The sequence below is a fragment of the Streptococcus cristatus AS 1.3089 genome (assembly GCF_000385925.1).
Taxonomy (GTDB): Bacteria; Bacillota; Bacilli; order Lactobacillales; family Streptococcaceae; genus Streptococcus; species Streptococcus cristatus_B.
In genome coordinates, this window is record NC_021175.1 from 432843 (window position 1) to 490513 (window position 57671).

A 57671-nucleotide genomic window follows, 5' to 3' on the forward strand; every position below is an offset into this window, starting at 1 on the left:
TTTTTGCCTACCTCATTGGGATGCTGATTTTCCGCAGATTTCCTCATCCTTTGACAACGCCTCTCCTTTTAGCAGCGATTTTGGTTATTGCTTTCTTGAAATTAACAGGTATTTCTTATAAGGACTACTATGTCGGTGGGGCTTATTTGAATAATTTAATCGTTCCGTCAACGGTTGCTTTGGGGATTCCGCTGTACAAAACCTTTCACCTGATGAAGCACCACGCTCGCAGTATTCTGCTAGGAACCTTTGTGGCTGTAGTGGTCAATACGACTTTCACGGCTCTGCTCGCGAAATTCTTCGGGATGGACTTCTTTTTAGCGATTTCCCTATTTCCAAAATCTGTCACAACAGCGATGGCAGTGGGTATTACTGATAAAATGCAGGGCTTGACAACCGTCACTCTGGTTGTTGTTGTGGCGACAGGTATTTTGACAAGTGTCATGGGACCAACTATTCTGAAACTGCTAAAAATTAAGGATCCAGTAGCAGTTGGTCTAGCTTTAGGTGGCACGGGGCATGCAGTTGGTACCGGAACGGCTTTCAAATATGGACATGTTGCTGGAGCTATGGCAGGTCTTGCAATCGGCGTGACAGGAATCATGTATGTGATCGTCAGTCCAATCGTCGCAGCTATTATCTTAAAATAAAAAAACATGAAGCAGTATTTCTGGGAAATCTTGCTTCATGTTTTTATTTTATCTTAGTTGATAGCTGCTAGGAGGGCATCTGCTTGGGCAGACAGCTCAACGAGTTTGTCTTCTGCAATAGTCAGTTGACCAGTTCCCCAAGCTTCTGGATTGATACCGACACCAGTAAATTGGTCTACTACATTCATACGAATGAATGGAAAGAGGCTACGGTAGTGCTTGAAGACCTCGTCAGGTGAAGTGCCGTTAGCAACAGACGAGACAGTCACCACTTTGGCGTTGAGGGCAGAAGGACCGCTTGGATCTGACAAATCAAGCGCGCGTGAAGTCCAGTCGAGCAAGTTTTTCACAACGCCTGGGATAGCCCAGTTGTAGACAGGTGAGAAGATCCAGATAGCATCGGCTGCAAGGATTTCTTCACGAACCTTAGCAACAGCAGCTGGAGCTGGACTTTCGAGGTCTTGGTTAAAAAATGGAACATCCTTGTAATCAAGATAAGATACCTCAGCTTTACCAGCTAGAGCTTTTTCTGCTTGAGCTGCCAACTGATGATTGAATGAACCTTGACGAAGTGAGCCAACAATAAATAGTACTTTAGACATAAATGTGTCCTCCATTTTATCTTTATTTTAAGAGGTCTCCCTCTTGTTACTGTCTATGTTACAACAATTATCACTAATTAGCAATAATTTAGCTCAGCTTTTTGAAAGTTTTTAAAATCCGCACCAAATCTTCTTTGTCGTTTTGGGAGAGGAGGTCAGTCATGTGGCGGATATTGGCCATGTGCTCTGGTAGGACAGCCTCGATTTTTTTCTGGCCTTGATCAGTTAGTTGAATGCGAAAGGAACGGCGGTCATTGGGATCACAGCTACGACTAATCCAGCCATCTCTTTCCATATTTTTGATAACGACCGTCATATTTCCCGAAGTAGCCAGCATGCTGTCAATCAAATCTTGAATCCGCAACTCTCCTTTGCTATATAAGGTTTCTAAAACGGAAAATTGGGTTGGCGTCAAATTGTGCTTTTTAAAAATTTGAGCTTCGAGATTACGAATGGTGCGCTCCGCCTTATGGAGCACGATAATTGTCTTGAGGTCCAGTAGAGTATCCTTGTCTAGGTTTTCAGTTATTTTCATAGCAACATTTTATCAATAAGTAGTAATAAATGCAAATGTGATAAAAGTCCTAGAAAAATCAGGCTATTTGTAGTATAATGATTCAGTGAAACATAAAATTAAAGAAAAGGCTGAATTTCCTATAAGGCACTATGCAATCGGGCTTTTCCTCGTCCTCACGGCGCTTGTTTTTTCATTTTTTACGATCTTGCACCTTGCTATCGAGCCTTGGCAGTCAGCCAAGGAGGGCTCTCAAAAAATCGCTAAGGAATATGCAGGTTTGGAAAGTCTGACGAGCTTTTCGATTTACAATGGCAAAGAGTCCTACTATAGCTTGATTGGGACAAATAGTAAAAAGAGGAAGAAGCTGTTCTGATTTCCAAAAATTCCAATAAAATCCATGTCTATCACTTGCAAGATGGGATGAGTCAGGCAGAGGCCGAGCAAGTAGCCAAGGAAAAAGGAGCGACCTCTATTGATAAGACCACTTTGGTTACTTAGACGGTCAGCCTGTTTGGGAAATTAAGTCTGGAAGCACTTATTACAATATCGGATTTGAAAGCAAGACATTGCTCAGCAAGGAGGGGCTATGAAATTATCCAATCGTGTTTTAAATATGGAAGAAAGTGTGACTCTGGCGGCGGCAGCCAGAGCGAAAGCTTTGAAGGCTGAAGGCAGGGATATCCTTTCTTTGACCTTGGGAGAGCCAGATTTTCCGACGCCTAAGAATATTCAGCAAGCAGCGATGGCAGCGATTGAGGATGGCAGAGCCAGTTTTTATACGGTAACAAGTGGCCTGCCTGAGCTGAAAACAGCGGTTGTAGACTATTTTGCCAAGTATTACGGCTATGAGATTCAGCCAAATCAAGTAACAGTAGCAACGGGTGCTAAGTTCACTCTATACACCTTCTTTATGAGCGTGATTGATCCAGGAGATGAAGTCATCATTCCGACGCCTTATTGGGTCAGCTATGCCGATCAGATCTTGATGGCTGAAGGAAAGCCTGTTTTTGCTCAAGCGACAGAAGAAAACAACTTTAAGGTGACAGTTGCCCAGCTGGAAGACGTCCGCACTGAGAAGACCAAGGTCTTGGTTCTGAACTCGCCGTCTAATCCGACTGGTATGATTTATACAGCGGAAGAGCTTCTGGCTATTGGAAACTGGGCTGTTGAGCATGATATCCTGATCTTAGCTGACGATATTTATGGTCGTTTAGTTTACAATGGTAATAAGTTTACGCCGATTTCCAGTCTGTCAGAGGAAATTCGCAAGCAAACGGTCGTCATCAATGGGGTTTCTAAGAGCTACTCTATGACGGGCTGGCGGATTGGCTATGCTGTAGGTGAGCCTGAGATTATCTCAGCCATGAGCAAGGTTGCAGGGCAAACGACTTCTAATCCAACAGCGGTGGCGCAATATGCAGCCATTGAGGCCTTGACGGGTAGTCAGGATACGGTCGAAAATATGAGATTGGCCTTTGAAGAACGCCTGAATACTATTTATCCTTTGCTGGCTCAAGTGCCTGGCTTTGAAGTCGTTAAACCTCAGGGAGCCTTCTACCTCTTTCCAAATGTTAAAAAAGCGATGGAAATGAAAGGTTATACAGATGTTACAGCCTTTACCACAGCGATTTTAGAAGAAGTAGGAGTTGCTTTGGTGACAGGGGATGGATTTGGTGCGCCAGAAAATGTCCGCCTCAGCTATGCGACGGATATGGATACCCTAAAAGAAGCGGTTCAACGTCTCAAGGATTTCATGGAGAAGTAAGAATGATTGATCATTTTGAGATTAAAGTAAAGGATTTGCAAATTTCAAAAGACTTTTATACAAGCTTTCTTGCTCCTCTTGGCTACGAATTGGATTTTAGAACTGACTCTCTACTCAGTTTTGTTGCCCCCAACAGTCCTCATCCTGGTGGAGATTTTTGGTTAGGAAAGGGAGAGCAGGCTCCTATTCACTTTGCTTTTTTTGCAGAAAACCATGAGCAAGTTCAGGATTGCTATGAAGCCGGTTTAAAGGCAGGAGGAAGAAACAATGGCGCCCCTGATTATAGGAGTGACCATCTTCCTTATTATGCAGCTTTTATTCTAGATCCAGATGGAAATAATGTCGAAGTAGTCTGCCACAAAGAATAAAAATAGAAAAGAGAAAAAACGTGTCGAAGAAAAATGTAACAATTATTGATGTAAAAAATCATGTTGGTGAAGAAGTAACGATTGGTGCTTGGGTAGCCAACAAATCAGGAAAAGGGAAAATTGCTTTCTTGCAGTTGCGTGATGGTTCTGCCTTTTTCCAAGGCGTAGCTTTCAAGCCTAACTTTATTGAGAAATTTGGCGAAGAAGTAGGACTTGAAAAGTTTGATACTATCAAACGCTTGAGCCAAGAAACGTCTGTTTATGTGACAGGGATTGTCAAGGAAGACGAGCGCTCAAAATTTGGCTACGAGCTGGACATTACAGATATCGAAATCATCGGTGAATCGAATGACTATCCAATCACGCCGAAAGAACACGGAACTGACTTCCTCATGGACAACCGTCACTTGTGGCTGCGTTCTCGCAAGCAAGTGGCTATGATGCAAATCCGCAATGCCATTATCTACGCTACCTATGAATTTTTTGACAAGAATGGCTTTATGAAGTTTGACAGCCCAATCTTGTCAGGAAATGCGGCAGAGGATTCGACTGAGCTCTTTGAAACAGACTACTTTGGAACTCCAGCTTACTTGAGCCAATCTGGTCAGCTCTACCTTGAAGCGGGGGCTATGGCTCTGGGACGTGTCTTTGACTTTGGTCCAGTATTCCGTGCAGAAAAATCAAAAACTCGCCGTCATTTGACAGAGTTCTGGATGATGGATGCGGAGTATAATTTTGTTACTCACGATGAGTCACTCGACTTGCAGGAAGCTTATGTCAAAGCCTTGATTCAAGGTGTATTGGACCGTGCTCCTCAAGCTTTGGAAACATTGGAACGTGATGTAGAACTCTTGAAACGCTACGTTGCTGAGCCGTTCAAGCGCGTTACCTACGATGAAGCGATTGACCTCTTGCAAGCCCATGAAAATGATGAGGATGCAGACTACGAGCATCTTGAGCATGGCGATGACTTTGGTTCACCGCATGAAACATGGATTTCAAACCACTTTGGTGTACCAACATTTGTTGTGAACTACCCAGCAGCTATCAAGGCTTTCTATATGAAACCAGTTCCTGGAAATCCAGATCGCGTCCTCTGTGCAGACTTGCTTGCTCCAGAAGGCTACGGTGAAATCATCGGTGGTTCTATGCGTGAGGAAGACTACGATGCTCTTGTTGCTAAAATGAATGATCTTGGTATGGATACGACAGAATATGAATTCTACCTTGATCTTCGTAAGTATGGATCTGTTCCACACGGTGGCTTCGGTATCGGTATCGAGCGTATGGTAACCTTTGTAGCAGGAACTAAACATATCCGTGAAGCCATTCCATTCCCTCGTATGCTGCACCGTATTAAACCATAAAACGAATCAAACGCCCAGGGGGCGTTTTTTCAACAACGAACTATGAAATAATCCAAAATATAGAATTTTAGAGAAAGAAGAGGTGGAGGTCATGTAAACAGCGGATTAACAAGTGACAAAGAATATAAATTAGAGAACACTTGTTAAAGGAGAAAATATGTTTAAAAGAAGTTATCGGAAAAATATCGGCCTGATGGCCGGAGTAGAATTCTTTGCCTTTCTAGGCATTACTAGTTTTTGGATTTTATTTCTAAGTCAAAATGGCATGTCCCTCTGGCAGATTGGGCTTTTGGAAAGTATTTTTCATGCCACTAGTGTCATTTGTGAAATTCCGTCTGGGATGTTGGCGGATCGCTTTTCCTACAAGACCAATCTGTATCTGAGTAGGATAGCTGGGATTGTGTCTTCGATTCTTATGTTGGCGGGGCAGGGGAACTTTTGGGTCTATGCACTAGCTATGATGATCAGTGCTTGGTCCTATAATTTTGATTCGGGTACAAGCGCAGCTATGGTTTATGATTCTTCTGTAGAGGCTGGACTCAAGGAACGTTACTTATCCATTTCCAGCTTCATGTCTGGAGTGGCTGAAGCGACCAGGTCTTTGGGAACGGTCTGGGCTGGATTTTTTGTCCATGGACAATTGCATCTGACCTACTATATCATGATTGGGACCTCTATCATCGTTCTTTTCTTGACTTGGATGCTGAAGGAGCCAAGTGTCAAAGCGGAGAAATCCGAGCGCCTGACTATGAAAAAGATTATCTGGGCTGTCAAAGAGGAGTTGCAGAGAAATCCAAGCCTTTTTATCTGGATGATTCTTTCCCAAATCATCGGAACCCTCATGTGTATGTTTTATTTTTACTACCAAAATCAATTGCCTGACTTAAAATCTTGGCAAATTTCGGTGGTCATGCTAATTGGCAGTGCTTTGAATATCTTGGCAGTCTATCTGGCCAGCAAGGTTGGAAAGAAGTATTCAGCCTTGAGACTCTTTCCCTTATTGGTCCTTCTGACTGGAGTGACTTACCTGCTGTCCTATTTTGGCACGCCAATCATTTATATCTTGGTTTATCTAATCAGCAACGCCTTGTACGCTCTTTTCCAACCGATTTTTGACAATGATTTACAGAAGCAGCTGCCAAGTGAGGTACGGGCGACCATGCTTAGTGTCTATTCTATGATGTTCAGCCTGAGTATGATTGTCATCTTCCCTCTGACAGGCTGGCTGATTGATTACTTTGGATTTGATTGGACTTTTATAGTTTTGGGTGGTTTCTTACTAGCTGTAACACCATTTTTGCATATAGGACTAAGGAAAATAAGCCAGAACTTACAAGAAGTCTAATATCAATATTCTCTTTCTGCTGGTCAGAAGGAGAATATTTTTTATCCTTTGAAAATTATGGTAAAATAAAGTTTAATGGAGAAGTAAGCAGTATGAAAGATTTATTGAAATATTTCAAGGGCTATATCAGGGAGTCTTTGCTGGGACCCTTGTTCAAGCTTTTGGAAGCCAGTTTTGAACTCTTGGTCCCGATTTTGATTGCGGGGATTGTGGACGAGACCATTCCTAGACACGACAGCTCCCATCTTTACTGGATGGTTTTTCTTTTGATGGGCTTGGCTGCGCTGGGCGTGGTGGTAGCAGTGGTGGCCCAGTATTATTCGTCAAAGGCGGCAGTGGGTTTTACTCGTCAGATGACAAGCGACCTCTATCAAAAGATTCTGCGCTTGCCCAAGTCCAGTCGGGATGAGCTGACGACTTCTAGCTTGGTGACTCGGCTGACCAGCGATACCTATCAGATCCAGACGGGAATCAATCAATTTCTTCGTCTCTTTCTGCGGGCGCCCATCATCGTTTTTGGGTCTATCATCATGGCTTTTACTATCAGTCCAGCCATTACCTTGTGGTTCTTGCTCATGGTGGCCATTTTAACGGCTATTATCGTCTTCATGTCTCGTCTGATGAATCCCCTCTATGCCAAAATTCGTCAGCTGACAGACCAACTGGTTAATCTAACTCGTGAGCAGCTGCAGGGCATGCGGGTCATACGAGCTTTCGATCAGACCCAGCGCGAGGTTCAGACCTTTCGCAATCGCAACGAGCTCTATAAAACCTGGCAAATCAGGACGGGGGCTCTAGCTAGTCTGATTAGTCCATTGACCTTTCTTACGGTCAATGGTACTCTGATTGCTGTGATTTGGCAGGGGAATACCTTTATTGGCAAGGGCTTGCTTACCCAGGGAATGCTAGTGGCCTTGGTCAATTATTTATTGCAAATTTTGGTGGAATTGCTCAAGCTGGCTATGCTAGTCAATTCACTCAATCAAAGCTATATTAGTGCGGGGCGCATCAGTCAAGTCTTTGAACAAGCAGAAGAAGATGTCCTGCAGGAATTAGTGCAGGAAACAGCTCTGCCGAATCAAGCCATTAAAGCCCAGCAGGTCAGCTTTTCCTATCCAAATGCAGCTAGTCCTGCTTTGACTGGTCTGACTTTTGATTTGAAAAGAGGTCAGACTTTAGGTGTTATTGGCGGGACAGGCTCAGGTAAGTCTACCCTAGTCCAGCTGGTGGCTCACCTCTATCCAGTCGCTACCGGTCAGTTGAGCATCTTTTCCAAAGGACGCAGTCCTAAAAATTTGAGCGAATGGCGGTCTTGGATTAGTCTGGTGCCTCAGAAGGCGGAGCTTTTTCAAGGAACTGTTCGCTCCAATCTGACTTTAGGACTGTCAACCAAGCCAACAGACGCAGACTTGTGGCAGGCTTTAGAGATTGCTCAGGCGGCGGACTTTGTCTCTCAGAAGGAAGGTGGCTTGGATGCGACTGTAGAGGCCTTTGGTCGTAATTTTTCTGGCGGTCAGCGGCAGCGTTTAACCATTGCCAGAGCTGTCTTGCGGAGGGCACCTTTCTTGATTTTAGATGATGCGACCTCAGCTCTGGACTATCTGACAGAGGCTAGACTCTTGCAGGCTATTAAGAATGAATTAACAGAGACCAGTCTAGTCTTGATCTCTCAGCGGACCAATAGCTTGCGCTCAGCGGATCAAATTTTAGTCCTGGATAAGGGAGAACAGGTGGCTCTTGGTCGCCATGAGGAACTCTTAGTCAGCTCCGCCATTTACCGAGAAATCCATCACTCACAGCATAGTCAAGGAGAGGAGGAAAAGCATGAAGCATAAGACATCACCTAGCAGCTTGAGACGTTTGATTCGAGATTTGCTGCAGGCGCGCTGGCTCTTTCTTCTAGCTAGTCTGGGAACGGTGGCTCAAGTGGCTCTGACTGTTCTTCTTCCAGTTTTAATCGGGAATGCGGTTGATAGCGTTCTTCTTCCTCAAGCGGAGCAGCATTTGATGCCGATTTTGGGGCAGATGCTGTTGGTAATCTTGGCCAATACGCTGATTCAATGGCTTAATCCCTTACTCTATAATCAGCTGGTCTATCGCTATAGCCAGCAGCTCCGTCAAGGCGTCATCAAGAAAGTGCACTATCTGCCTTTGGCCTATTTGGATCGGCAGGGAACTGGCGACTTGGTTAGTCGGGTGACGACCGATTTGGAGCAACTCAGCAATGGCCTACTTATGGTTTTCAATCAATTTTTTGTGGGTTTGCTGACAATCTTAGTGACCATTATTAGCATGGCCAGATTGGACTTTTTCCTCCTGCTTTTGGTCTTGCTTTTGACGCCTCTTTCTCTCTTCTTGGCTCGCTTTATTGCTAGAAAGAGTTTTAGCTTTTTCCAACGTCAGACGCAGGCCAGAGGAGCTCAGACCCAGCTGATTGAGGAAAGTCTAACTCAGGAGAGTCTAATTCAGGCCTTTAATGCTCAAGAGCAGTTTGATACAGCTTTTACTCGTAGCAATCAAACTTATGCAGACTATTCTCAGGCGGCCATTTTCTATTCTTCGACGGTTAATCCTTCGACTCGTTTTATCAATGCCCTGATCTATGCTTTGATAGTGGGCTTTGGGGCTGTCCGAATCATTCAGGGAACAGGCTTTACGGTTGGGCAGCTGGTAACTTTTCTCAACTACGTCAACCAGTACACCAAGCCTTTCAATGATATATCGTCAGTCATGTCGGAATTGCAGAGCGCTTTAGCTTGTGCGGAGCGAATTTACAGCGTTTTAGACCAAGAAGAAATAGCAGAGTCAGGTCAGGAAATTCTTCGGTCTGAAGATGCCAAAGGACAGATTAGCTTTGAGCATGTGGCTTTTGGCTATGAGCCTGGCAAAGAGCTGATTCAGGATTTGAATATAAGGATTCCAGCAGCTAGCAAGGTCGCCATTGTCGGGCCAACTGGTGCTGGTAAGTCAACCCTGATCAATCTCCTCATGCGCTTTTACAATGTTGATAGTGGTCTTATTTCGCTAGACGATGTTCCCATCACACATTACACCAGAGCCTCTTATCGTCAGCAATTTGGTATGGTACTGCAAGAGACTTGGCTTAAGACAGCGACCATTCACGACAACATAGCTTTTGGCCGGCCAGACGCCAGCCGAGAAGAGGTCATTGCAGCTGCCAAGGCGGCCAATGCTCATTTCTTTATCCAGCAGCTGCCTCAGGGGTATGACACCTATCTAGCGGATGCAGGGGACTCCTTGTCTCAAGGTCAGCGGCAGCTCTTGACTATTGCGCGGGTCTTCCTAGCTGTTCCGAAAATCCTAATCTTGGATGAAGCGACTTCCTCAATCGATACCCGGACAGAAGTCTTGATTCAGGAGGCTTTCAGCAAGCTCATGGTGGGACGGACTAGCTTTATCATCGCTCACCGCCTGTCTACTATTCAAAATGCTGACATCATCCTCGTTATGGTAGATGGCAATATCGTCGAACATGGTAATCATCAGGAACTCATGGCAGCCAGAGGTGTTTATTACCAAATGCAGACGGCGCAAAGTACGATTGATAGTTGATTTTGAAAAATTCAATTAACCTTTTCAGATGAGGACTGTAAATATCTTTCCTATAGCTGATCTTTGTAAGATTTTTAAACCTTATAAGATAATTTCTTTGTATAGGAAAGTAAGACGAATCATTAATAAGAATTGGAGAGTCAAAAGAGAGTGGGACAGAAATCGGTAATTCGTTAGAATTCGATTTCGTCGTCCCACCTCCGCACAGTTGAGTAGGGCTGTAAAAGCTGATGAAATCAGCCTAGTAGAGCCCACTCAACCACTGCGTCTTGCTCGACAAGCCAAAGACAATTGAGAGGCTAGGACTTTTGTCCCAGCCTCTATATTTATAAAAGATAAATTTAGTGTACTACTTGTTTTGAATCGCTTCTTTTACTTGGGCAATGGTGACAGATTGAGCGTCTCTATAAAGGACTTTGTTGCCTTTAGTATCAAGAATTTCTCCGACTAGAGGTTCGCTACTATCTGCAGGTTTAACAGAAAAACCGCCACCCATGTTTTCAGGATAGGCAATGATAGTATCCTGGTCTGAAAATTGATTTAATATTTCCAAGAGAGTAGGATCTTTAGAAGCTTGTTTTACCATTATCTCTAAAGTTGGTGGTTTCGCTTGGATATCCTCGCCTTTATCATTTGCAAATATAATACTACTTCCGATAAGGACAGAAGAAATTAGAGTAATGATAAAAGCACATGTAGTGACTTTCTTAAGCATGCTGAGTCTCCTTATCAGTAAAATTTTGTTTTGCTTAGTATTAACCAAAAATGCGAAAAGATAAATCGGTTAGTTCTGACGCATTAAGCCAGAGAAATATAGTTTCCTAATTTTTTCCTTTCTATCTCTAGTTAAGCGATAGTCCTTCCATTAATATTGTACTTCTTCTTTTTTTGAAATGCAAGGAAAGAAACTTAAATAAATAAGTGATTTTAAAAATAATATAAGAGTCATTTAATCATAGATTTTAGTTCAAGGATAGGTTTAGCTCAACTTCCTCCAACCCTGTCTCTGTCAATTGATAAATCTTTTGACAGACTTCTTTGAGAAAGATTCGGTCATGGGAGACAGCGATAATGGCGCCAGGATAGGTGGCCAAAAGCTGGCGAACCTGAGGCTGAGAGGTGGGAGAGAAGTTGCGGGTTGGTTCGTCCAGAAGGAGGACATTGGGGCGGTCTAGGACTAGTTTGAGTAGGAGCAGTTTGGCCTTTTGACCGCCGGAAAGCTGACCAATCGGGTGGCGAGCCTCGTCGCGCGTGAACTGGAGACTGGCTAGATGCGTCAGAATTTTCTCTTCCTGAGCCTTGTCACCAGAGGGAGCTAGAAAGTCCAAAGGACTGCTCTCATCAGTCAGCAAGTCGACATAATGCTGGGGCATATAACCGACCCGCATGTCTGTCCGCTCACGCAGTATCTTCCATATTTCCTTAAGTAGAGTGGATTTGCCTGCACCATTGGCGCCAATCAGTCCGATTTTCTCCTGACCGCAGACTTCCAGAGTCAGGTTCTGCGCCAGTTGTCGTTCGTCTGTTTCCAATTTCATTCCTTCTAATTTTAGGATTCTTTTGGTCAATGGCAGAGCTTCTATGTCTGAGAAGTGAAGGCTGATGGCATCTTCCTGTGTCGGGATTTCGGTCATTTCAGCACCTGCCTTTTCAAATCGCTTGCCCTGCGAGAGGACGTTTTTCATCTTCTTGGCTAGTAGTCGGCCTTGGACATCATTTTTGGTATTTCTCAAGGCATTCTCAACATTTTGCTTAACCTGTCGGTGTTTTTCCATGGTCTTAGCGTGTTCTTCCCGTTCTTTCCGCGCCAGTTGCCCCTGTTTCTCAAAGGCCTCCTGACGCTGCTGGCGGTAATTTTCATAGTCCAGACTCTTGACGCTAGTTCTAGCCTCCTGTTTCTTTTTGATTCGTTCTAGATGAACAATCTTGGTCGCAGCTTGAGCGAGAAAGTGCTCGTCGTGAGAGACGAAAAGGACAGTTTGCTGGCTATGGCTGATAAAGTTTTCCAGCCAAGTCAGAGTTTCGAGATCGAGGTCATTAGAGGGTTCGTCAAGAAAGAGAATGTCCCAATCACTGGCTAGTTTCTTGATAAGCTGAACTTTAAGCTTTTCTCCTCCAGATAGGCTAGAGAGGTGCTGCTGACTGGCAAAACGCTGACTGTCAAAGTTGAGCTCGCCAGCATAGCGATAGAGCTTGGCATAGTCCAGCTCGGTCTCAAAATCAGCAAAGAAATAGTCATTTAGCGTCAGTTGGGCCTCCTCTGAAGGCAGTTGCTGAGACAGATAAACAGCAGCAGTATAGGACTTATCAATCTGTCCGCTGTAGCTGACATAGGAGCTGACAAGTCGCTCGTCTAGCAGGAGCTTGAGCAGGGTGGACTTGCCATTACCCTCCTCACCGATAATAGCGACCTTGTCTCCTTGATTGACAGTCAGTGATAAATTGTTGACCAGCTCCTTCAGGTCTTTTAAATGAGTGATGGTTAGATTTCTTATTTGCAGCATAGATGTCTCCTTCGTTTTATAATACAAAATACAGCCCTGCTTTATTTAGCAGAGCTGTTGAGATTGCACAAAGAAGACACAGGAGTGTCCAAGTAGGATTATTCGTTTGTAGGCTTTCATCTTGCACTGTCATAGGAGTGACAGGATCAATCTAAATATAAGCCATAGGAGCTTGAAAGCACAAAAAAACGAAAGTCCCGCGGATATGCAGAAACATGACAAAATCTACTAAATAAAGTTTCCCTTAAAAAATAGACTTAATTTTTCATGTCTCCGTGTACCTCCGAAATCATTCTATCTTTAGTCTAGCAAAAAGGGCAATATAAGTCAACAAAAATCCTGAAAGATTACTTTCAGGATTCGTCATATCTATACATTGAGCACCTTGTCCAAGAAATCCTTGAGACGTGGATGCTGAGGGTTATCGAAGATTTGATCTGGTTTGCCGTCTTCTAGGAATTCACCGTCAGCGGTAAAGATGACGCGATTAGCGACCTGACGGGCAAAGCCCATTTCGTGAGTCACAATCAGCATGGTCATGCCCTGCTGAGCCAGATCCTTCATAACGTTGAGAACGTCACCAACCATTTCAGGGTCAAGGGCAGAAGTCGGCTCGTCAAAGAGCATAATGTCCGGGTTCATAGCCAATCCTCGAGCGATGGCCACCCGCTGCTTTTGTCCCCCTGACAAGCTGTCTGGTTTGGCATCAGCCTTGTCCGCCAAGCCTACCTTTTCCAAGAGCTCCATACCAAGTTTATCTGCATCAGCTTGGCTCATTCGCTTGTGCTCAACTGGTGCAAAGGTGATATTTTGCAGGACAGTCATGTGTGGGAAGAGGTTGAAGTGCTGGAAGACCATCCCGATATCTTCACGAACATGGTCTACATTTGTAGCCTTGTCTGTCAAATCATAACCGTTGACAGTAATGGTTCCACTGGTTACTTCTTCGAGCAGGTTCAGGCTGCGTAGGAAAGTTGATTTACCTGATCCAGAAGGACCGATGATACAGACAACATCTCCCTCGTAGAACTTAGCACTAATCCCTTTCAGGACTTCATTTTTCCCATAGTATTTATGTAAATCATTAACATCAATTTTTAATTTAGCCATTAGTGAATCCTCTTTTCTAAGCGTTTAGCTAATCTTGTTAAGAGTGTGATGATGACCAAGTAAAGCACTGCTAGGATAGCATACATCTTGAAGCTCTGATAGTTACGGGCAATGATGATTTTACCTGTTTGGAAGAGCTCAACAAGTCCGATAGCTGATACGATTGTTGTATCTTTGAGGGCGATAACAAACTGGTTGACAAAGTTTGGTAGCATAATCTTGGTTGCTTGAGGTAGGATAATCTTGCGCATGGTCTTTCCATACGAAATCCCTAGACTTCGGCTAGCTTCCATCTGTCCGGCTGGAACGGCTTGAATCCCTCCGCGAACAATCTCGGCGATATAAGCACCAGCATTGAGGGACAGGGCAATGGTCCCTGCGACAAAGTCGTTAATCGGACTCTGTTGACCAGTCATAGATTCAAGGAAGTTTGGAATTCCCCAGAAAATGAAGGCTGCCAGAATCATAAGTGGAATACCACGGATAACATCGACAAAAATTTCTGAAATAATTCGAAGCGCTTTGATTGGGCTGACGCTAAACATCCCAAAGATAATCCCGATGACCATGGCAATCGCAAAGGAAATAAGTGCCAATGAGATAGTAATTCCAAGACCACTCAAAAGTTGTTTGTAGTTGTTTTGGAGAAGTCCCCAGATAGTTGTTTCGTCAACGGTTATAGAAGCATCTTGATTCGCTGAGAGATATTTATCAAGGATTTCTTGATATTTACCATTCGCTTTCAGATTAGCCAGGCCGTTATTGAACATCTCGATGAGTTCAGGGTTGGTTCCTTTTTTCACTGCAAAAGCAAGATCACCACTAGGAGTTCCCTCGATTGGCGTTTTCATTTTCTTGCCTTGGTTGATAGCATATTTGACAACGGGCTCATCATCCATAATAGCAGCGACAGAGCCAGAATTCAGACTATCATACATAGAAGAACCGTCTGAAAATGTTTTGATTTTGTAGCCGTATTTGCTTTGATTTTCGACGAGGAAGGTTTGAGAGGAGGTACCATTTTTGACTCCGACTGTCTTTCCTTTCAAGTCGTCATAAGAGCTAATAGTGCTTGATTCTGTCACCGCAATGATAGAGTTAGCAGTGTAGTATGGTTCAGAGAAATCAAAGGTTTCTTTGCGGGCCTCTGTCACAGACATCCCAGCAATCATCCCGTCAGCTTGACCAGATTGAACAGCATTGATGGCAGCATCAAAACCAGGGTTAGAAATTTCAAGTGTAAAACCTTGATCTTCGGCAATGGCCTTGATCAAGTCCATGTCAATACCAGTATATTTGTTGCTATCATTTTGGAAAACGAAAGGAGCGAAGGATGAGTCGCTGGCAATCGTATATTTAGCTTTGACTGGAGTGGCTTTTTGTCCAGACTTGGTTGTAGTTTCTGGCACTGCTGAATTTGTTGAAGTTTTGGAAGCAGCCGTCCACTTGTTGATGATGTCCTTCAAGGTGCCATCTTTTTTCATCTGAGCCAAGGCTTCGTTAAACTCAGTGACTAGGTATTCGTATTTGCTGCCTTTTTTGACACCAAATGCGAAGCTACCAACAGCCTCACCCTTCATTGAGATTTTCAAATCTTGCCCTTGGTTGATTGCATATTCGATAACGGGTTGGTCATCCATAGCTGCATCAACTGCTCCGGCTGCTAGGCTGTTATACATGAGGTCGCCTGTATCAAATGTTTTGATAGTAAAACCATACTTGTCCTTGATTTTCTCAAGGAAACGTTGCGCGGCAGTACCGTTTTTGACACCGACTGTTTTTCCTTTAAGTTGATCGTAAGACTTTATTGTATTAGCCTTGGTCGTTGCAATGACAACTTTTGTGTCATAATATGTGTCAGACATAGTAAAGACTTTTTCGCGTTCAGCAGTCTTAGTCATACCTGCCATAATAGCATCGGCTTGTCCTGCTTGAACCGCATTAACAGCCGCATCAAAACCGGGGAAGGACATTTCATATTCCCAACCTTTGATGTCAGCTACTTTATTGATAATATCAACATCAATTCCTTTATATGTCTGGTCTACGTCTTTAAATTCAAATGGGGCGTAAGCCGTGTCAGATACGATTTTAATAGTATCTGCATGAATAGTTGTCCCTAAGGCAAAGATAGGGAACAATGCTAGCAGAAAAGCTATGATTTTTTTCTTCATACTTTCTCTCCTTTGTTAGAATATTGTCTGATTATATCAGAAAAATTTGAAAAAGGCAAATATTTTCTATTTCGATGTTATATTTTCTGACATAATAACAAATATTGGCTCTTATGCTATTATGATAAAATATGTTATAATAGATAAATCAAGAAAGGAGATTTCTATGTTTAAATCACGCATGTTAGATAATGTGAAGCTGTCGCGCTACATTCCGCCGATTTGGTTGGCAGTTTTGATTTCTATTGGCTTTATCCAGCTAGGAGAAATCCTTGCATTCATTGGAATGATTCCGATTGGGATCATCATTGGAACTGTGCTTGCCATGGTAAATCCGACAGCTGACCGAGCAACGGTTATGGAAGTGTTCGGGCATTATAGTATCTTTTTTCAGCTGGGTAGTTTTTTCTTTATGGCCTTACTTGTTTTTCTGTGGGTGAAGTTTCGAGAGAAGAGACCTTTCTCCAGTCTGGGATTCTTTAAGGATGGATGGCTGAAAGAACTGGGCAAAGGATTTCTGATTGGTTCGATACAATTTTCGCTTATCGTTGCCCTGCTCTTGCTGACAGGATCTGGAAGACTAGAATTGGCAGAGCTTAGTGTAGAGCCAGTTCTCTTTATTCTTGCCCTGATACCTTTTTGGATTCTGCAAGGTGGCACGGAGGAGTTGGTGACGCGTGGCTGGCTTTTTCCAGCGGTTAGTGCCAAATCAAATATCCTTGTCGGTGTCTTGGTTTCCAGCACTCTATTTGGGGCAATGCACCTCCTCAATGCTGGTGTGACTGTCCTTTCTATTGTTACTATTATTTTGGATGGGATTTTTGCCTGCCTACTCATGATCAAGTATGATAATATGTGGGTCTTGGCTGGTATGCATGGCGCTTGGAATTTCGTCCAAGGAAATGTCTATGGCATCCAGGTCAGTGGGAACGGAGCTACTGCCTCTGTCTTTAATTACACTTCTCAGACTTCTATTGATTGGCTTTCAGGAGGAGCTTTCGGTGCTGAAGGATCTATTTTTGCCAGTATCGTCCTGATTGGCTGCATTGCCTATCTTTACTGGTCACTCAAGAAAGAAAATCGCCTGCCTCAGGCATTGATCTTTAAGAAATAAAGAGATCGCTCAGCTTAGCTGGGCTTTTTTATGTCTTTTAATGAGAGGTGTGACAAGAGACAGACGATGGTAGCAGCGTGGCCATTCTACCTACACCAAAATCCAGAGAAAATAGGGCAAATATGGTAAAATGATAGAAGCACAATTTAAGGAATAAAAGATGATTAATAGAATTACAGATAATAAATTTGAATTGGTGTCTAAGTACGAGCCTTCAGGTGATCAGCCTCAAGCTATCGAGCAGCTGGTGGATAATATTGAGGGAGGCGAGAAAGCCCAGATTCTCATGGGAGCGACGGGTACTGGTAAGACCTATACCATGAGTCAGGTTATCGCTCGGGTCAACAAGCCGACACTGGTTATTGCCCATAATAAAACGCTGGCCGGCCAGCTCTATGGTGAGTTCAAGGAATTCTTCCCCAATAACGCGGTGGAATACTTCGTTTCCTACTATGATTACTACCAGCCTGAGGCCTATGTGCCTTCCAGTGATACTTATATCGAAAAGGATAGCTCGGTCAATGACGAAATTGATAAGCTCCGTCACTCGGCGACTTCTGCTCTCTTGGAGCGAAACGACGTGATTGTCGTGGCTTCGGTCTCGTGTATCTACGGTCTGGGTTCGCCTAAGGAATACTCCGATAGCGTGGTAAGTCTACGTCCTGGACTAGAGATTTCCCGCGATAAGCTGCTCAATGATTTGGTAGATATCCAGTTTGAGCGCAATGATATTGACTTTCAGCGGGGAAAATTCCGGGTTCGTGGTGATGTAGTGGAGATTTTCCCAGCTTCTCGTGATGAGCATGCCTTTCGGGTAGAGTTTTTCGGAGATGAGATTGACCGGATTCGTGAGGTCGAAGCCTTGACAGGACGAGTCTTGGGTGAGGTGGACCATTTGGCCATCTTCCCAGCCACTCACTTCGTGACCAATGAAGATCATATGGAAGTAGCCATTGCCAAGATTCAGGCCGAGCTGGAGGAGCAGCTTGCTATCTTTGAAAAGGAAGGAAAGCTTCTGGAAGCTCAACGCTTGAAACAGCGTACGGAGTATGATATCGAAATGCTACGTGAAATGGGCTATACCAACGGTGTTGAGAACTATTCTCGCCACATGGATGGTCGAAGCGAAGGAGAGCCGCCATACACGCTTCTGGATTTTTTCCCTGATGATTTCTTGATTATGATTGACGAGAGTCACATGACCATGGGACAGATTCGGGGTATGTATAATGGTGACCGCTCTCGCAAGGAGATGCTGGTCAATTATGGTTTCCGCCTGCCGTCTGCCTTGGACAACCGCCCGCTGCGCCGAGAAGAATTTGAAAGCCATGTTCATCAGATTGTCTATGTATCGGCTACGCCGGGCGACTATGAAAATGAACAGACGGATACTGTTATTGAGCAAATTATCCGGCCGACAGGACTTCTGGATCCAGAAGTGGAAGTTCGTCCAACTATGGGGCAAATTGATGATCTTTTGGGTGAAATCAATGCCCGTGTTGAAAAGAATGAGCGGACCTTTATCACAACCCTGACCAAGAAGATGGCAGAAGATTTGACGGACTACTTCAAGGAAATGGGCGTCAAGGTCAAGTACATGCACTCGGACATCAAGACCTTGGAGCGAACCGAGATTATCCGTGATTTGCGCTTGGGCGTATTTGACGTTCTGGTTGGTATTAACCTGCTGCGCGAGGGAATCGACGTGCCGGAGGTTAGTTTGGTGGCCATTCTTGATGCGGACAAGGAAGGTTTCCTCCGCAATGAACGTGGCCTGATCCAGACTATTGGCCGGGCAGCCCGCAACAGCGAGGGGCATGTCATTATGTATGCCGACACCATGACCCAGTCCATGCAGCGCGCTATCGATGAAACTGCCCGCCGCCGGGCAATCCAGATGGCTTATAATGAAGAGCACGGCATTGTACCGCAGACCATCAAGAAAGAAATCCGTGACCTAATTAGCGTGACCAAGGCAGCCCTGCCAGACAAGGAAGAAACCGTCGAAATCGAAAGTCTCAACAAGCAAGAACGCAAGGACATGATTAAGAAACTGGAAGCTCAAATGCAAGAAGCTGCTGGACTTCTGGACTTCGAACTGGCTGCACAGATTCGCGATATGATTTTGGAAATAAAGGCGATGGATTAGATTAAAGGAGAGGTATGAAATGTGTATATTGGATGATTATAAAGTGGTGTTTTCTATCTTGAGTTGGAAAATACTATACAGTCTTTAGAGGATTTAGATAGTAAAGTAGAGAATATCAAGAACATAATGGAAGCTTTTTTCCAATTTCCTCCAAAAGAAAAATGGGAAAAATTAGAAACAACTTTATATATATTACATAAATTTAGTAAATTTGTCGATGAAACAATTTTAAAAAAAGTTTTATTAGAGACAGAATTATTATTTAAAGAAAACAATGAAACATTTATTAGTGTGTATATACTAAATAATTACTTCCGATCTTTGAACGACTATTTGAAAAAAAATTTAGGAGTAGAAGATTGTCAAGACTTTTTCAATGATAATAGTATATTTTTTACCGTTATTAATCGTATCAAAAATCAAGACTTAAATGACATCAATGGAGTTACTTGTGCTCAAATACTCGATATAATGATTATTGTTTTTGAAAGAGGTGAAGGTTCTGAAAGACTAAAAGAAAAAATAAAACAAGATTTGGGATCTATTATTGATATGATTCTTTTAAAATTTCTGTTTGTTTCTATAAGTATTAGTTATTTTCACCTTGATATTCTATTAAAGATTTTTAAGTCGGAACATTTATATTTAATTAATAACTTCAATAAAATGAATCCTGATAATTATAGTGTAAGATATTATTTATCTTGGTTAGAGACAAAAGATTCTGATATTATCAAAGAATCTATAGAAACACTTAAAACTATACTAAAATATACTGACTCAGATATTCTGAAAAATGAAATTTTTAGCTTATTAGAGAAAGCAGGTGAAATAAAGAATGAAAATGAAGAGAAAAGAAATATACAAGATATTCAAGTAGATGAATTGGGAGAAATTGGAAATACTCTTATTGATGAAATTCGCTTTCACTTAACAATAAAAGCCCGAGATCTGGAGAATAGTGAAGAATATGGTCATTATACTAAAATTGAAACTTTAACGAACCACTTAATTAAAACGATAAAGTCTGGTGATTCAAGTGAACCAGCGTATTTAAGATTAACAAATTCTAAACAATTAAATGATCCTATGGAAGGAAGAGCCATCTATGACTACTTGGAAATAGAAAATTCCTCGGACTGCTATCAGAGTTCCAATGTCTTCCTATCTTCGATGACAACTATATCAGATAGTCTTCCCATGTGGAAAGAATATGCAGAAGAATCTAAAGGAGCATTTCTACAGTACGATAAAAAGTATTTACAACAAATTATTGAGCATGACTCCTTAGAGTTTGTGAGAATATTCTATTTAAACAGTACGAGAGAAGCCGATTCTAATATTATACAAAGGCTTAATGACTTAAAAGAGTTAATTCAAGAATTAAAGACTAGACATACTGAAGAAAGTAGGAAGGTACAGTCAAGTATTTTTAAAAATTTAGCGAAAATATCCTATCTTTTTAAGGTATCTGATTATGAATATGAGAGTGAGTATCGTATTCTAATCAACTTTGATGATTCAGAAATTGAAGGACGACTAAATCCAAAACTCAAAACCGAAGATAAAATCGAACTTGAAGAATTAAAAGTTTTATCAGGTAGTATTGGACTCAGTGAAAATGAGGAATCTGGTTATAAAGATTTTAGGAAATATATTCACTTAGAATCAAGGGAGGATGGGCGATATGCTTTATTTGTATACATCAATCTGGCTCCTTTGAAATACTCAAAAGTCATTCTAGGTCCAAAGGTTACAGATGCAGACTATATTGCTCCTTATCTCAAACTTGCCAATCCTGATATAGAGATAGAAAGCTCGAAAATTCCCTATCGATAAAGAAAATAACTGTTTTTAAAACATACAAATAAGGAGCACACATGCGTTATGCACTTTTACTCCGCGGCATTAATGTCGGCGGGAAAAACAGGGTCGTCATGGCCGATTTGAAGAAAGATTTAGCTGGGTTGGGTTTTGAAAATCCAGTTTCCTACATCAATAGTGGCAATCTTTTCTTTGATAGCGAGGAGCAGGAGGAGAGGATTCGGGAGATATTAACGGCTTATTTCAGTCGGACGTATGATTTTCCTCTGCCTTTCGTCCTTGTCAGCTCTGCTATGCTTCAAAAAGAAATAGCCAATTTGCCTACTTGGTGGCAGGATGAAACAGCCTTTCGGCGAGATGTTCTCTTTTATCTGCCGGAGATAGACAGGGAGAGCGTTCAAGAGTTGGCAGGCAGTTGGGCGAATGACAAGGAGCAACTGCATTTTGGGCAGACAGCTTTCTTTTATAGTAATGCTGACCAAGCGGACTATCTCAAGTCCAACTACCATAAGAAACTGCTCAAGTCCAGTTTCTACAAGCAACTGACCATCCGAAATGGTAAGACTTTCCAGAAGATTGTGGAGTTGGTTGGAAATGAATGAGTTAAATTTGGAAGATACAAGGGAAGAAAAAGCGAAGCGCTGGAAGTTTTCTAGAGTTATTTGGCTAGTGCTCTATATCTTGTTGTTTATCTTTGTCTTGCTGCATTTTAGTTTGAGTCCGTTTGGCTTGGCCTTTACTCCTCTCCTGTGGAACACATGGCTTTTTCTTCTATCAGTGGTTGTATTCTGTCACTTATGGTTTCTCTTTTTGAAAAAACGAGAATTTCGCTGGTTTTATCTCATCTGGGGAATTCTGAGTGTACCTCTTGCACTTTTTATATGGTTTACAATTTTCTTTCATTTCTCTATAGACAAATCAGAAAATTCTGTCCCAATCAATATGGATTACAGGATAGATGGGAATGAAGTTATTTTACAAAAAGGCTTTTTATTTGGGGAATATGATGAATACCATGATTTAGTTAACCCCTATATCATGAAAACCAAGGTCAATCGTGTTCGCTATATTGATTGATGCCGGTCTTGTCAATGGACTCTAGCTCCAAAGCCCGATCAAACAAGCTAGTAGAGGGAGGTGTGTGACTGTGAATAAAAATAAAACTAAGGATAGAGGAGCAAATCCAAACGAGTGGATTTGGCTAGATAAAGTGAATACCTGGCTCAAATGTCATGGTTTTCTAGCTTGGTTATTGGATTTCTCTGTCCTTATGCTTTTCGCAATGATTACGGGCATCCTAGTTTTTCAAATCCCCTTCCTCCCTACATATTTAAAGAGTAATTATGTTTTTCCTTTGTTTATAAATATTCTTGTTTTACTGTACTATGCCTATGGTTCTATTCTCCGTGAAAATAGTGCAAAGAGGGTGACTTCTTTAAAAGACTTAGTCAATCTCCTTCTTTATATAAATCCTATGGCTCTTTTGTTTCATTACTTTGGAGTGAGGAGCCGCCGTCATAGACCTTTGCTACCATTGCCTACTTTGGATCATCGCTATGTCTGGTTCCCAATTGCCACTTATATTATTTTCTTTCTGATAGCAGCAGTCATCACGATTGCAAGCAAAGGGAGTAAGAAAAAATAGAAAAGAGAGTGGGACAGAAATCGGTAATTCGTTAGAATTCGATTTCGTCATCCCACCTCCGCACAGTTGAGTAGGGCTGTAAAAGCTGATGAAATCAGCCTAGTAGAGCCCACTCAACCACTGCGTCTTGCTCGACAATCCAAAGACAATTGAGAGGCTAGGACTTTTGTCCCAGCCTCTTTTCTCATTGTTAGAGAAAAATTCTTTTTCGATCCTTTTAGATTTCCATGCTTCATTGCTGGGGAAATGTGGTAAAATAAAAGATAGATTTTTACGAGAATGAGAGAAGAAATGTCTAAGAGGAAATTTGATAGCCATTCTATCACAGGCAGACTCTACCTTTTATTTGGAATTGTCGGAGTCTTATTTTTGGTGCTAATCGCTCGTCTGGGCTATATGCAGGTCGTCAACCAAGAATTTTATACGGATAAATTAGCTAAGGCAAGTAAAACAAAGATAAAATCGAGTTCGGTTCGTGGGCAAATCTATGATGCTTCAGGTAAGCCCTTGGTGGAAAATACAACCAAGCAAGTGGTGACCTTTACACGAGACAATAAACTGACAGCCGCAGACATTCGTGAAACGGCACAAAAGTTACTGCAGTATGTGTCTGTATCGGATCTAAAGGTGACCGAGCGCCAAGAGGTTGACTATTATCTGGCCGATAATAGGGTCTACCGAGAAGTGGTTGAAAAATTACCCAAGGAAGAAAAATTTGATACGGATGGCAACCGTCTGCCTGAATCCAAGATTTATAAAGCGGCGGTAGAGAGTATTGATCCAAGCCAACTAGGCTATACAGATGAGGAAAAGAGGACCATCGCTCTATTTAGCCAGATGAATGCTGTACCAAACTTTTCAACAGGGACGATTCAGACGGATGACTTGACGACGGAGCAAGTCGCTACGATTGCTTCAATTGGCAAAGAACTTCCAGGCATTAGTATTTCAACTAGCTGGAATCGAAAAGTCTTGGAAACATCGCTGGCTTCGATTGTCGGTCATATCTCGACCGAAAAAACAGGTCTGCCAGCCGAGGAAGCAGATGACTATGTCAAGAAGGGCTATTCTCTGAATGACCGAGTGGGAATTTCTTATTTGGAAAAAGAGTATGAGTCTGTTTTGCAAGGAAAACGGGCAGAAAAAGAAATTCGGCTAGATAAAAATGGCAACATGGAGAGTGTCGAGACCATTTCCGAAGGCAGCAAGGGAAATAACCTGAAGTTAACTGTGGATCTGACCTTTCAGCAGGGAGTTGAGGATATTCTCAGAAATGCCTTTAATCTAGAGCTGGCAAAGGGCAATGCCACCTATTCAGAAGGTGTCTATGCCGTGGCTATGGATCCCAATACAGGGTCAATCTTGGCGCTGGCTGGTGTCAAGCATGATCTGGAAACAGGCAAAATCTCGGCGGATGCGCTGGGTACCGTTACAAATGTCTTTGTTCCTGGTTCTGTCGTCAAAGCGGCTACCTTAACCGCTGGTTGGCAGTACGGAGCCATTTCAGGAAATCAATCCTTGGTTGATCAGCCGATTCTTTTCGCGGGTTCTGCTCCCATCAATTCTTGGTTTACGGCCTATGGTTCACGCTCTATTACAGCGGTGGAGGCTCTGGAATATTCGTCTAACACCTATATGGTTCAGGTGGCCCTAAATATGCTTGGGACTCCGTATAGCCCAAATATGGCCTTAGGAACCAACAATGTCGATGCTTCGATGAAAAAACTCCGTTCGACTTTTGCAGAATATGGTCTGGGGACTGAGACAGGGATTGATTTACCGACAGAATCAACAGGCTATATTCCCAAAAACTTCACAGTCAGCAATTATATCACGGATGCTTTTGGTCAGTTTGATAACTACACACCACTTCAGTTGGCTCAATATGCGTCGACGGTAGCCAATAACGGCAAACGGGTTGCTCCGCATCTGGTTGAAGGTATTTACGCCAACAATGACCAAGGTGGACTGGGAGACTTGATTGAGAAGAAGGAAACAAAAGAATTAAATCAGGTCAACATTTCTGAGGAAAATATGGCTCTTATAAAACAAGGTTTCTATCAGGTGGTCAATGGATGGAGTGGCTTGACAACTGGACGGACGATTGCGCAAGGCGCTATGGTCTCCATCAGTGCCAAAACAGGGACTGCCGAAACTTTTGTCAACGGTGGTACATCTGCTATCAACACCAATGTAGTATCCTATGCACCAAGCGATCGACCTAAAATCGCTGTGGCCGTAGTCTTTCCCCACAATACTGACCTCTCTTCAACAGTCAGCCACAGTATCACCCGTGATATTATCAATCTTTATAACCAACAGCACCCTATGAATTAGAAAGGAAAAGCAGTAGAATCGGATCGAGATTTTACTGCTCAACTATTACTATTATGCTTTATCCAACCCCTATCGCCAAATTGATTGATAGTTTTTCCAAGCTGCCGGGTATCGGCATCAAGACAGCTACTCGCCTGGCCTTTTATACCATCGGAATGAGTGACGATGATGTCAATGAGTTTGCCAAAAATCTACTAGCTGCCAAGCGCGAGCTGACCTACTGCTCTATCTGTGGCAATCTGACGGATGATGATCCCTGTGCTATCTGTACGGATCAAACGCGCGATCAGACTGTAATTTTGATCGTTGAGGATAGCCGCGATGTGTCTGCCATGGAAAATATCCAAGAATACCACGGCCTTTATCATGTCCTCCATGGCCTCATTTCGCCTATGAACGGTGTAGGACCAGACGACATCAACCTCAAGAGTCTCCTGACTCGCTTGATGGACAGCCAAGTGATGGAAGTGATTGTGGCTACCAATGCAACGGCTGACGGAGAAGCGACTTCTATGTATATTTCTCGTGTGCTCAAGCCTGCGGGTATCAAGGTGACTCGACTGGCTCGCGGACTGGCTGTCGGCGCTGATATCGAATATGCAGACGAAGTGACCCTGCTCCGAGCCATTGAAAATCGGACAGAATTGTAAGATGAAAGAAAGATTTCCTGCTGAAAAACAGCTTTGGAAATCTTTTTTCTATTCAAAAATGCGGGGAAATATGGTATACTGAAACAGTCTAAAAAGAAGATGGGGCAACCCCAAATGAACTTATAGCTAGAAATGTTAGGATAAGATAATGGTCAAACAAACCTTGATTTTACTATACGGTGGTCGTAGTGCTGAGCGAGAAGTTTCAGTCTTGTCGGCTGAGAGTGTCATGCGAGCTATCAATTATGACAAATTTTCTGTCAAGACTTATTTCATCACAAAAGCTGGCGATTTTATCAAGACGCAGGAATTTACAGAAAAGCCGGCTGCAGATGAAAAACTCATGACCAATGCAACGGTTGATGTTTCACAGCAAGTCAAACCGAGTGACATTTATGAGGAAAATGCAGTTGTCTTTCCTGTTCTTCATGGACCGATGGGCGAGGATGGCTCTATTCAAGGCTTTCTTGAAGTGCTGCGGCTTCCTTATGTGGGCTGCAATATCTTGTCTTCCAGTGTTGCCATGGACAAAATTACCACCAAACGTATTTTGGAGTCTGCTGGAATTCCGCAGGTGCCTTATGTAGCAGTGATTGAGGGAGAAAATCTGGAAGAAAAAATTGCCGAAATCGAAGAAAAATTAACTTATCCGATTTTTACCAAACCGTCTAATATGGGCTCTAGTGTCGGTATTTCAAAGTCTGAAAATCAAGAGGAGCTGCGGGCAGCATTGGATTTGGCCTTCAAGTATGACAGCCGTGTCTTGATCGAGCAGGGAGTCAATGCGCGTGAGATTGAGGTTGGTCTCTTAGGGAATTATGATGTTAAGAGTACCTTGCCGGGCGAAGTGGTCAAAGATGTGGCTTTCTACGACTATGAAGCCAAGTATATTGACAATAAGATTACCATGGATATTCCTGCAAAAATCTCAGACGAGGTTATTTCAGTCATGCGTACGAATGCTGAGACAGCCTTTCGTGCCTTGGGTGGACAGGGATTGGCGCGCTGTGATTTCTTCTACACAGAGGATGGCGACATTTTCCTCAATGAGCTCAATACCATGCCAGGCTTTACTCAATGGTCTATGTATCCCTTGCTTTGGGAAAATATGGGACTGCCTTATTCCGAGTTGATTGAGAAATTGGTAAATTTAGCTGAAGAGGCCTTTGCTAAGAGAGAAGCGCATCTTTTATAAATATGATATAATAGAGGGACTGAGATGACAGACTGAATGTTCAATATTGAGTTTGGCCTCACTCCCTTCTTTTTTGGGAAAAAGTGGAAAAATGAGTTAAAAATATGAAATTAGATTTATATGAAATAGCAAAAGTCTTGGCTGCCAAAAATGATGTCAGTCAGTTTGAAAATGTGACTTTTAGAAATGCTGAATTTGACAGCCGTTTGATTGAGGCGGGGGATCTTTTTATCCCGCTCAAGGGAGCTCGTGACGGCCATGACTTTATCGCGACAGCCTTCGCTCAGGGTGCTGCGGCTACCTTGTCTGAGCGTCCAATAGCAGAAGGACCCTATGTCTTGGTCGATGATGTGCTAGCGGCCTTTCAAGCTTTGGCTCAATACTATCTGGAAAAGACAGGTGTGGATGTGCTCGCTGTGACAGGCTCCAATGGAAAGACTACAACCAAGGATATGCTGGCTCAGCTATTGGCTACTAGCTACAAAACCTATAAAACTCAAGGAAACTATAATAATGAAATCGGTCTGCCCTACACGGTGCTCCACATGCCAGATGACACAGAAAAGCTAGTTTTGGAAATGGGGCAGGATCACTTGGGGGATATCCATCTTCTGTCTGAAATTGCCAAGCCTAAAACGGGCATTGTGACCTTGATTGGCGAAGCTCACTTAGAATTTTTCGGAAGCCGTACAGAGATTGCTAAAGGCAAGATGCAGATTGCGGATGGCATGAAGAAAGGTGGCCTGCTCTTGGCTCCGGCTGATAAGATCGTCAATGATTTTCTGCCAGACCAGCAAAAAGTAGTTCGCTTTGGTCCCGATGCAGATATTTGTCTGACTCGTCTAGAAGAGCGCAAGGATAGTTTGACCTTTGAAGCGAATTTTCTGGAGCAGGCGATTGACTTGCCCGTGACTGGCAAATACAATGCGACCAACGCCATGATCGCCTCTTACGTTGCCTTGCAAGAGGGTGTCAGTGAGTCGGCGATTCGTCAGGCTTTTGCCCAGCTGGAATTGACCCGCAATCGAACCGAGTGGAAGAAGGCGGCGAATGGGGCCGATATCCTGTCAGATGTCTACAATGCTAATCCAACAGCCATGCGCTTGATTCTTGAGACGTTTTCAGCGATTCCAGCTAGTCAGGGCGGCCGGAAGGCTGCAGTATTAGCCGATATGAAGGAGCTGGGAGCTGACTCCAAGCTGATGCACGGAGCCATGATTACCAGTCTTAATCCAGAGATTATCACCGATCTTTTTCTCTATGGAGAGGATATGGAAGCCCTCTACATCTATGCTCGGGAAATCTACCCACCAAATCGGGTGCATTATTTTGTCAAAAGTGCTGACAAGGATCAGTTTGAAGATTTGATCAAGACCGTTAAGACTTGGTTGCAATCAGCTGACCAAATCTTGCTCAAGGGCAGTAATTCGATGAAATTGGATAAACTAGTGGAGGCCTTGGAGCATGGGGACAAGTGATACAGCTTTAATTTTGCAACGACTGCTGGCTATAACGGATACAGGTTTGTCTTTTGCAGCCAGTGACTTTGATCGAGAACGCTATGCGGATATCAGAGACAATCTGAATCAGTTGCTCAGCGAGACCAGCCATCTGGAACCGGATGAGCTGTCTGACTTGCTCCGGCCGACAGATTTTTATGCGACTCCTTTGGTCGATGTCCGAGCTTTTATCGTTCAGCAGGGCAAGATTTGTCTAGTACGAGGACAGCAAGAGGAGACATGGGCTCTGCCGGGTGGTTTCTGCGAAGTAGGCTTATCTCCCAAAGAAAATATTGTAAAAGAAATTCAGGAAGAAACTGGATTTCAAGCTAGCGTAGTACGCTTGCTGTCTGTCTTTGATAGCAATAAATTTCAGCCACAGAGTAAGCAGTACGTCAAGCTCGTGTTTGAATGTCAGCTGAAAGAGGGAGATTTTCAGCCCAATTTAGAAATCGCTGAGCTGAGTTTCTTTGACCCACAGGATTTGCCTCTTCTATCCGAGAAAAGGATAACAAAAGAGCAGATGCAGCTTCTCTGGGATATTTATCAGAATCAGCAAGAACAATATATAGACTAGATTGAAGTTGATGCTGATTGGATGCTTATATCCAATAGACCAGATAATCTAGCTCAATCTGTCCAGAGTTATAAGGGCCAGAAGCTATTACCTCTAGAAAGTTGAAAAACTTTTTGAAAAGAAATTAAGGACTTTGCTAGGAACAGCAAGCCTAGTGTCCTTAAAAATTATGTATTAGGATGAAAATTTGAAAGATGAATTTACTAGATTTTTTACTAGTCACAAAACAGAACCGCCTGTGATGACGCCTTTTGCTTATGTTCTGCTCATGATGAGCCTAGTGTCCGTTATCTATGTTGCTAGTCGTTATTTTGAGCAAAAAAAAGTGCAGACTTTTTTTAGAGTAGCCCAAATCGTGCAATTAGTCTCTTTGTATGGCTGGTACTTGGCTATTCAGGAGCCTTTGTCGGAGAGTCTCCCCTTGTACCATTGCCGAGTCGCTATGTTTGCTGTCTTGCTGCTGCCAGATAAAGTAGCTTATAAGCAATATTTCGCCTTATTAGGTGTATTTGGACCGATTTGCGCCATTGTCTATCCGATTTTGGACCCCTATCCATTTCCGCATATCACGCTATTTTCATTTTTCATCGGTCATTTGGCCCTGTTAGGCAATTCGATTATTTACCTGATGAAGCATTATGATAGACTCAATCTGTCCTATCGCCGTATCGTAGAAATCACCTTTGGCTTAGACTTCCTCATCCTGCTTGGAAATATTGTATTTGGAGGAAACTACGGTTTCTTAAAGGATCCGCCTCTGGTGGGGGATCATGGTATGCTTGGTAACTATCTGATTGTGTCGATGGTCTTAGCGACGGCCTTGCTTCTATTTTCTTACTTGTTCAAAGAAATGAAGGAAAGACAGGCAGAGCGATTGATCCAATAAGGATAGAAAGAGAAGCTGATTTCTATAGCAACTAGAAAAATGCTGGCTAGTCTCCATAGTTTCCTAGGAGCTAGATTACACAGGTTTTAAAAGTAGAAAGGAAACTGGATGCATCATTTTTTGACTACCAACCAAACTGAACCACCCTTTGTTTCAGCTTTGGCCTACTCTTTGATGATGGCATTGCTTTTGCTGTCTGTCTACGCATCGATAAAATACCATAAGAATCCTAGCTTTATTAAAAGCATGAAAATTCTTCAGTTGTGCCAACTGGCAATTCTTTATAGTTGGTATGTGGGTTTTCAGCTTCCTCTGGCAAATAGTCTGCCTCTATACCATTGCCGTTTGGCCATGTTTGCGGTAGTCTTTCTGCCAGATAAATGGCCCAGCAAGCAGTATTTTGCTCTTCTAGGGGCCAGCGGAGCAGTCTTTGCCCTCGGCTATCCAGTCTTTGATCCTTATGATTTTCCGCATATTACCAGTTTCTCTTTCCTGATTGGTCACTATGCACTGTTAGTCAATTCCCTGATTTATCTGATGAATCACTACGATAAGACCCAGCTCAAGAAATACACGATTGTCCTCTATACTTTTGTGCTCGATGCCTTTCTTGTCGGCGTCAATCAAGTGACGGGTGGGAATTACGGTCTGCTAAAAAGCCCGCCTTTTATCAGTCAGCAGAATCTTTTAGTAAAATATCTAGCTGTGTCGATTATTTTGTCCGCTACCTTGCTTCTTTTTGATGAAGTATTTAAGAAACGGTGGAAAAAACAGCTGGAAATTGTTTAATATTGAATGTTACAGCTCCTGTCAAGTTTATTTGGCAGGACTTTTCTTAAATCTGATTTTAATCTTAATCTTTGCAATTTTTCTCTTTAGCAGTGTCATTGTCAGATTTTAAGGCAAGTTAGCCAAATATAAAGAATAGAATCGCTGGGAAGAGCGATTTTTATCTTTCTTATATAATTGAAAAAAAGCGCTAAATCCGCTATAATAGGTAGGTTGAAAGGATTAGAATATTCCAATGTAAAATAAAAAATACTGACATTCACCATTATCCAAAAAGAAAAGAAAGAGAAGATATGACTATTCAAGAAGAAATTAAGAAACGCCGTACCTTTGCCATCATTTCCCACCCGGACGCGGGGAAAACAACTATTACTGAGCAGTTGCTCTACTTTGGAGGCGAGATTCGTGAGGCTGGTACAGTCAAGGGAAAAAAGACTGGTAACTTTGCCAAGTCTGACTGGATGGATATCGAGAAACAACGTGGGATTTCGGTCACTTCATCTGTTATGCAGTTTGACTACGACGGAAAACGCGTCAATATCCTAGACACACCAGGGCACGAGGACTTCTCAGAAGATACCTATCGGACCTTGATGGCGGTGGATGCTGCGGTCATGGTGGTGGACTCTGCCAAGGGTATCGAGGCCCAAACCAAGAAATTGTTTGAAGTTGTCAAACACCGTGGGATTCCAGTCTTTACCTTTATGAACAAGCTGGACCGTGACGGTCGTGAGCCACTGGATCTCTTGCAAGAGTTGGAAGAAGTCCTAGGTATTGCTAGCTACCCAATGAACTGGCCAATCGGGATGGGGAAAGCCTTTGAGGGCTTATATGACCTCTATAACCAACGCTTGGAGCTCTATAAAGGGGATGAGCGTTTTGCTAGTCTGGAAGATGGGGACAAACTTTTTGCGAACAATCCTTTCTATGAGCAAGTCAAGGATGATATCGAGCTTCTAAATGAAGCAGGGAATGAGTTCTCAGAGGAAGCTATTCTTGCAGGTGATTTGACTCCGGTATTCTTTGGTTCAGCCCTGACCAACTTTGGAGTGCAGACCTTCCTCGAAACTTTCCTCAAGTTTGCCCCAGAGCCACATGGACATAAGAAAACAGACGGAGAAATTGTGGATCCTTACGATAAGGATTTCTCAGGATTTGTCTTTAAAATCCAAGCCAACATGGACCCTCGCCACCGTGACCGCATCGCCTTTGTCCGTATTGTATCGGGTGAATTTGAGCGAGGCATGAGTGTCAACCTACCTCGTACTGGTAAGGGTGCCAAGCTGTCTAATGTCACTCAGTTTATGGCCGAAAGTCGTGAGAATGTCACCAATGCCGTAGCTGGAGATATCATCGGGGTTTACGATACAGGTACTTACCAGGTTGGAGACACTTTGACTGTGGGTAAGAATAAGTTTGAATTTGAACCCCTGCCAACCTTTACTCCTGAAATTTTCATGAAAGTTTCTGCCAAGAATGTCATGAAGCAAAAATCTTTCCACAAGGGAATGGAACAGTTGGTACAAGAAGGAGCCGTCCAGCTTTATAAGAATTACCAAACAGGCGAGTACATGCTAGGCGCTGTCGGCCAACTCCAGTTTGAAGTCTTCAAGCATCGGATGGAAGGCGAATACAACGCTGAAGTGGTTATGACTCCGATGGGTAAAAAGACGGTTCGCTGGATTTCGCCAGAGGACCTAGACGAGCGTATGTCGTCAAGCCGCAATATCTTGGCCAAAGATCGTTTCGACCAACCTGTTTTCCTCTTTGAAAACGACTTTGCCCTGCGTTGGTTTGCGGACAAGTATCCAGATGTGAAGTTAGAAGAGAAGATGTAGATCGCCAAAGTTACTTGATTGTGTAACAATCTAAGTAACTAACGCCAAGTTTCTATGGAACTTGGCTAGGCGCTCCACTAGTAAAGTTTTACGAATATTATCGATTCGTAAAACTTTCCGTCGTAACGGGTAGTGAGAGGCCTAGCTACCTGCCTTACACTTATGTTTAGAAAATAATATCGATTTGCTTGGTTATTGTCAGGATATAGGAGCTTTGGCTATGAGGCTAAGTGTGGACACTAGGCGTGAGCTATTAGACAATCATTCTAGATCCCAGAAAGGAGTTCTATGTTTCTGGAAAGAAAACTAAAAGACCAATCTGTCTGGATCAACATTGACTCAGATGATGTTAAAAAGAATGGACAAATTTATCAGGATTACAATATCGACCTGGAAACCATCGAGTATGCGCTGGATAAAAACGAGCGGGCTCACATGGACTACAATCGTGAGAATGGAACAGTTCTTTTCATCTATAATGTCCTGAATTTAGCGACAGAGAAGGACTACTATGAGACCATTCCGATGACTTTCGTGGTACAACAGGATCGTCTCATCACGATCAGCAATCAAGACAATGCCTATGTGGTTGATATAATGAAAGCCTATACGGAGAATCATGAGCCTGTGTCGGTCTATAAGTTTCTTTTTGCCAGTCTGGAGTTGATTTCCAATTCCTACTATCCAGTCATTGAGCAGATGGACAAGCGCAAGGATGAGATTAACCGACTTTTGCGTCAGAAAACGACTAAAAAGCACTTGTTTGCCCTCTCCGACTTGGAAACCTCCATGGTCTATCTGGTGGCGGCATCCAAGCAAAATACTATACTGCTGGAGCACATCAAGAGACATGCTGTCTATCGTGGCTTTGATGAACTAGAAACCGAGCAGTTTGAAGATGCCATGATTGAGGCACGTCAGCTGGTTTCAATGACGGATTTGATTGCTCAGGTTCTTAGCCAGCTTTCGGGCTCCTACAATAACATCCTGAACAACAATCTGAATGATAATTTGACTGTTTTGACCATTATTTCGGTTCTTCTGGCAGTTCTAGCCGTTATCACCGGCTTCTTTGGTATGAATGTCCCCCTGCCTTGGGCAACGGACAAGAATGCTTGGCTTTACATTGTCACCATCAGTATTGTTCTTTGGGTTCTTCTGACCAAGCTTCTCAACTGGGTGGTCAATAAAGAGCGATGAAAAAATACATTAAACGAATGAGGTTTTCGAGCCTCATTTTTTTTTGGTGCTAGCTGGAGTGAATTTCATATTCTATTTATGAAAAATAGAGAGAAAATTTCTTGTATAGTAGGACAAAAAGATGAAAAACTGCTTTCAAAGTAGTATAATAATCTTAGTATCATAGTAGGAGGTTTCATATGCTGCATGTAGAAAAACTAGAAAAAAGTTTTGGGCAAAAGCAAGTGTTGTTCGGTATTGATTTTGAAGCCCAGCCAGGGCATATCCTTGGTTTGATTGGGAAAAACGGTGCTGGGAAAACAACGATTTTTCACAGTATTTTGCGCTTCCTAGACTATAGTGGAGAGATTCGTTTCGAAGGGCAGGCTATCAAGCAGGAGACCTATAGTAGGATTGGCTATCTGCCTGAGGAAAGAAGCCTGATGCCCAAGCTGACGGTCTTTGAGCAAGTGCGCTATCTGGCAAATCTAAAGGGTGTGCCGACAGCTGTTGTCAAAGAAAAACTGCCCCAGTGGATGGAAAAGCTTCAGGTCAAGGGCAAATTAACCGACAAAATCAAGAGTTTGTCCAAGGGGAACCAGCAAAAGGTTCAGCTGATTATCACGCTCTTGCATGAGCCAGACTTGATTATCTTAGATGAGCCTTTCAGCGGTCTGGATCCTGTCAATACTGAAATTCTGAAGGAAGTGATTGTTGAGGAGAAGAAGCGCGGAGCGACGATTATCTTCTCGGATCATGTCATGACAAATGTGGAAGAGCTGTGCGATGATGTCCTGATGATTCGTGACGGGCAAGTGGTCTTCAATGGCGATGTACAGGCAGTCCGCAACCAATATGGCAAGACTCGTCTTTTCGTTTCAAGTGACCTATCCCAGGCTGAATTAGAAGCCCTGCACCATGTTGTCAAGGCGACGCAGACCAAGCAAGGAATCTGGAAATTGATTTTGGATGACGAAACAGCTGGTCCTGAATTGTTTGAGCGCTTGACGCAGGGAAGCTATGTGGCAACTTTCGACCAGCAGGCACCAACAATTGATGAAATTTTCAAATTAGAATCAGGGGTGGAAGTATGAAACAAATGTTAATCGTAATCAAAGAAACCTACCTGCGTCATGTCAAGTCTTGGAGTTTTGTCTTTATGGTCTTGTCTCCTTTTCTCTTTCTTGGGTTGAGTTTGGGAATTGGCTATCTGCAAGGAAGCTCGATGGCCTCTTCAAAAAAAGTAGCAGTGCTGACCCAGCTTGATTCTGTCCGAGAAGTATTAAGAGCTGAAGATCAGCTGAGCTTTCAGTACAAAGATGAAGCAGCAGCCAAGCAGGCTGTAAAAGATAAGAAAATCGCAGGCTATCTGACGGTTGAGGAAAAAGACGGACAGCTCTCTGCTACCTACTATGCAGAAACCAGCATGAACGCTGCAACGAAAATGGCTTTGTCCAATTCTCTTATTCAGGTCCAGCAGGCTTTAAACTTGGCTCAGGCCCATTTATCAGATGAGCAGAGTCAGATTCTTGCGCGGACAGTCCAGTTTGAAGAAAAAATTGATGAAAACAAAGAAAGCAAGAAGATGGTTCAGACCTTTGCTGCAATAGGACTGGGCTTCCTACTCTATATGATTTTGATTACTTATGCCAGCATTACTGCCCAAGATGTGGCCAGTGAAAAAGGGACACAAAAATTAATGGAAGTTATCTTCTCCAGCATTAAGGCGACCGATTATTTCTATGCCCGTATGATTGGGATTTTTGCAGTGATTCTTAGCCATCTGGGTATTTATGTGCTTGGTGGACTGGCTGCCTTTCTCTTTGCGGACAGGATTCCACTTGTATCTCAAGTCTTGAAGAGCAATCCGGCCATTCAGCAGTATATCGGAGAAGCTGTGTCTTTGAATACCCTAGCTTTTGTAGCTGTCAGCATCTTTATGTATGTCGTTTTGTCGGCCTTTCTTGGCTCCATGGTGGCTCGACCAGAAGATACAGGAAAAGTCCTTTCGCCAGTTATCATGCTCATTTTAGTCGGCTTCATGGGAGTTTCAGCTTTGGGGGCAGCAGGCGATAATTTGATTTTGAAGGTTGGTTCTTATCTTCCTTTCATCTCAACCTTTTTCATGCCTTTCCGAGCTATCAATGGTTATGCGACAAGCTTGGAAGCTTGGATTTCTCTAAGCATTACAGTTGCTTTTGCGGTTATGATGACAGTTTTCATCGCGCGGATATACTCCAGCCTTGTCCTGCAGACGGATGATTTGGGAGCTTGGAAGACCTTCAAACGGGCTTTAAAATATAAATAAATCACAACTTCACTGGAGTCATCTGGTGAAGTTTTCTTTTTGTATTTTAATTTAATATTTTGAATAATAGGGCTAGGTAAAAAGTGGAATTTATGGTAAAATAGTACAGATAAAACAAGGAGTGGAAAAATGGTAGAACCTAAATATAAGCGTATTTTGATTAAACTATCTGGAGAAGCTTTGGCTGGCGAAAAAGGTGTGGGTATCAATATTGCCACTGTCCAAAAGATGGCTGAAGAAATCAAGGAAGTCCATGAACTGGGCATTCAAATTGCTTTGGTTATCGGTGGCGGTAATCTTTGGCGAGGCGAGCCAGCAGCAGAAGCAGGCATGGATCGTGTTCAAGCGGACTATACTGGCATGTTGGGAACAGTCATGAATGCACTTGTAATGGCAGATTCTTTGCAACAAGTGGGCGTTGACACCCGCGTTCAGACAGCAATTGCCATGCAGCAGGTAGCTGAACCTTATATTCGTGGACGTGCTCTTCGTCATTTGGAAAAAGGTCGGATTGTTATTTTCGGTGCTGGTATTGGTTCACCATATTTTTCAACAGATACGACAGCTGCCTTGCGGGCTGCGGAAATCGAGGCAGATGCTATCCTCATGGCTAAAAATGGTGTAGATGGAGTCTACAATGCCGATCCAAACAAGGATAAAACGGCTGTGAAGTTTGATGAATTGACCCACCGTGACGTTATCAACAAAGGCTTGCGCATCATGGACTCGACTGCTTCTACCCTTTCTATGGACAATGACATTGACCTAGTCGTCTTCAATATGAATGAACCGGGCAATATCAAACGAGTGGTCTTTGGCGAGCAAATCGGGACAACTGTTTCAAATAATTTATAAAAATCAGGGAGAAAAGAAAATGGCAAATGCAATTATAGAAAAAGCAAAAGAAAGAATGACCCAGTCGCACCAAAGTCTGGCGCGTGAATTTGGTAGCATCCGTGCAGGTCGCGCCAATGCTAGCCTTTTGGATCGCATCCATGTGGAATACTACGGAGTAGAAACACCGCTTAACCAGCTTTCTTCTATTACGATTCCAGAAGCGCGTGTGCTTTTGGTGACGCCTTTTGATAAGTCTTCTATCAAGGATATCGAGCGTGCGATCAATGCATCTGACTTAGGTATCACACCATCTAGCGACGGCTCTGTCATTCGTTTGGTTATTCCAGCCTTGACTGAGGAAACTCGCCGTGACTTGGCTAAGGAAGTGAAAAAAGTCGGTGAAAATGCTAAGATTGCGATCCGTAACATCCGCCGTGATGCGATGGACGAAGCTAAGAAGCAGGAGAAAGCCAAAGAAATCACTGAAGATGAATTGAAGGTTCTTGAAAAAGATATCCAAAAAGTCACTGATGATGCTGTCAAACATATCGATGATATGACAGCGAATAAGGAAAAAGAACTTCTAGAAGTTTAATATTTTAGCAGAATCAAAACTCAGTTGGCTTTGGCTGACTGAGTTGTTTTAACATTAAAATCCTTGCGGTTTGAAGAAGCAAGGTAGAAATAGGACTATATGAATACAAATCTTGCTAGCTTCATCGTGGGGATTATCACAGATGAAAACGATCGGTTTTACTTTGTTCAGAAGGACGGACAGACTTATGCGCTTTCTAAGGAAGAGGGACCGCATGAGCTCGGTCAATCTGTCAAGGGCTTTGCTTACAGCGATATGAAGCAGAAGCTTCGCCTAACGACTCTTGAAGTCACAGCGACCCAAGAACAGTTTGGTTGGGGAACAGTGACGGAGGTTCGCAAGGATCTGGGCGTCTTTGTCGATACCGGTTTGCCAGATAAGCAAATCGTGGTGTCACTAGACATCTTGCCAGAAATCAAGGAACTTTGGCCTAAGAAGGGCGACCGCCTCTATATTCGTCTGGATGTGGACAAGAAAGACCGCATCTGGGGTCAACTGGCTTATCAAGAGGACTTCCAGCGCTTGGCTCGCCCTGCCTACAATAATATGCAGAACCAAAACTGGCCGGCCATCGTTTATCGGCTCAAGCTTTCTGGCACCTTTGTCTATCTGCCAGAGAATAATATGCTGGGCTTCATTCATCCGAGTGAGCGCTATGCAGAGCCACGTCTGGGGCAGGTCTTGGATGCACGAGTAATTGGCTTCCGTGAAGTAGACCGCACCCTTAATCTCTCCCTCAAGCCTCGCTCCTTTGAAATGCTGGAAAACGATGCCCAGATGATTCTGACCTATCTAGAGAGCAATGGCGGCTTCATGACTTTGAACGATAAATCTTCACCAGACGACATCAAGGCCACTTTTGGCATTTCCAAAGGCCAGTTTAAAAAAGCCCTGGGCGGTCTTATGAAAGCTGGGAAAATCAAGCAAGATCCGACTGGAACGGAGTTGGTTTAATAAAGACAATTCTTGTATCAATCTTTAAAAAGTATTTGATGTTTTTACAATAGATAATAATATGAAAACGAAGGGATAAGTATGGTAACGCATAATAGGGAAGCTAGTCAGCGAGCAGACTTACATAGGAAAATCTGGTCTATAGCTGACAATGTGCGGGGAGCAGTTGACGGCTGGGATTTTAAACAATATGTACTTGGAATTCTCTTTTATCGCTTTATTTCAGAAAATATGTCAGCTTATTTTGATAAGGCAGAGCATGAAGCAGGTGATTTAGAATTTCGTTATGCTAACCTGACGGACGAAGAAGCAGAAGAAGATTTCCGTCCTGGAACAGTTGAAGAAAAAGGTTTCTTTATCCTTCCTAGTCAACTATTTGAAAATGTGGTTAAGAACGCTTCAACAAAATGAAAAATTTAAACGAAGAATTGGCCAATATTTTCCTAAGCTATTGAGAAGTCAGCAATTGGTTCAAATCAGAGGATGATATCAAAGGTTTGTTTGATAACTTGGATACACGAAGCAACATCCTTGGTGGAACTGTTCCAGAAAAAAATAAACGCCTATCGGATATACTAACAGGTATTAATGATATCCCTCTTGGTAACTTTGAGGACAATGATATTGATGCTTTTGGGGATGCCTATGAGTTCTTGATTTCCAACTATGCGAGTAATGCTGGTAAAAGTGGTGGAGAATTTTTCACTCCCCAGACAGTTTCTAAATTACTTGCTCGTTTGGTTATGGTTGGTAAGGACAAGATCAACAAGGTTTATGACCCAACATGTGGTTCGGGATCGCTCCTCCTTCAAATGAAAAAACAATATGAAGATCATATCCTAGAGGATGGTTTCTTTGGTCAGGAAATCAATATGACCAACTACAACTTGGCTCGTATGAATATGTTCTTGCACAATATCAACTACAATAACTTTGATATTAAGCGAGGAGATACCCTTTTAAATCCTCAGCATTTAGAAGAAAAGCCTTTTGACGCCATCGTCTCTAACCCTCCTTACTCTGTCAAATGGGTGGGAGATGGAGATCCAACTCTGATAAACGATGACCGCTTTGCGCCAGCAGGGAAACTAGCTCCTAAGTCAAAAGCTGACTTTGCCTTTATCATGCATAGTCTAAACCACCTGTCTAATAAAGGTCGAGCAGCTATTGTTTGTTTCCCGGGCATTCTCTATCGTGGAGGTGCTGAAAAGACCATTCGTCAGTATCTAGTAGATAACAACTTTGTTGAAGCCGTCATTGCGCTTCCAGATAATCTCTTTTTTGGAACTTCTATTGCAACTACGATTTTAGTTCTGGCGAAGAATAAACTTGAAAATAAAACACTCTTTATTGATGCGAGTAAAGAATTCAAAAAAGAGACCAATAACAATGTTTTGACAGATAGCAATATCGAGCATATTGTTGAATTGTTCACTAATTATCAAAGTGTGGACTATAAAGCAACTCTTGTTGATAATGAGGAGATTGGCTCTGAGCAAGATTACAATCTATCTGTGTCAACCTATGTCGAACAAGAAGATACACGTGAGAAGATTGATATTGATGTGCTCAATAAAGAAATCGCTGAGACTGTGACAAAGATTGACCACTTGCGTGCAGAGATAGATAAGATTGTAGAGGAACTGAGCCATGGTAAATGATGTGATTCTCTATAGAACAGATGACGGAGAGTCCGTTATTGAGCTTCACTTGGATAACGGAACGGTCTGGCTGACCCAACAAGAACTAGCTAAGCTCTTTCAAACTTCCAAGCAAAACATTAGTAAACATATCAAGGCAATATTTGAAGATGGTGAGTTGGATGAAACAGTGGTTGTCAACTATCAGTTGACAACCACTCGACATGGTGCAATGGCTGGTAAAACTCAGTCAAAAAAAGTCGCCTACTACAATCTCGATATGATTTTGGCGATTGGCTACCGTGTGCGCTCCCCTCGTGGAATCCAGTTCAGGCACTATGCTTCGACAGTCTTGAAAGAGTATCTGATAAAGGGCTTTGCGATGGATGATGAGCGCTTGAAAAACTTGGGTGGGGGCTCTTACTTTAAAGAACTCCTGGAAAGAATCCGAGACATTCGCTCGAGCGAAAAAGTCTTTTACCGTCAGGTTTTGGATCTTTTTGCGACATCAAGTGATTACAATGCAAATACACCAGAGGCAAAGAAATTTTTTGCGACGGTTCAAAACAAGATGCACTATGCCATTCACCACAATACTGCTAGTGAACTCATCTATAACCGTGTCGATAGCGAAAAGGAGTTTATGGGCTTGACCACTTTTAAGGGAGACCTCCCTACTTTATCTGAAGCAAAAGTAGCCAAGAACTATCTGACAGAAAAGGAACTCCGTGGTCTTAATCAGCTTGTATCAGGATATCTAGATTTTGCTGAAAGACAGGCAGAGCGAGAAGAGGTCATGACCATGGCTGACTGGGTGACACACGTAGATCGAATCCTTCTAGCTACTGGAGAAGACTTGCTGGACAATAGTGGGATAATCTCTCGAGAACAGATGGAGCATAAGGTGGATAAGGAGTATAAGAGCTACCAAGCCAAGACCCTCAGTCAAGTTGAAAAAGATTACCTCAAGGAAATTAAAAGCATTGAAAATCTAGCCAAGGAAGGAGGTAAGTGATGAATAACCTAGAAGAAATCCAAAACTGTCCCGTTGAGTGGAAAGAGTTGGGGGAAGTAGTAGATTATGAGCAACCAACCAAATATATTGTATCAAGTAAAGCTTATACTGACAGTAATGAAATTCCTGTTTTAACTGCGGGACAATCATTTATTTTAGGCTATACAAATGAAAAAGACGGTATTTATCATGCTAGCGAAAACAATCCTGTTATCATTTTTGATGATTTTACTACATCAAAACAATGGGTAGATTTTAAATTTAAAGTAAAATCATCAGCAATGAAAATGTTAACGATAAAAGATGAATTTGAAAACGAAGTTTTATTACGCTATGTATGGCATTATTTGGGTACAATAACTTATAAACCAGATCAACATGGTAGACAATGGATTGGAACTTATTCAAAGTTTCTTATTCCAATTCCCCCTCTAGAACTTCAAGAAAAAATCGTGCAAACACTTGACAAATTCACTGATTATGTTACAGAATTGACCTCAGAATTGACCTTACGTAAAAAGCAATATTCTTATTATCGAGATAAACTCTTATCATTTGAGAATGAAGTTTATCAGGTTGAGTGGAAAGTACTTAAAGATGTTGCTACATTGAAAAATGGGAAGGATTGGAAAAATCTCCCAATTGGTGAAATACCAGTATACGGCAGTGGTGGAGAAATGGGAGAGTTTGTTGCGGATTATTCTTATGACAAACCAACTGTATTGATTCCTAGGAAAGGTTCTATTTCTAATTTATTCTATTTAGAAAAAGCTTTTTGGAACGTAGATACAATCTACTATACAGAAATTGATGAAACTAAGATTATTCCAAAGTATTTTTATTATTATTTAACGACTGTTAATTTAGAAGAAATGTCAACTAATCCAACAAGGCCTAGTTTAACTCAAGCTATTCTTGATAAAATTAAGATCCCAGTTCCCTCTCTCGAAATCCAATCCCGCATTGTTGAAGTTTTAGACAACTTTGATACGGTTTGTCATGACTTGAACATCGGACTCCCTAAGGAGATTGAACTTCGTCAAAAACAGTATGAATATTTTAGAGAAAAACTCTTGACATTCACCGCCGAAGGCGAGTACACTGAGAGTAGAGTAGAGTAGAGGAGTGGGACAACTCCGCTATTATCAAACTTTTACAGTGGGTATTTGGTCCAATTCGAGTGAAGTTGGGACAAGTTGTCAATTTACAACGCGGGAAACGTCTTGTGAGACAACAATTAGCTACTACAGGAAGTTTTCCAGTTTATCAAAACAGCTTGGCACCTTTAGGATATTTTGAAGAATCAAACAGGGTAAAAGAAACCAGCTTTGTGATTTGTGCTGGAGCGGCTGGTGAAATCGGATATAGTGATACAGACTTTTGGGCGGCAGATGATGTTTATACATTAGAGACATCAGAAGATATTTCTGATAAATTTATGTATTATGTCTTGTTAAGTAAGCAAGATAGACTCAAATCACAAGTTCGAAAGGCTAGTATTCCTAGATTATCTAAGGATGCTATTGATAAAGTTACTTTTTATTTACCATCCCTTACTGAACAAGAAGGAATTGTCTCCATTCTTGACAATTTCAACACCTTAACCACTTCTATTTCAGAAGGTCTTCCTAAAGAGATAGAGCAGAGACAGAAACAGTATGAATACTGGAGAAATCAATTACTCAATTTTAATGAATAAGGAAAAGTGAATTATGACGGATGATAAAGTATTTAATACCTTGGAAGATGTTGCAGACGAACTGATCTCAAGTGATAAGAAGGTGCATTTAATTTATGCTTTTAATGCTACAGGGAAAACAAGGCTATCTACAATTTTAAAGGATAAATTAAATATCTCGGAAAATGATGAAGAGTCAAAAGTAAAGAAAATACTTTATTTTAACGCTTTCACAGAAGATCTTTTTACTTGGGAAAATGATTTAGAGAATGATGAAGATCGTTACCTCAAATATGATAAGCGTACTTTTTTTGGTAAGTTTTTAGAAGAACAGCAACAATTTGGACAAGTTATTCTCAACTTTCAGAAGTATGTCCATAACCTCATAGTTCCAAGTTTTGAGGATATTGAGAGACAGGCTAATGATAGTTCTGGATTCCCGATTTTTGATATTATTGGAGACCAGCGTGTTCCAATATTGGTGAGTGATTTTAAGGGAATTCGCTTTACTTTAGATGGTGATACAGTCAAAATTTCTAGAGGTGAGGAGAGGATATTTGTTTGGTCTATATTCCTAACTCTTTTGGAACTTATTATTGAAGAGTTAAGCGATCCAGATATTGACTCTGATTTTCAGGCCTTTAAGTATATTTATATTGACGATCCAATTTCTTCGTTAGATGATAACAATACTATTGATTCCGCTATTTTTTTAAAGGAAATTATTTCCAAATCTAAACGCACTGATTTAAAGTTTATCATTACTTCTCACCAACCACTTTTTTATAATGTTTTGTACAATGAAATACGATTTGACAGAAAAATACCAAATAAAAAAAAGTCCTTTTATGTTATGAAAAAAGAAGTTGATAAAGAGGACAAAGTCAGATATATTTTAACTGACGTTGAGAAAGATTCTCCCTTCGGATACCACCTAAAGGTAAGAGAAGAGTTACGTAAAGCTGTAGACAGTGGACGAGTTGAAAAATTCCATTATGCTTTATTCAGAAATTTAGCGGAGAAAACAGCTACTTTCCTAGGTTACGGTAGATGGGAAGAAGTTTTATTAGGCTTAAAAGTAGCTGGCGATGAAATTACTTCAGAAAATATAGAGTTATATGCTCAAAGGATCGATTTATTTACACATAATCGCCAGTCGGAGTTAGAATACAGAGAATTACAAAGCCGAGACCAAAATACATTGATAGAGTTGTTTAATAGTTTTGAGAAAAAATATCAATTTAAGCAATTAGAGGAAGAATAACTATGGTTGATTATTCAAAAGTGCATGAAGTAATTGCAGAAACAAATGAAGGGATTCTCTTGGCTGAGTATCAACCAGAGTATCGCACAGATAGAGAATATCAGTCTGAGGCAGACTTGGAAAATCAGTTAATTTCTGATTTGGTACATCATCTTAACTACGAACGTTTAGATATCCATACGCCTGCTGAGCTTTTAGCAAACGCCAAGCTCCAAATTGAAAAACTGAATAAAGTGACCTTTACTGAAGATGAATGGCTACGCTTTGTGGTCGAGTATCTGGACTGTCCCAATGAAGGGCTAGTTGAAAAAACACGAAAAATCCAAGAGAACCATATCTATGACTTTGTCTTTGATGATGGACGGATTAAGAATATTTTCATCCTTGATAAGAATAATATTCACAACAACAGCATGCAGGTTATCAACCAAGTGACGCAGGTGGGGAGTCATACCAACCGTTATGATGTGACCATCCTAGTAAACGGCCTTCCTCTAGTTCAGATTGAATTGAAGAAACGTGGGGTCAGTCTGCAAGAAGCTTTTAATCAGGTTCACCGTTATAGTAAGGAAAGCTTTAATAGTGAGAATTCTTTGTATAAGTATGTGCAGATTTTTGTGATTTCGAATGGGACTTATACACGCTATTTTGCAAATACAACGGCTCAAAATAAAAATCATTATGAGTTCACCTGTGAATGGGCAGACCGCAAGAATAAAACAATTCATGACCTAGAAGACTTTACTGTCACTTTCTTGAGCAAGCGTGTGCTCTTGGAAGTTTTGACCAAGTATTGTGTTTTTGATGCTGATAATACATTGCTCATCATGCGCCCATATCAGATTGCAGCAACTGAGAGTATTTTGCGCAAGATTCATTCTTCCAATGAAATGAAGAGTTTTGGTTCAATTAATGCTTGTGGCTATATCTGGCATACGACAGGGTCGGGGAAAACCTTGACGAGCTTTAAGACTGCACGCTTGGCAACAGAGTTGGACTACATTGACAAAGTGATATTCGTCGTAGATAGAAAAGACCTAGACTATCAGACCATGAAGGAATATCAAAAATTCCAACCGAATTCAGTCAATGGTAGTAATAATACAAAAGAACTCCAACGAAGTATCGAAGAAAATGATGATCGAATCATTGTCACAACTATTCAAAAGTTAAATAAGTTTATCACAGCAAATCCAAATCATGAAGTCTATGGTAAGAAATGTGTCTTGATTTTTGACGAGTGTCATCGTTCCCAGTTTGGGAAGGCGCAGAAGCGCATCAAAAAGGCCTTTAAACAGTATGCTTTATTTGGCTTCACAGGGACACCGATTTTCCCAGAAAATAGCTTAACGGGTGAAACGACACAAGAAGTTTTTGGAGAACAACTTCATAACTATGTTATTACAGATGCTATTCGGGATAAAAAAGTCTTGAAGTTCAAGGTTGACTATAACTATATCAAACCTGAAATCAATAAGTATAGAGAAGCAGAGAAAGCAGTTGGTCAAGAGCTTGATGAGAAGAAACTAAAAAAGATGGAGAAGGAACTTCTTTTGCATCCAGAACGGATAGCAACCATCACAGAGTACCTGCTTCGAGTTTATAACACCAAAACGCATCGAAATCAACACTATACCCACAAACAAAAGCAGATGTCTGGATTTAATGCCATGTTAGCGGTACAAAGTATTGAAGCTGCTAAGTTATACTATGACGAACTCCAGCGACAACAAGCAACTTTACCAGAAACTAGACGCTTGAAAATTGCAACCATCTTTAGCTTCGCACCAAACGAAGAACAATCTGCTTACGGGGAAATTCAAGATGAAGAGTTAGAGCTGCAAACTACTCAAATGCCTCAATCTTCTAAAGAGTTTCTGGAAAAAGCGATTGATGACTATAATCGAATGTTCAAGACTAACTTCTCAACCGATGGAAAAGAGTTCCAAAATTACTATCGTGACCTTTCTAAACGAGTTAAGTCCAAGGAAGTGGACCTTCTAATTGTAGTGGGAATGTTCTTGACGGGATTTGATGCTCCGACTATGAATACTCTCTTTGTCGACAAAAATCTACGTTATCATGGTTTGATTCAGGCATTCTCGAGAACCAATCGAATTTTTAACAAGGTGAAACCTTTTGGGAATATCGTTTGTTTCCGTGATTTAGAAAAGGCTACGCAAGAAGCTATTAAAACTTTTGGGGATACCAACAAACTTGAAATCATCTTAGAAAAAAGCTTTAGTGAATACATGGATGGTTTCGTGGATCAAGTAACGGGTATCAAGGTCAAAGGCTATACTGAAGTCTGTCAGGAAATTCTTGAGAAATTCCCAAATCCACAAGAAATTAAAACCGAGCATGAGAAAAAGGAGTTTGTTAAGCTCTTTGGTGAATTACTGAAACTTGATAATGTTCTTCGAAATTATGACGAATTCCAAGAAATCGACAAACCTATTTCAGAAGGTTATCTTCAGGATTTAAGAAGTGCGTATGTGGAAATTCGAGATGAATTTTTGAACCTTAAAAACTATGAAAAGACCAAAGATTTAGAGGTTGACCTTTCAGATGTTGAATTTGAAATTGAATTACTAAAAACAGATGAGATTAACCTAGACTATATTCTGGCACTGATTGTTGAGAAATCGAAGAATTCTGAGTCTAAAGAAGTAATGAAAGCAGAAGTTAGCCGTGTGATTCGTTCTAGTATTGATATCCGTGCCAAGGAGGATTTGGTATTGAATTTTATCAATTATACGGATTTATCTCAATTACAGAATAATGAATCTATCTTAGTTTCTTTTTATACTTATGCTAAAAAAGAAAAAGAAGATTCTATTCAAAAACTAGCTAATGATGAAAATCTTGGGGAAGGCTATCGTTTGTTTATTGATAAAGCGATACAAAAAGGATATGCGGAAAGTGGTGGGACTGATCTAGATGATATTATTCCGCCAACTTCTCGACGTAAGGGGGCCCGGGAGTTGAAGAAGCAGCAAATACTTGCTAAACTTCAGAAATTAGTAGAAATTTACCGCGGTATATAATTATAATTTAGAAAGGACTCTATGAGAAAATCTTTTTACAGCTGGCTGATGACGGAGCGTAATCCCAAAAGTAATAAGCCAAAGGCTATTTTGGCGGACTTGGCATTTCAGGATACGGCCTTTCCCAAGCATACGGATGATTTTGATGAGGTCAGCCGTTTTCTAGAGGAGCATGCAAATTTTTCCTTTAACTTGGGCGAGTTCGATGCGATTTGGGAAGAGTATCAGGCCCATTGAGTGGATAATGGCTGGGGATAGTCATTTTCCGCTTGCTTTGATATAATAAATGTAATTCATTCAAAAAATTAAAATAGAGAGGTTCTTTGTTTGCAGGAACATTCAGTAGAATTGAAACTAGGTCATCCAGATGATGCCTTTCATCTCTTTGGCTCTAACGAACGCCATCTGCGCCTGATGGAGCAGGAATTGCAGGTTACCATTCATGCCCGAACCGAGATTGTTCAGATTTTGGGCACGGAGGCTGCCTGTGAGGAGACTCGCCAGGTCATTCAGGCTCTCTTGGTCTTGGTCAATCGTGGCATGACTATCGGAACGCCCGATGTGGTAACAGCCATTACCATGGTCAAAAATGACGAGATTGATAAGTTTGTAGCTCTTTACGAAGAAGAGATTATCAAGGACAGCTATGGCAAGCGAATTCGGGTCAAGACACTTGGCCAGAAAATCTATGTGGACAGTGTTAAAAATCACGATATCGTCTTTGGTATCGGGCCAGCCGGAACAGGGAAGACCTTTCTAGCGGTGACCTTAGCGGTGACAGCTCTCAAGCGTGGGCAGGTCAAGCGAATCATCCTGACAAGACCAGCGGTAGAAGCTGGTGAGAGTCTGGGCTTTCTGCCTGGTGATCTTAAGGAAAAGGTGGATCCATATCTGCGTCCGGTCTATGATGCTTTGTATCAGATTTTGGGCAAGGATCAGACGACGCGCCTGATGGAGCGAGAAATCATTGAGATTGCACCTTTAGCCTATATGCGGGGTCGGACGCTGGATGATGCCTTTGTCATTCTGGATGAAGCTCAAAATACCACCATCATGCAGATGAAGATGTTTCTGACACGTCTCGGCTTCCAGTCCAAGATGATTGTCAATGGAGATATCAGCCAGATTGACTTGCCTCGTAATGTTAAGTCGGGCCTCATTGATGCTCAGGAGAAATTGAAGAATATCTCCCAGATTGATTTTGTACATTTCTCAGCCAAGGACGTGGTCCGCCATCCAGTGGTGGCGCAGATTATCCGTGCCTATGAACCGCCAGCTCCTAAGAAAGAGGATAGTGAAATAGCTGAGGACGAAAGCACTAGCTGATAAAAAACGACTAACTTGATGAGCAAGTTAGTCGTTTTCTAGTATCTGCAAATTATTTGGTCAAACCGTAGTTGTAGTCGTCATCCTGCATAGCTTCCACTTCACCAAGAAGGTAACCATTTCCGACTTGAGAGAAGAAGTCGTGGTTGGATGTTCCTGTTGAGATTCCGTTCATGACGATAGGGTTGACATCATCCGCTGAATCTGGGAAAAGGGGATCTTGTCCGAGGTTCATGAGGGCTTTATTGGCATTGTAACGAAGGAAGGTTTTGACTTCTTCGGTCCAACCAACACCGTCATAGAGGCTTTCTGTATAGCCTTCTTCGTTTTCGTAGAGGGTGTAGAGCAGGTCGTACATCCATTCTTTGAGTTTTTCTTGCTCTTCTTCAGGCAATTCATTGAAACCAAGTTGGAATTTGTAACCAATGTAAGTTCCGTGAACAGATTCATCACGGATGATCAGTTTGATGATTTCCGCAACGTTGGCCAGTTTGTTATTGCCAAGATAGTAGAGTGGCGTAAAGAAACCAGAGTAGAAGAGGAAGGTTTCAAGGAAAACGCTGGCTACTTTCTTTTCAAGTGGGCTACCATTGAGGTAGATTTCATTGATAATTTCAGCTTTTCTTTGTAGGTAGGGATTAGTGTTAGTCCATTCAAAGATTTCTTCGATTTCAGCCTTGGTATTCAAGGTAGAAAAGATAGAAGAATAGGATTTTGCGTGGACAGATTCCATAAATTGGATGTTATTGAAAACAGCTTCCTCATGTGGTGTACGGATGTCTGAGCGAAGAGCCTGTACACCCGTTTCAGATTGCATGGTATCAAGAAGGGTCAACCCACCAAAGACTTTTCCTACCAAGTCTTTTTCTTTGTTTGAAAGTTTTCTCCAGTCGTCTAGGTCATTTGACAGAGGGATACGAGTATCGAGCCAGAATTGCTCCGTCAGCTTTTCCCAAGTGGACTTATCGATAACATCTTCGATAGCGTTCCAGTTAATGGCTTTGTAGTAAGTTTGCATGACAATCTCCTATGAAATAATTTTTAATTTTTAAAGTGACGAGAGTTGTGTATCCAATTTATATTTTTAAAGCGATTATAAATATACATTTGTTGTGTAATATTAAAAGGCTTATTTGATATTATATAATAGTTGGCAGTATTAATAGTGGCTTCATTAATATAGCACAATTTCTCATTTGTCATTTTCACCCATAAATTATCAGAGCAATTCATTTCATTATTTTGGAATTCAAAACACAGATAGGGGGAAATAGGCATTAGGATTTGAAATCCATTTGGAATGTTTGGAGGTCCGAATGTTGAAACAACTGGATTATCACTAGTTAGAAAGCCATTGCCAATAGAGATATGAAAATTCATTTGTTTAGGCTTTTTAAAAAAACTGAGAAAACTCTCTAAATTTTTATCTTTTTTCATTACTTTATTAAAAATATTTATATTTTCTAGATTGTTCTTTATTTCAGCTAATTCAATTGGGAACTCCCGAGATTCTGAGAAATGATTAATAAAATTAGATACTAACCTTACTCTGCCAGAGTCAGTTCTGATTTCTTGGAGAAACATATATTTCCAGATTGTTTCAATTTCGCTTTGATTTAAGGTACATGGTTTTCTTGATAATACGATATGTTCAACTATTTCAGAAATCTCCCCTTCAAATCTACTAAGCTTATTTTCAAGAATATTATCAACAATAATACGATCATCTGAGCTTTTTTCTTCGTAGGTATATCTCTTGTAACATATACTTTCATAGTGGACATATTGTTCCATATTAGCAATGCAATTATAAACATGAAACTTACTTGTATTATCAGCAAAATGTTTAAGTAAGCTTCTTGGATAATAATGTTGTTTTTTGTAACCATAAGTAATCAGATCACACAGCTTTCACATTGGTTAGCGCCTACTTCGCCACCATCGTCAGTAAAGGTGCGGACGTAGTAGATGGACTTGATTCCCTTGTTGAAAGCGTAGTTACGCAGGATAGAAAGGTCACGGGTTGTTTGCTTGCTTTCTTTTTTCCACTCGTAGAGGCCTTTAGGAATATCGCTGCGCATAAAGAGAGTCAGTGAAAGTCCTTGGTCCACGTGCTCAGTTGCAGCGGCGTAAACATCAATTACCTTTCGCATGTCCATGTCGTAGGCACTGGTGTAGTAAGGGATAGTCTCAGTTGACAGACCAGCAGCAGGATAGTAAATCTTACCGATTTTCTTTTCCTGACGTTCTTCGATCCGCTGGGTAATTGGGTGAATTGAAGCAGAAACGTCATTGATGTAGCTGATAGAGCCATTTGGTGCAACAGCTAGGCGGTTTTGGTGGTAGAGGCCGTCCGCTTTTACCTTGTCACGAAGTTCTGCCCAGTCAGTAGCGGTTGGGATAAAGATATCTTTGAAAAGTTCCTTCACACGGTCAGACTTAGGTACAAATTCACCCGTCAGGTATTTGTCAAAGTAAGTGCCGTTGGCATAGTCAGATCTTTCAAAGTTATGGAAGGTCACGCCACGCTCGCGAGCGATATTGTTAGACTCCACCAAGGTCCAGTAGTTCATGAGCATAAAGTAGATGCTGGTGAACTCGACAGCTTCTGCTGATCCATAGTCGATCAACTGCTGCGCCAAATAGCTGTGCAGTCCCATAGCTCCTAGTCCAAAGGTATGCGCCAGACTGTTACCGTGGTCAATCGAAGGAACAGCTGTGATGTGTGAGCTGTCAGTGACAAAGGTCAGGGCGCGTGTCATAGTCCGGATGGATTTTCCAAAGTCAGGCGAAGTCATCATGTTGACAACGTTGGTAGAGCCCAAGTTACATGATACATCTGTTCCCAAGTGGAGATACTCTTGAGCATCATTCAAGAGGCTAGGCTCTTGAACTTGCAGGATTTCAGAGCAAAGGTTACTCATGATGATTTTGCCATCGATTGGATTAGAACGGTTGGCCGTATCAATGTTTACGACATAAGGATAGCCAGACTCTTGCTGGAGTTTAGAAATTTCTGTTTCCAAATCACGGGCCTTGATCTTGGTCTTAGTGATATTTGGATTAGCGACTAGCTCATCGTATTTTTCAGTGATGTCGATATAGGCAAATGGTAGGCCGTATTCACGTTCGATTGAGTAGGGACTGAAGAGGTACATATCTTCATTTTTGCGCGCTAATTCGTAGAACTTATCCGGAATCACAACACCGAGCGAGAGGGTTTTAACCCGAACTTTTTCGTCGGCATTTTCCTTTTTAGTAGAAAGGAAAGCGATGATATCTGGGTGGAAGACGTTGAGGTAGACGACCCCTGCTCCTTGACGTTGACCAAGTTGGTTTGAGTAAGAGAAGCTGTCTTCAAAGAGCTTCATAACAGGCACAACACCAGACGCAGCTCCTTCATAACCCTTGATAGGGGCGCCAGCTTCCCGCAGATTGCTGAGGGAAATACCGACCCCGCCTCCGATACGAGACAATTGCAGGGCAGAGTTGATGGAGCGGCCAATAGAGTTCATATCATCTGTTACTTGGATGAGGAAGCAGGAAACCAATTCGCCACGACGAGCCCGACCTGCGTTGAGGAAGCTTGGTGTCGCTGGTTGATAGCGTTGGTGGATGATTTCATTGGCAATATCCTTGGCAATAGCTTCGTCTCCGTTGGCAAAGTAGAGGGCGTTGAAGAGTACCCGATCTTCCATGCTTTCCAGATAGTATTCACCATCATTTGTCTTCAGCGCATACTGGTTGTAGAATTTGTAGGCTGCCATGAAAGATTTGAACTTGAAATCTTGAGCATGGATAAATGCAGCTAACTCTTCAATATATTCAGGAGAATAGAGCTGGATAAATTCTTTTTCCAAGTAGTTTTCTTCAATTAAATACTGAATTTTTTCGGTAATAGAAGCAAACTTCATTGTGTTTGGTTCAACATTTTCTTTAAAGAAGGCATCCAAGGCTTCTTTGTCTTTGTGAAGCATAATTTGCCCATTGACTGGACGATTGATTTCGTTATTTAGACGGAAGTAAGTCACATCTTCTAAGTGTTTGAGTCCCATAATTTTCCTTTTTCTAAAATGGTTTTTGCTTTAACAATATAAAGGGCTCCTACGAATGATAGGAGCGGCAATAAAGCTCTAAATACTGACGAGATTATGATAATTTTTTAAGTTTGCCAGGTTGGAAACCAGAGAATGCTTCAGTTGGCGTTTGGATAACAGGCGCTGCATTGAAACCAAGGCTTTTGACATGGTCAATGTATTCTGGTTGCTCATCAAGGTTGATTTCGCGATATTCCACATGGTTGGTATCAAGAAAACGCTTGGTCATTTTGCATTGGACGCAATCGTTTTTGGAGTAAATAGTCACCATTACATGATTCCTCTATACTTTCATTTTCTTAAATTTTAATATGAAACTAGTATATCTAAAAGCGAATACGATGTCAACAGTTTTGAACTAAATATTGTATGACGTTTTCTTATAGATGCTAGTAAGATACAATATATAGTGTATAAAAAGTTGTAGTGAAGGGAAGAACTACAAGTGCTGATAACGCTTACTTGTGCTGATGAAAGATAGACTAATAGTAACTTGATAAGAGAAGACAGCCTTCAAAAACTTTAAGAAAAAGATGGCGAAATATAGCTTTAGTCTACTATATCAAGACCGAATTTATTTTCAAAGTCTAACGAAATATTTTGTAAGCGAGCCATAAAATTCTTGAAAAAGATTTCAAAAAGTGATATAATACCAATTTGTAAGGGTTATCACAATAACTCAAAAAGAATTATTTTTATTTAAAGGAGAGTCTAACTATGGCTTCTAAAGATTTCCACATTGTGGCAGAAACAGGTATTCACGCGCGTCCAGCAACTTTGTTGGTGCAAACTGCTAGCAAATTTGCTTCAGATATCACACTTGAATACAAAGGTAAATCAGTAAACCTTAAATCAATCATGGGCGTTATGAGCCTTGGTGTTGGTCAAGGTGCAGACGTAGTTATCTCAGCTGAAGGTGCAGATGCAGACGACGCAATTGCAGCTATCTCAGAAACAATGGAAAAAGAAGGATTGGCTTAATATGACAGAAATGCTTAAAGGAATTGCAGCATCTGATGGTGTTGCTGTTGCTAAGGCATATCTATTAGTTCAACCGGATTTGTCATTTGAGACTGTTTCAGTCGATGATACGAATGCAGAAGAGGCTCGTTTGGATGCAGCTCTTGAAGCTTCACAGAACGAGCTTTCTGTTATCCGTGAGAAAGCAGTAGATAGCCTTGGTGAGGAAGCGGCTCAAGTATTTGACGCTCACTTAATGGTACTCGCTGACCCTGAAATGGTTGGTCAAATCAAAGAAACTATCCGTACTAAGAAAGTAAATGCGGAAGCTGGTCTGAAAGAAGTTACAGACATGTTTATCGCTATTTTTGAAGGTATGGAAGACAATCCATACATGCAAGAACGTGCGGCAGATATTCGTGACGTTACCAAGCGCGTTTTGGCAAACCTTTTGGGCAAGAAATTACCAAATCCAGCTTCTATCAATGAAGAATCAGTTGTCATTGCACATGACTTGACTCCTTCTGATACAGCTCAATTAGACAAGAAATTTGTTAAAGCTTTTGTAACTAATATTGGTGGACGTACAAGCCACTCTGCGATCATGGCGCGTACGCTTGAAATCGCAGCGGTATTGGGAACAAATAATATCACTGAACTCGTTAAAGATGGCGATATCATTGCAGCAAATGGTATCACTGGTGAAGTAATCATCAACCCAACTGAAGAGCAAGCAGCAGAATTCAAGGCAGCTGGTGAAGCTTATGCTAAACAAAAAGCTGAATGGGCTCTCTTGAAAGATGCTCAAACAGTGACTGCTGATGGCAAACACTTTGAACTCGCTGCTAATATCGGTACACCAAAAGACGTTGAAGGTGTCAATGCAAATGGTGCGGAAGCTGTAGGTCTTTACCGTACAGAATTCCTTTACATGGATTCACAAGACTTCCCAACAGAAGATGAGCAATACGAAGCTTACAAGGCTGTCTTGGAAGGTATGAACGGTAAGCCAGTGGTTGTCCGTACAATGGACATCGGTGGAGATAAGGAACTTCCGTACTTCGATATGCCGCACGAAATGAATCCATTCCTTGGATTCCGTGCATTGCGTATCTCTATCTCTGAAACTGGTGACGCTATGTTCCGTACACAGATCCGCGCTCTCTTGCGTGCTTCTGTACATGGACAATTGCGTATCATGTTCCCGATGGTTGCTCTTCTGACAGAATTCCGCAAGGCTAAGGCAGTTTACGAAGAAGAAAAAGCTAAATTGCAAGCTGAAGGAGTTGCTGTAGCTGACAATATCCAAGTGGGTATCATGATTGAAATTCCAGCGGCAGCGATGTTGGCGGATCAATTTGCTAAAGAAGTTGACTTCTTCTCTATCGGTACTAACGACTTGATCCAATACACAATGGCAGCTGACCGTATGAACGAACAAGTTTCATACCTCTATCAACCTTACAACCCATCTATCCTTCGCTTGATCAACAATGTTATCAAGGCAGCTCACGCTGAAGGCAAGTGGGCAGGTATGTGTGGAGAAATGGCCGGTGACCAAACAGCTGTGCCACTCCTTGTCGGTATGGGCTTGGATGAGTTCTCTATGAGTGCAACATCTGTCCTTCGGACTCGTAGTCTCATGAAGAAATTGGATACAGTGAAGATGCAAGAACTTGCACAACGCGCTTTGACTGAGTGTGCGACAATGGAAGAAGTTCTTGAACTTGAAAAAGAATATCTTGACTTCGATTAATCTGAAAAAATAGAGAGCGGGACAGAAATCGGTAATTCGTTAGAATTCAATTTCGTCGTCCCACCTCCGCACAGTTGAGTAGGGCTGTAAAAGCTGATGAAATCAGGGTAGTAGAGCCCACTCAACCACTGCGTCTTGCTCGACAATCCAAAGACAATTGAGAGGCTAGGACTTTTGTCCCAGCCTCTTTTAGTTTGCTGCGGTGTCCTAGGGAAGCCAGTTTAGGAAGTAGGAATTCGGGAAAAGGGCAGATATACAGAGAAAATATGGACAAATTAAGATCATTTATCCAACTTGTGAAAATTTTCTTTAAATTTACGAAATTGACTTGAAATTTTCAGAAAATTTGGTAAAATGATACTTAATAAGATTTTGGAGGGGACACGTGAAGCAATATAAGAATTATATAAATGGTGAGTGGCGCGTTTCTGAAAATGAAATTACCATCTCATCTCCTATTAACAATGAGGCTTTAGGAACTGTTCCTGCCATGACACAGGCAGAGGTAGACGATGCGATGGCGAGCGCTCGTGCGGCTTTGCCAGCTTGGCGCGCTCTTTCAGCGGTTGAACGTGCGGCTTATTTGCATAAGGCTGCGGATATTTTGGAGCGTGATCAGGAGAAGATCGGCGAAATTCTGGCAAAAGAAGTTGCTAAGGGCATCAAAGCGGCAGTTGGAGAGGTAGTCCGAACAGCAGACTTGATTCGCTATGCAGCTGAAGAGGGGATTCGTATTCACGGTCAGGTTATGGAAGGCGGGGGTTTTGAAGCTGCCAGCAAGAAAAACTAGCTGTAGTCCGCCGTGAGCCTGTAGGAGTTGTATTGGCTATTGCGCCATTTAACTACCCAGTTAATCTGTCTGCTTCTAAAATTGCTCCTGCCCTTATCGGTGGAAATGTCGTGATGTTTAAGCCACCTACTCAAGGTTCAATCTCTGGTTTGCTCTTGGCTCAGGCTTTTGCTGAGGCAGGTCTGCCTGCTGGTGTTTTCAATACCATTACTGGTCGTGGTTCAGAAATCGGAGACTACATCATTGAGCATAAGGAAGTAAACTACATTAACTTTACTGGCTCCACTCCAATCGGTGAGCGCATCGGTAAGTTGGCTGGTATGCGTCCAATTATGCTTGAATTGGGTGGTAAGGATGCTGCAGTCGTGCTGGAAGATGCTGACTTGGAGCATGCAGCTAAGCAGATTGTTGGCGGGGCATACAGTTATTCCGGCCAGCGCTGTACGGCCATTAAACGTGTCATTGTCATGGAGAGCGTAGCAGATAAATTGGCAGCGTTGCTTCAGGCAGAGGTAGAGAAACTGACGGTTGGTGATCCCTTTGATAATGCGGATATCACACCAGTCATTGATCATGCATCAGCAGATTTCATCTGGGGGTTGATTGAAGACGCTCAGGAAAAGGGAGCGTCAGCCTTGACAGAAATCAAACGTGAAGCAAATCTCATCTGGCCTGCCTTGTTTGACCATGTGACACTGGATATGAAAGTAGCTTGGGAAGAGCCATTTGGTCCTGTTCTTCCGATTATTCGTGTGACTTCCCTTGAAGAGGCTATCCAGATCTGTAATCAGTCAGAATTTGGTCTTCAATCTTCAGTCTTTACAAATGATTTTCCGAAAGCATTTGAAATTGCTGAAAAACTGGAAGTGGGTACTGTACATATCAATAATAAGACCCAACGTGGTCCAGATAACTTCCCATTCCTTGGTGTTAAAGGGTCTGGAGCTGGAGTGCAAGGGATTCGTTACAGTATCGAAGCCATGACACAAGTGAAATCCATCGTGTTTGATGTGAAATAATGAGAAAGGCGGCTTTGTGCGGCCTTTTTTCTTACCATAATGCACTTGCAAATCTAACATGTGATCGAACAATTTGAAAAGAAATAAGTATTTATATTTTTGATTACTTACCAATTTAAAATGTAAATTTACATATTGGTCTAGATAAATTATTTTAGGAATCCTAGTACAGGGATTGATTTCTAGGTATAGATATTAGCCTCAAACTCTTTGAAATCAGTATTTTATCAGATATTTTCCACAAAAACGTTGATATAGCAACTCATTCTTTTGAAGAAATTGGGCTTTGAAATTTTTGAGACTGTTTTTGGAAATTTACTTGAAAAATATAAGAAAATGAGGTAAAATAGAAACATAGAAAACGCTTACAAATAGGAAGGTGATTGAATGGACAAAAAAGAAGCATTAAGAACCTTTACAACAGGTGAAAACTTTCATTTGCAGCATTATTTAGGAGTGCATCAGGATGTGGTGGATGGCAAAGCTGGCTACACCTTTAGAGTCTGGGCTCCAAATGCGCAGAATGTGCATCTGATTGGAGATTTTACCAACTGGTATGGAGATCAGATTCCTATGACTCGCAATGAAGGCGGTGTCTGGGAAGTCTTCACGGATTTACCTAAGGAAGGGGATATTTACAAGTACAATATCAAACGCAGTAGCGGTCAGGAAATCTTGAAAATTGATCCGCTGGCTATCTATTTCGAAGAGCGCCCAGGTACGGGAGC

At 41.9% G+C, this 57671-nt stretch carries 47 protein-coding genes and 3 pseudogenes (2 of these 50 cut by a window edge); 40 read left to right on the forward strand and 10 right to left on the reverse strand.

The window, feature by feature from the left end; translation table 11 throughout:
- Positions 1-650 carry the 3' portion of an LrgB family protein gene (locus I872_RS02155; RefSeq protein ID WP_015604519.1) on the forward strand. Its footprint begins 46 nt before the window's first position, so the window shows 650 of its 696 coding nt (coding positions 47-696); the start codon falls outside the window, past its left edge; its stop codon occupies positions 648-650.
- Positions 651-703: 53 nt separating this feature from the next.
- On the opposite strand, the gene I872_RS02160 is transcribed toward I872_RS02155, so the two are convergent.
- Together I872_RS02160 and I872_RS02165 are read right to left on the reverse strand one after the other, a co-directional pair.
- Entirely contained in the window at positions 704-1252 is a 549-nt protein-coding gene (locus I872_RS02160) for an NADPH-dependent FMN reductase (protein WP_015604520.1), read from the reverse strand.
- A gap of 88 nt (positions 1253-1340) precedes the next feature.
- Complete coding sequence (locus I872_RS02165) at positions 1341-1787, reverse strand: MarR family winged helix-turn-helix transcriptional regulator (RefSeq protein ID WP_015604521.1); 447 nt, start codon at positions 1785-1787, stop codon at positions 1341-1343.
- Between the two features lie 85 nt (positions 1788-1872).
- On the opposite strand from I872_RS02165, the pseudogene I872_RS12410 reads away from it, so the two are divergent.
- The 7 genes and pseudogenes from I872_RS12410 to I872_RS02200 all read left to right on the forward strand — a co-directional run bounded on the left by I872_RS12410 (position 1873) and on the right by I872_RS02200 (position 10187).
- Positions 1873-2359: pseudogene (locus I872_RS12410) on the forward strand (cell wall elongation regulator TseB-like domain-containing protein).
- A complete protein-coding gene (locus I872_RS02175) occupies positions 2356-3534 on the forward strand; it encodes a pyridoxal phosphate-dependent aminotransferase (protein ID WP_015604523.1) in 1179 nt (392 codons plus the stop codon). Before I872_RS12410 ends, I872_RS02175 begins: the two are co-directional and overlap by 4 nt.
- 2 nt (positions 3535-3536) lie before the next feature.
- Positions 3537-3902 (forward strand): VOC family protein, encoded by a 366-nt coding sequence (locus I872_RS02180; RefSeq protein ID WP_015604524.1) that lies wholly within the window; start codon positions 3537-3539, stop codon positions 3900-3902.
- Between the two features lie 20 nt (positions 3903-3922).
- Positions 3923-5269, forward strand: coding sequence for an asparagine--tRNA ligase (gene asnS / locus I872_RS02185; protein ID WP_015604525.1), 1347 nt, complete (start codon positions 3923-3925; stop codon positions 5267-5269).
- A 157-nt stretch (positions 5270-5426) separates the two neighbouring features.
- Positions 5427-6614: an MFS transporter gene (locus I872_RS02190; RefSeq protein WP_015604526.1), complete on the forward strand. Its 1188-nt coding sequence runs from the start codon at positions 5427-5429 to the stop codon at positions 6612-6614.
- Positions 6615-6706: 92 nt separating this feature from the next.
- Complete coding sequence (locus tag I872_RS02195; RefSeq protein WP_015604527.1) at positions 6707-8449, forward strand: ABC transporter ATP-binding protein; 1743 nt, start codon at positions 6707-6709, stop codon at positions 8447-8449.
- Positions 8439-10187, forward strand: a complete 1749-nt coding sequence (locus I872_RS02200) for an ABC transporter ATP-binding protein (protein ID WP_015604528.1) — start codon at positions 8439-8441, stop codon at positions 10185-10187. Before I872_RS02195 ends, I872_RS02200 begins: the two co-directional genes overlap by 11 nt.
- 349 nt (positions 10188-10536) lie before the next feature.
- Here I872_RS02200 and I872_RS02205 read toward each other — a convergent pair whose 3' ends face one another.
- The 4 genes from I872_RS02205 to I872_RS02220 form a co-directional block, all read right to left on the reverse strand.
- On the reverse strand, positions 10537-10902 hold the full coding sequence (locus tag I872_RS02205) for a hypothetical protein (protein ID WP_015604529.1): 366 nt from the start codon (positions 10900-10902) through the stop codon (positions 10537-10539).
- A gap of 247 nt (positions 10903-11149) precedes the next feature.
- A complete protein-coding gene (locus I872_RS02210) occupies positions 11150-12691 on the reverse strand; it encodes an ATP-binding cassette domain-containing protein (protein WP_015604530.1) in 1542 nt (513 codons plus the stop codon).
- Positions 12692-13060: 369 nt separating this feature from the next.
- Positions 13061-13801, reverse strand: a complete 741-nt coding sequence (locus tag I872_RS02215) for an amino acid ABC transporter ATP-binding protein (RefSeq protein WP_015604531.1) — start codon at positions 13799-13801, stop codon at positions 13061-13063.
- The gene (locus tag I872_RS02220) at positions 13801-15975 is read right to left on the reverse strand and encodes an ABC transporter substrate-binding protein/permease (RefSeq protein ID WP_015604532.1); all 2175 of its coding nucleotides are present in this window, start codon (positions 15973-15975) and stop codon (positions 13801-13803) included. Before I872_RS02220 ends, I872_RS02215 begins: the two co-directional genes overlap by 1 nt.
- 166 nt (positions 15976-16141) lie before the next feature.
- Here I872_RS02220 and I872_RS02225 point away from each other — a divergent pair, with 166 nt between their 5' ends.
- The 28 genes and pseudogenes from I872_RS02225 to I872_RS02360 all read left to right on the forward strand — a co-directional run bounded on the left by I872_RS02225 (position 16142) and on the right by I872_RS02360 (position 48321).
- Positions 16142-17089: a CPBP family intramembrane glutamic endopeptidase gene (locus I872_RS02225; protein WP_015604533.1), complete on the forward strand. Its 948-nt coding sequence runs from the start codon at positions 16142-16144 to the stop codon at positions 17087-17089.
- A 160-nt stretch (positions 17090-17249) separates the two neighbouring features.
- Entirely contained in the window at positions 17250-19238 is a 1989-nt protein-coding gene (uvrB, locus tag I872_RS02230) for an excinuclease ABC subunit UvrB (protein WP_015604534.1), read from the forward strand.
- Positions 19239-19301: 63 nt separating this feature from the next.
- Positions 19302-21077 carry a DUF2971 domain-containing protein gene (locus I872_RS02235; protein WP_015604535.1) on the forward strand — a complete coding sequence of 592 codons (1776 nt, stop codon included), beginning with the start codon at positions 19302-19304 and terminating at the stop codon, positions 21075-21077.
- Between the two features lie 41 nt (positions 21078-21118).
- The gene (locus I872_RS02240; RefSeq protein ID WP_015604536.1) at positions 21119-21664 is read left to right on the forward strand and encodes a DUF1697 domain-containing protein; all 546 of its coding nucleotides are present in this window, start codon (positions 21119-21121) and stop codon (positions 21662-21664) included.
- Positions 21657-22139 carry a hypothetical protein gene (locus tag I872_RS02245; protein ID WP_015604537.1) on the forward strand — a complete coding sequence of 161 codons (483 nt, stop codon included), beginning with the start codon at positions 21657-21659 and terminating at the stop codon, positions 22137-22139. The genes I872_RS02240 and I872_RS02245 overlap by 8 nt, the downstream gene beginning before the upstream one ends.
- 70 nt (positions 22140-22209) lie before the next feature.
- On the forward strand, positions 22210-22707 hold the full coding sequence (locus I872_RS02250) for a hypothetical protein (RefSeq protein WP_015604538.1): 498 nt from the start codon (positions 22210-22212) through the stop codon (positions 22705-22707).
- Between the two features lie 279 nt (positions 22708-22986).
- Positions 22987-25044: a penicillin-binding protein PBP2B gene (gene pbp2b, locus I872_RS02255; RefSeq protein WP_095666412.1), complete on the forward strand. Its 2058-nt coding sequence runs from the start codon at positions 22987-22989 to the stop codon at positions 25042-25044.
- 53 nt (positions 25045-25097) lie between these two features.
- Positions 25098-25694, forward strand: a complete 597-nt coding sequence (recR, locus tag I872_RS02260; protein WP_005589561.1) for a recombination mediator RecR — start codon at positions 25098-25100, stop codon at positions 25692-25694.
- Between the two features lie 148 nt (positions 25695-25842).
- Entirely contained in the window at positions 25843-26889 is a 1047-nt protein-coding gene (locus I872_RS02265; protein ID WP_015604540.1) for a D-alanine--D-alanine ligase, read from the forward strand.
- 104 nt (positions 26890-26993) lie between these two features.
- On the forward strand, positions 26994-28367 hold the full coding sequence (locus I872_RS02270; protein ID WP_015604541.1) for a UDP-N-acetylmuramoyl-tripeptide--D-alanyl-D-alanine ligase: 1374 nt from the start codon (positions 26994-26996) through the stop codon (positions 28365-28367).
- Entirely contained in the window at positions 28354-28965 is a 612-nt protein-coding gene (locus I872_RS02275; protein ID WP_015604542.1) for an NUDIX hydrolase N-terminal domain-containing protein, read from the forward strand. Before I872_RS02270 ends, I872_RS02275 begins: the two co-directional genes overlap by 14 nt.
- Before the next feature lie 241 nt (positions 28966-29206).
- Entirely contained in the window at positions 29207-29851 is a 645-nt protein-coding gene (locus I872_RS02280; RefSeq protein WP_051089037.1) for a YwaF family protein, read from the forward strand.
- 108 nt (positions 29852-29959) lie between these two features.
- Entirely contained in the window at positions 29960-30640 is a 681-nt protein-coding gene (locus I872_RS02285) for a YwaF family protein (protein ID WP_015604544.1), read from the forward strand.
- Between the two features lie 293 nt (positions 30641-30933).
- Complete coding sequence (locus I872_RS02290) at positions 30934-32478, forward strand: peptide chain release factor 3 (protein WP_015604545.1); 1545 nt, start codon at positions 30934-30936, stop codon at positions 32476-32478.
- 288 nt (positions 32479-32766) lie between these two features.
- Complete coding sequence (locus tag I872_RS02295) at positions 32767-33678, forward strand: magnesium transporter CorA family protein (RefSeq protein ID WP_015604546.1); 912 nt, start codon at positions 32767-32769, stop codon at positions 33676-33678.
- A gap of 179 nt (positions 33679-33857) precedes the next feature.
- The gene (locus I872_RS02300; RefSeq protein ID WP_015604547.1) at positions 33858-34751 is read left to right on the forward strand and encodes an ABC transporter ATP-binding protein; all 894 of its coding nucleotides are present in this window, start codon (positions 33858-33860) and stop codon (positions 34749-34751) included.
- Positions 34748-35965, forward strand: coding sequence for an ABC transporter permease (locus I872_RS02305; RefSeq protein WP_015604548.1), 1218 nt, complete (start codon positions 34748-34750; stop codon positions 35963-35965). The genes I872_RS02300 and I872_RS02305 overlap by 4 nt, the downstream gene beginning before the upstream one ends.
- Before the next feature lie 129 nt (positions 35966-36094).
- Complete coding sequence (pyrH, locus tag I872_RS02310; RefSeq protein ID WP_005589574.1) at positions 36095-36820, forward strand: UMP kinase; 726 nt, start codon at positions 36095-36097, stop codon at positions 36818-36820.
- A gap of 19 nt (positions 36821-36839) precedes the next feature.
- Positions 36840-37397: a ribosome recycling factor gene (frr, locus tag I872_RS02315; protein ID WP_015604549.1), complete on the forward strand. Its 558-nt coding sequence runs from the start codon at positions 36840-36842 to the stop codon at positions 37395-37397.
- A gap of 99 nt (positions 37398-37496) precedes the next feature.
- Complete coding sequence (gene cvfB, locus I872_RS02320; protein WP_015604550.1) at positions 37497-38351, forward strand: RNA-binding virulence regulatory protein CvfB; 855 nt, start codon at positions 37497-37499, stop codon at positions 38349-38351.
- Positions 38352-38432: 81 nt separating this feature from the next.
- Positions 38433-40012: pseudogene (locus I872_RS02325) on the forward strand (type I restriction-modification system subunit M).
- Complete coding sequence (locus I872_RS02330; RefSeq protein ID WP_015604551.1) at positions 40002-41006, forward strand: virulence RhuM family protein; 1005 nt, start codon at positions 40002-40004, stop codon at positions 41004-41006. Before I872_RS02325 ends, I872_RS02330 begins: the two are co-directional and overlap by 11 nt.
- Positions 41006-42127: a restriction endonuclease subunit S gene (locus I872_RS02335; RefSeq protein ID WP_015604552.1), complete on the forward strand. Its 1122-nt coding sequence runs from the start codon at positions 41006-41008 to the stop codon at positions 42125-42127. Before I872_RS02330 ends, I872_RS02335 begins: the two co-directional genes overlap by 1 nt.
- Before the next feature lie 104 nt (positions 42128-42231).
- Positions 42232-42705, forward strand: coding sequence for a restriction endonuclease subunit S (locus I872_RS02340; RefSeq protein WP_015604553.1), 474 nt, complete (start codon positions 42232-42234; stop codon positions 42703-42705).
- Between the two features lie 13 nt (positions 42706-42718).
- Complete coding sequence (locus I872_RS02345) at positions 42719-43948, forward strand: hypothetical protein (protein WP_015604554.1); 1230 nt, start codon at positions 42719-42721, stop codon at positions 43946-43948.
- 2 nt (positions 43949-43950) lie between these two features.
- Positions 43951-46995 carry a type I restriction endonuclease subunit R gene (locus I872_RS02350; RefSeq protein ID WP_015604555.1) on the forward strand — a complete coding sequence of 1015 codons (3045 nt, stop codon included), beginning with the start codon at positions 43951-43953 and terminating at the stop codon, positions 46993-46995.
- A gap of 21 nt (positions 46996-47016) precedes the next feature.
- Positions 47017-47232: a YozE family protein gene (locus I872_RS02355; protein WP_005589581.1), complete on the forward strand. Its 216-nt coding sequence runs from the start codon at positions 47017-47019 to the stop codon at positions 47230-47232.
- A 90-nt stretch (positions 47233-47322) separates the two neighbouring features.
- Positions 47323-48321 carry a PhoH family protein gene (locus I872_RS02360; protein WP_015604556.1) on the forward strand — a complete coding sequence of 333 codons (999 nt, stop codon included), beginning with the start codon at positions 47323-47325 and terminating at the stop codon, positions 48319-48321.
- A gap of 52 nt (positions 48322-48373) precedes the next feature.
- Here I872_RS02360 and nrdF read toward each other — a convergent pair whose 3' ends face one another.
- The 4 genes from nrdF to nrdH all read right to left on the reverse strand — a co-directional run bounded on the left by nrdF (position 48374) and on the right by nrdH (position 52689).
- Complete coding sequence (nrdF, locus tag I872_RS02365; RefSeq protein ID WP_015604557.1) at positions 48374-49339, reverse strand: class 1b ribonucleoside-diphosphate reductase subunit beta; 966 nt, start codon at positions 49337-49339, stop codon at positions 48374-48376.
- Between the two features lie 23 nt (positions 49340-49362).
- A complete protein-coding gene (locus I872_RS02370; protein WP_419757189.1) occupies positions 49363-50217 on the reverse strand; it encodes a DUF4238 domain-containing protein in 855 nt (284 codons plus the stop codon).
- Positions 50217-52376 carry a class 1b ribonucleoside-diphosphate reductase subunit alpha gene (nrdE, locus tag I872_RS02375; protein WP_015604560.1) on the reverse strand — a complete coding sequence of 720 codons (2160 nt, stop codon included), beginning with the start codon at positions 52374-52376 and terminating at the stop codon, positions 50217-50219. The genes I872_RS02370 and nrdE overlap by 1 nt, the downstream gene beginning before the upstream one ends.
- 94 nt (positions 52377-52470) lie before the next feature.
- Complete coding sequence (nrdH, locus tag I872_RS02380) at positions 52471-52689, reverse strand: glutaredoxin-like protein NrdH (protein ID WP_015604561.1); 219 nt, start codon at positions 52687-52689, stop codon at positions 52471-52473.
- 446 nt (positions 52690-53135) lie between these two features.
- On the opposite strand from nrdH, the gene I872_RS02385 reads away from it, so the two are divergent.
- The 4 genes and pseudogenes from I872_RS02385 to glgB all read left to right on the forward strand — a co-directional run.
- Positions 53136-53399 (forward strand): phosphocarrier protein HPr, encoded by a 264-nt coding sequence (locus I872_RS02385; RefSeq protein ID WP_002929889.1) that lies wholly within the window; start codon positions 53136-53138, stop codon positions 53397-53399.
- A 1-nt stretch (position 53400) separates the two neighbouring features.
- Complete coding sequence (gene ptsP, locus I872_RS02390; RefSeq protein WP_015604562.1) at positions 53401-55134, forward strand: phosphoenolpyruvate--protein phosphotransferase; 1734 nt, start codon at positions 53401-53403, stop codon at positions 55132-55134.
- A 385-nt stretch (positions 55135-55519) separates the two neighbouring features.
- Positions 55520-56943: pseudogene (locus I872_RS02395) on the forward strand (NADP-dependent glyceraldehyde-3-phosphate dehydrogenase).
- A gap of 387 nt (positions 56944-57330) precedes the next feature.
- A protein-coding gene (gene glgB, locus I872_RS02400; RefSeq protein WP_015604565.1) for a 1,4-alpha-glucan branching protein GlgB crosses the window boundary here: on the forward strand, positions 57331-57671 show its 5' portion. The gene runs 1573 nt beyond the window's last position; 341 of the gene's 1914 nt are visible here — the first part of the coding sequence; the start codon lies at positions 57331-57333; the stop codon falls past the right edge of the window.

Coding starts and splice junctions, on each gene's coding strand:
- I872_RS02160 (WP_015604520.1), bottom strand. CDS start 1,252: ATGTCTAAAGTACTATTTATTGTTGGCTCACTTCGTCAAGGTTCATTC.
- I872_RS02165 (WP_015604521.1), bottom strand. CDS start 1,787: ATGAAAATAACTGAAAACCTAGACAAGGATACTCTACTGGACCTCAAG.
- I872_RS02175 (WP_015604523.1), top strand. CDS start 2,356: ATGAAATTATCCAATCGTGTTTTAAATATGGAAGAAAGTGTGACTCTG.
- I872_RS02180 (WP_015604524.1), top strand. CDS start 3,537: ATGATTGATCATTTTGAGATTAAAGTAAAGGATTTGCAAATTTCAAAA.
- I872_RS02190 (WP_015604526.1), top strand. CDS start 5,427: ATGTTTAAAAGAAGTTATCGGAAAAATATCGGCCTGATGGCCGGAGTA.
- I872_RS02195 (WP_015604527.1), top strand. CDS start 6,707: ATGAAAGATTTATTGAAATATTTCAAGGGCTATATCAGGGAGTCTTTG.
- I872_RS02200 (WP_015604528.1), top strand. CDS start 8,439: ATGAAGCATAAGACATCACCTAGCAGCTTGAGACGTTTGATTCGAGAT.
- I872_RS02205 (WP_015604529.1), bottom strand. CDS start 10,902: ATGCTTAAGAAAGTCACTACATGTGCTTTTATCATTACTCTAATTTCT.
- I872_RS02210 (WP_015604530.1), bottom strand. CDS start 12,691: ATGCTGCAAATAAGAAATCTAACCATCACTCATTTAAAAGACCTGAAG.
- I872_RS02215 (WP_015604531.1), bottom strand. CDS start 13,801: ATGGCTAAATTAAAAATTGATGTTAATGATTTACATAAATACTATGGG.
- I872_RS02220 (WP_015604532.1), bottom strand. CDS start 15,975: ATGAAGAAAAAAATCATAGCTTTTCTGCTAGCATTGTTCCCTATCTTT.
- I872_RS02225 (WP_015604533.1), top strand. CDS start 16,142: ATGTTTAAATCACGCATGTTAGATAATGTGAAGCTGTCGCGCTACATT.
- uvrB (WP_015604534.1), top strand. CDS start 17,250: ATGATTAATAGAATTACAGATAATAAATTTGAATTGGTGTCTAAGTAC.
- I872_RS02240 (WP_015604536.1), top strand. CDS start 21,119: ATGCGTTATGCACTTTTACTCCGCGGCATTAATGTCGGCGGGAAAAAC.
- I872_RS02245 (WP_015604537.1), top strand. CDS start 21,657: ATGAATGAGTTAAATTTGGAAGATACAAGGGAAGAAAAAGCGAAGCGC.
- pbp2b (WP_095666412.1), top strand. CDS start 22,987: ATGAGAGAAGAAATGTCTAAGAGGAAATTTGATAGCCATTCTATCACA.
- recR (WP_005589561.1), top strand. CDS start 25,098: ATGCTTTATCCAACCCCTATCGCCAAATTGATTGATAGTTTTTCCAAG.
- I872_RS02265 (WP_015604540.1), top strand. CDS start 25,843: ATGGTCAAACAAACCTTGATTTTACTATACGGTGGTCGTAGTGCTGAG.
- I872_RS02270 (WP_015604541.1), top strand. CDS start 26,994: ATGAAATTAGATTTATATGAAATAGCAAAAGTCTTGGCTGCCAAAAAT.
- I872_RS02275 (WP_015604542.1), top strand. CDS start 28,354: ATGGGGACAAGTGATACAGCTTTAATTTTGCAACGACTGCTGGCTATA.
- I872_RS02280 (WP_051089037.1), top strand. CDS start 29,207: ATGACGCCTTTTGCTTATGTTCTGCTCATGATGAGCCTAGTGTCCGTT.
- I872_RS02285 (WP_015604544.1), top strand. CDS start 29,960: ATGCATCATTTTTTGACTACCAACCAAACTGAACCACCCTTTGTTTCA.
- I872_RS02290 (WP_015604545.1), top strand. CDS start 30,934: ATGACTATTCAAGAAGAAATTAAGAAACGCCGTACCTTTGCCATCATT.
- I872_RS02295 (WP_015604546.1), top strand. CDS start 32,767: ATGTTTCTGGAAAGAAAACTAAAAGACCAATCTGTCTGGATCAACATT.
- I872_RS02300 (WP_015604547.1), top strand. CDS start 33,858: ATGCTGCATGTAGAAAAACTAGAAAAAAGTTTTGGGCAAAAGCAAGTG.
- I872_RS02305 (WP_015604548.1), top strand. CDS start 34,748: ATGAAACAAATGTTAATCGTAATCAAAGAAACCTACCTGCGTCATGTC.
- pyrH (WP_005589574.1), top strand. CDS start 36,095: ATGGTAGAACCTAAATATAAGCGTATTTTGATTAAACTATCTGGAGAA.
- frr (WP_015604549.1), top strand. CDS start 36,840: ATGGCAAATGCAATTATAGAAAAAGCAAAAGAAAGAATGACCCAGTCG.
- cvfB (WP_015604550.1), top strand. CDS start 37,497: ATGAATACAAATCTTGCTAGCTTCATCGTGGGGATTATCACAGATGAA.
- I872_RS02330 (WP_015604551.1), top strand. CDS start 40,002: ATGGTAAATGATGTGATTCTCTATAGAACAGATGACGGAGAGTCCGTT.
- I872_RS02335 (WP_015604552.1), top strand. CDS start 41,006: ATGAATAACCTAGAAGAAATCCAAAACTGTCCCGTTGAGTGGAAAGAG.
- I872_RS02345 (WP_015604554.1), top strand. CDS start 42,719: ATGACGGATGATAAAGTATTTAATACCTTGGAAGATGTTGCAGACGAA.
- I872_RS02350 (WP_015604555.1), top strand. CDS start 43,951: ATGGTTGATTATTCAAAAGTGCATGAAGTAATTGCAGAAACAAATGAA.
- I872_RS02355 (WP_005589581.1), top strand. CDS start 47,017: ATGAGAAAATCTTTTTACAGCTGGCTGATGACGGAGCGTAATCCCAAA.
- nrdF (WP_015604557.1), bottom strand. CDS start 49,339: ATGCAAACTTACTACAAAGCCATTAACTGGAACGCTATCGAAGATGTT.
- nrdE (WP_015604560.1), bottom strand. CDS start 52,376: ATGGGACTCAAACACTTAGAAGATGTGACTTACTTCCGTCTAAATAAC.
- nrdH (WP_015604561.1), bottom strand. CDS start 52,689: ATGGTGACTATTTACTCCAAAAACGATTGCGTCCAATGCAAAATGACC.
- I872_RS02385 (WP_002929889.1), top strand. CDS start 53,136: ATGGCTTCTAAAGATTTCCACATTGTGGCAGAAACAGGTATTCACGCG.
- ptsP (WP_015604562.1), top strand. CDS start 53,401: ATGACAGAAATGCTTAAAGGAATTGCAGCATCTGATGGTGTTGCTGTT.